Below are 57,472 nucleotides of genomic sequence, written 5' to 3'. Positions count from 1 at the left end.
CGCCGCTGTTAAAGGCTTCCGCCAGAGCGGTCATCACATCCAGATAAAGGGGTTCAGCCTGCGCACCCGGTTCTTTGGTACGATCGAGCACTGCAACGGTACGCGCGGTTTCAGGTAACGCGAAAAGCAGATGTTTTGCGGAGAACGGGCGATAGAGGCGCACTTTCAGCACGCCGACTTTTTCGCCGCGCGTCAGCAGTTCATCCACGACCTCTTCGCAGGTTCCGATCGCCGAACCCATCAGCACGATTACGCGCTCAGCCTGTGGATGACCGTAATACTCAAACGGTTTGTACTCGCGCCCGGTTGCGGCTGCAAAGTCATCCATCGCTTGCTGGACGTGGTCATAAACGGCGTTGTACCACGGGTTAGTCGCTTCGCGGGACTGGAAATAGGTATCCGGGTTTGCCGATGTGCCACGGATCACCGGATGTTCAGGATTAAGCGCACGGGCGCGATGGGCGTCAATTTCCGCCAGCGGTAGCAGATTCAGGATCGTGTCATCGGCCAATGGCACGATTTTATTGATCTCGTGTGAGGTGCGGAAACCATCAAAGAAGTGAATGAAGGGAACACGGCTTTTCAGGGTGGCGATATGTGAAATTAGGGCGAAGTCCTGAGCTTCCTGAACGCTGCTGGCGCATAACATGGCACACCCTGTCTGCCGAACGGCCATAACATCAGAATGGTCGCCAAAAATCGACAGCGCGTGGGTCGCGACGGTACGAGCGGCCACGTGTAATACGAATGGCGTAAGTTGGCCTGCCAGTTTGTACAGCGTCGGGATCATCAGCAGCAACCCCTGAGAAGAGGTAAATGAGGTTGAAAGCGCTCCCGTCTGGAGCGCGCCATGCACTGTGGCAATTGCGCCCGCTTCCGACTGCATTTCAACCACTCTGGGTGTATCACCCCAGACGTTTTTCAACCCATTACCTGCCCAGGCATCAGCCTGTTCCGCCATTGTGGAGCTTGGCGTAATGGGATAAATGGCGATAACTTCACTGGTGCGAAACGCGACTGACGCGACTGCACCATTACCGTCAATAGTTTGCATAGGACGACACCCTTACATTGCGCAAAAAAGGGGCCCGTAAAACGGCAACAGGCCCTGAATATTATTTCTTTATTTTAGCAAAAGTCCGGTTTTACGATTTTCGCTTTTGTGTCCTCGATATTCGCGCCATCAATGAGTAGATCAATATTTTGGTGGAAAAAGTGCGAAAATTTGTTTCTGTATCGCATAAATACGCAGTTGCGCTCTCGACGTAGCGACGACCGATGCCTATTATGCTTAGGTTTCGCAACATCTATGGGTATGGGGGAAAAAGAATGCGTTCAGCGTTTTGGGTAGGATGTGCCGCGTTATTGTTGTCGGCATGCAGCAGTGAACCTGTCCAGCAGGCGACGGCTGCTCATGTTGCGCCGGGTATGAGAGCGGCGATGTCCAGCTCGGGACAAGCTAATTGCGCGATGATTGGCGGAGCACTGTCTGTTGCCCGTCAGCTTGACGGTTCTGCTATTGGCATGTGCGCGCTACCCAATGGCAAACGTTGCAGTGAACAGTCGCTTGCCGTGGGGACATGCGGTAACTACTGATTATTCCGCGCGCTTAAACGTCAACGTTTTTTCTGCTGTTGCCAGTGTGAGCTGATCTTCCGTCAGATCGACCTGCGCGCCTGCGCGCAAAATATCGCTGATGGTGTGATCCAGTTCATTAAGCTGTGGATCAGTACATAATTTTCGGGTCATCGCCAGCGTTTTGACCTTGAGTTCTCCCTCGGCCAATTTCCCCTGGCCGCTAAAGCGATTACACATCACGCCAGACACCGTTATATTTTTAATCAGGCTGAGATCCTGCAACTCCCCAAAACTGATTTCAGGTTGCGTCGCGCTGGTTTTCACCGCTTTGCCATTCACACTTTCCAGAACAAACCGATGACTCTGAAGTTGTTCTGGCTGAACAGAGGCTTTACCGGGATTCACGCAGCCCGTGAGCACCAGACTGAATAAACTTAACGCAACGAATTTTTTCATATTTCTTCTCAAACTATAAATACCGTGAATCTACTTTCAGAGTGTCACGATACTCCGTTGCGCGTTAATGGGGTTTATCTGAAAGTGCGAGGGGGAGCGGGCAGCGTACGGACTGCCCGATAAGGTAGATTAGTGTGTTTTAAATCCTGCGGCTGCCATCAGCACACGAAAGAGCATACTGACCGATGCCAGTGCCAGGACACTTCCGCCCCAGATGATAGCCAGCCACATCAGACGTTTCCAGACAGGTTGTTGCATCAGTGGTAACCCTCCCCATGCTGAACTTTTCCACGAAATACGTAATAGGTCCAGAAGGTGTAGACCAAAATAATGGGAATAATCAGCAGCGCACCTACCAGCATAAAGCCCTGGCTTTGTGCTGGCGCAGCAGCCTGCCATAGCGTGATGGACGGCGGGATAATATGCGGCCAGATGCTGATCCCAAGCCCGCTGAAGCCAAGGAAAACAAGCCCTAACGTCAGAGCAAACGGCAGATTATGGCTGTCATTATTATTCAGGCAACGCCACTGGATCAGGCTGAGAAGAACAACCAGGACCGGCACAGGCAATAAGAAATAGAGATTAGGTAATGTAAACCAACGCGCGGCAATGACCGGATGCGCCAGCGGTGTCCAGATACTGATTACCGCAATAACAGCGAGTAAGGCGAGAAGCAGGCGTTTCGATACCTGGCGCATACGGTGCTGAAGTGGATTTTCGCTTTTCATCACCAGCCAGGTTGCCCCGAGCAGGGCATAGGCGACAACCAGCCCTACACCGCAAAACAGGTTAAACAGGGTAAACCAGTCAAATGGCCCGCCGCTGTAGGTGCGACCGGTTACGGCAAAACCGTTAATGACCGCGCCAACCACAACGCCCTGGGTAAATGTGGCCAGAATGGACCCTCCCACAAAGGCTTTATCCCAGAAAGGACGGTGTGCGGGCGTTGCTTTAAAACGGAACTCAAAGGCAACACCGCGAAATATCAGCCCGATCAGCATTAAGGTCAATGGAATGGTGAGGGCATCAATGATTACGGCATAAGCCAGGGGAAATGCGCCGAACAGTGCAGCGCCTCCCAGGACCAGCCAGGTTTCATTCCCGTCCCAGACAGGGGCGACGCTGTTGACCATCACGTCGCGGTCATCGGCATTTTGCGTCGCCGGGAACAGGATACCTATCCCCAAATCAAAGCCATCCATCACGATATACATCAGCGTGGCGAAGACGATAATGACGAACCAGATAATGGAAAGATCGATACCCATTATGGTTTCTCCTTAGTAGCAAATTCAGTGCTGGCGGCAGAAAGTGGGCGCGCCGGACGTCCATCGGACTCTGTCGGGAAGGTTTCGTGTTCCTGCGGTCCTTTTTTGATGAGCCGCACCATATAGCTATATCCCACACCAAACACCGAGGTGTAGACCACAAAAAAGGCCAGCAAACTGAGGCTCATATGCAGGTCGCCATGCGCAGATACGGCATCCTTCGTGCGTTGTAACCCGTAAACCACCCACGGTTGTCGACCCACTTCTGTGGTAACCCAGCCCGCCAGAATAGCGATCAGGCCGGTAGGTCCCATCAACAGAGCAAACCAAAGGAAGGGACGGGAGGTATACACTTTTTGCTTGTAACGTAACCAGACGGCGACAACGCCCAGCAGCAGCATCAACATGCCTAAGCCTGCCATAATGCGGAACGACCAGAAGACAATGGTGGCATTAGGACGATCTTCCTTCGGAAAATCCTTCAGAGCGGGAACTTGTTTGTCCAGACTGTGGGTCAGAATTAAGCTGCCAAGCGCCGGGATCTCCAGCCCATAGCGTGTTCGCTCTTGTTCCATATCCGGCCAGCCAAAAAGCAGCAGTGGAGTCGGTTCTCCGGGCGGATTTTCCCAATGACCTTCAATGGCGGCAATTTTAGCAGGCTGATGTTTTAGCGTATTCAGCCCGTGCATATCACCAATCATGGCCTGAATGGGCGCCACAATCAGGGTCATCCACAGCGCCATTGAGAACATCGCCCGAATGGCAGGCGTATTGTTTCCCCGCAGTAAATGCCATGCCGCAGAAGCACCGACAAACAGCGCGCTGCTCAGGAAGGCGGCAATTGACATATGCAGCAGACGGTAGGGGAAGGAGGGGTTGAACACCACGGCAAACCAGTCGACGGGGACGACCTGACCGTTAACGATTTCATAGCCTTGTGGGGTTTGCATCCAGCTGTTAGACGCCAGGATCCAGAAGGTGGAGATGATTGTACCCAGCGCAACCATGCAGGTTGCGAAGAAGTGCAGCCCTGGTCCAACCTTATTCCAGCCAAACAGCATTACCCCGAGGAATCCTGCCTCGAGGAAGAACGCTGTCAGCACTTCATAGGTGAGAAGTGGGCCAGTAATACTTCCCGCAAACTGGGAAAAACCGCTCCAGTTCGTACCAAACTGATACGCCATGACCAGACCTGAAACGACGCCCATACCAAAGTTAACGGCGAAGATCTTCGACCAAAAATGGTACAACGAACGCCAGGTTGGGTTTTTCGTTTTTAGCCACAGACCTTCCAGCACCGCGAGATAACTCGCAAGGCCGATGGTTATTGCCGGGAAAATAATGTGAAAGGATACGGTAAACGCGAATTGTATCCTCGCAAGATGAAAAGCATCTAAACCAAACATGCACAGCCTCAATGTCAAACGGTGTGCGGTTATGGTATAGGGTCTGTCAGATGACTATCAGAGGCAGAAAAGTGAAATTTATGTATAACAGTTCCATAAAATGGTGATTTTTTACAATCTGATATACAGCGTTACGCTAAGATGTGTACACGACTATCGGCATAGCTAAAAGTTCAGAATATAAAAATTTTTTTCTTATCACTTTTATGCATTAAAAGCCTTGCATCCTTTTCTCGGACATGCGTTAATGATTCTTCGGTTTGACATCCAAAAAAATATCTGACGTCGTTTCTTAAAGCATTCCTCATCACGTTGTGCCTCTCCGCAGCCTCTCTTGGGTCTTTTCTTTACACTCTGATTAGTTTTGTCTCAGACCACTGTTGCCATAAAGGCCCATTAGTGATTTACGTTTTAACGTTTACAGGAGAATCTTATGATTTCTTATATCCATTTTCGATGCCCATGCTGTCATGGCTCGCAATACCGCACATCCGCTTTTGATGTGTCAGAAAAAAATCCACATGGCGCGAAATGCATTTTCTGCAAATCGTCCATGGTGACTCTCGATCATCTGGCGGCGGCCGTGCATGCAGAAAAAGCGCCACTTGATTATCGTAAGTAACAACACGCTAGCCGCTTAAGCTTCGTACCTGGTGGTAAAAAGCGCCACGAATAACCATAACAGTTCGCTAAAACTTCTCTTTTTCTCCTGCTGATATACACTGTCGCGAAGTGAGGAGAATCTGATGAAAAAATACCAGCGTCTGGCGCAGCAACTTATCTCGCAAATTGAGCTTGGGGTATGGTTACCCGGCGACAAATTGCCGTCACTGCGAGAGCAGGTTGCCAGCAGTGGCATGAGTTTTATGACCGTGGGTCATGCGTATCAGATGCTGGAAAGCCAGGGGCGAATCGTTGCTCGCCCGCAGTCGGGCTACTACGTTGCCTCCCGCCCGACATCCCAGCAGCCTGCTCCGCCTGCCCAGGTGATGCGGAGTGAAGTGGTGGACATCAACACCTATATCTTTGATGTACTCCAGGCCAGCCGTGATCCCTCCGTTGTGCCTTTTGCGTCCGCGTTTCCTGACCCCAGACTTTTCCCGCTTCAGCAACTCAATCGCTCACTGGCTAACGTCAGTAAAACGGCCACGGCGATGAGCGTCATTGAAAATCTGCCGCCGGGCAATGTCGATCTCCGTCATGCCATTGCCCGGCGTTATGCGCAGCAAGGGATGAACATTTCACCCGACGAAATTGTGATCACCGCCGGGGCGCTGGAAGCGCTTAACCTCAGTCTCCAGGCCGTGACCGAGCCGGGCGACTGGGTGATTGTCGAGAATCCCTGTTTTTACGGTGCGCTTCAGGCGCTGGAGCGTTTGAAACTAAAAGCGCTTTCGATTGCGGCAGATGTCCGTGAGGGGATCGACCTGAACGCGCTTGAGCAGGCGCTAAACGATTACCCGGTGAAAGCCTGCTGGCTAATGACCAACAGCCAAAATCCGCTGGGATTTACGCTGAGTGCGGAGAAAAAAGCGCATTTAATTGCGTTATTGACCAAGCACAACGTCATGTTGATAGAAGATGATGTCTACAGTGAACTCTATTTTGGCCGTGAAAAACCGTTGCCCGCCAAAGCCTGGGACAGCCAGGATATGACGTTGCACTGCTCTTCATTCTCGAAATGCCTGGTGGCGGGTTTTCGCATCGGCTGGGTGGCTGCGGGGAAACATGCGCGGCGGATCCAGCATCTGCAGTTAATGAGCACCTTATCAACCAGTTCGCCTATGCAGCTGGCGCTGGTGGATTATCTGGCGACAAAACGCTATGACGCGCACCTTCGACGTCTGCGTCGCACCCTTGCTGAGCGCAAACAGCAGGCCTGGCAAGCCCTGTTACGCCATATGCCATCTGGTGTCAAAATCCACCATAATGACAGCGGATACTTTTTATGGCTGGAGCTGCCTGCACCGCTGGATGCCGGGCTTTTGAGCGAGAAAGCCTTAACCCACCATATCAGCATTGCGCCGGGGAAAATGTTTTCGACATCGGATGCCTGGACGCCTTTCTTTCGGTTCAATACGTCGTGGGCATGGGGAGAGCGAGAGGAACACGCTGTGCGCCAGTTGGGTCAATTAATTAGTGAAATGCTGGAATAAATACACTGCCTGTTTTAATCGACGTATTATATTGCTCTGGAAATAACCCTTCCTTATTTTTAAAAGGCGCTGCGAATATCTCGCGGCGCTTTTTCGTTTGCATCATAGGAAATCTGCATACTGCCTCTCATCGCTAACCCCTTGTCTATAATCCAGTTAACGGGGAATGCGCCCTCGGTCACAACCTGGTGAAATTTCCCCGACGCGTCGGGTGCGGCGCATTTACGCGGTCTACGTTTAGTTAGGGAGATATTTTTACGGCACGGCTGCCGCTAAATTTCATTGCGACAGGAGTAAATCTAATGAGCAAAAAATTTGCCCGCAGCAGCCTGTGTGCGCTCGGTATGACCATCATGACCGTGCAAGCCGCTGAGCCACCAAAGGCTATCGGCGATGGGGAAGGACGACTGGATATTATTGCCTGGCCGGGATACATCGAACGCGGTCAGACGGATAAAAATTATGACTGGGTGACCCCGTTTGAAAAAGAGACGGGTTGTGCGGTGAATGTTAAAACCGCCGCGACCTCCGATGAGATGGTCAGCCTGATGGCGAAAGGCGGATATGACCTGGTAACGGCATCCGGTGATGCCTCTCTTCGCCTTGTAATGGGTAAACGCGTCCAGCCGATTAATCCCGACCTCATTCCAAACTGGAAAACCATCGACCCGCGCATCGTCAAAGGTGAGTGGTTCAACGTGGGGGGCAAGGTGTACGGTACGCCGTATCAGTGGGGGCCAAACCTGCTGATGTATAACACCAAAACCTTCCCGACACCACCAGACAGCTGGAGCGTGGTATTCGTCAAACAGGATCTGCCGGACGGCAAAACCAACCAGGGCCGCGTCCAGGCCTATGATGGCCCGATTTACATCGCCGATGCCGCGTTGTTTGTGAAAGCCACACAGCCAGCGCTGGGGATCACCGATCCGTACCAGCTCACGGAAAAACAGTATGCCGCCGTTCTGAAAGTGCTTCGCGATCAGCATGCGTTGATTCACCGCTACTGGCATGACACCACGGTACAAATGAGTGACTTCAAAAATGAAGGTGTGGTGGCATCCAGCGCCTGGCCCTATCAGGCGAACGCCCTGAAAGGTGAAAACCAGCCTATAGCAACCGTGTTCCCGAAAGAGGGGGTCACCGGCTGGGCTGATACCACCATGCTGCATGCCGAAGCGAAACATCCGATGTGTGCCTATAAGTGGATGAACTGGTCGTTGACGCCAAAAGTGCAGGGCGATCTGGCGGCATGGTTTGGCTCGTTGCCGGTGGTGGCTGAAGGATGTAAAGCCAGCACGCTATTGGGCGACAAAGGGTGTGAAACCAACGGATATAACTACTTCGACAAAATTATGTTCTGGAAAACGCCGATTGCGGAAGGTGGGAAATTTGTCCCTTACAGCCGCTGGACGCAGGATTACATCGCCATCATGGGCGGCCGTTAATCGCCCGGGAGCAGAGCATGACGTACGCGGTAGAGTTTAATGATGTTTCCCGCCTGTACGGTGACGTACGGGCTGTGGATGGTGTCACCATTGCTATTCGTGACGGGGAGTTTTTCTCCATGCTGGGGCCTTCGGGCTCCGGCAAAACCACCTGCCTGCGTCTGATTGCGGGCTTTGAGCAGTTGAGTGGCGGTACGATCACGATTTTCGGTAAAGAAGCCAGCGCGCTCCCGCCCTGGGAGCGCGATGTGAACACTGTGTTTCAGGATTACGCGCTGTTCCCGCATATGTCGATCCTCGAGAATGTGGCTTACGGCCTGATGGTGAAAGGCATCGACAAGAAAAAACGGCAATCGCAGGCGCGCGATGCGCTGGAAAAGGTCGGTCTGGGTTTTGCCGATAAACGTAAACCGTCGCAGCTTTCCGGCGGGCAACGTCAGCGTGTTGCCATTGCGCGCGCCCTGGTCAATGAGCCTCGGGTGTTGCTGCTTGATGAGCCTTTAGGGGCACTCGATCTTAAGCTCCGGGAACAGATGCAGTTTGAACTGAAGAAACTTCAGCAGGAACTGGGTATTACCTTTATTTTCGTCACCCACGATCAGGGCGAAGCGCTCTCGATGTCTGACCGGGTGGCGGTGTTCAACAACGGGCGAATTGAGCAGGTCGATACTCCTCGCGAACTGTACATGCGCCCGCGAACGCCATTCGTAGCTGGTTTTGTTGGCACGTCTAACGTGTTCGATGCGGGCATTGCCCAGCGTGTGTGCGGCATGGACGGTATGTATGCATTGCGACCGGAGCATATTCGTCTGAATGAAGGCGGGGAGGTTCAGGTTCAGGGCGTGGTGCAGGCCGTACAATACCAGGGGGCGGCAACACGCTTTGAGTTGCGACTTGCCGATGGTGCAAAACTGCTTGTGAGCCAGGCCAACCTTAGTGGCCACCCCGTGCCTGCGAATACGGAACCGGGTCAGCAGGTGATGGCATCGTGGTCACGCGAGGCCATGGTTCTGCTGCACGAGGAGAGGTGAAATGGATATGAGCGTTTCGCATACTCCCACATCCCATGGGCGGTTAAGCCGAATGACCGCGTTGTTCTGGCGTAAACCGTCGCTGGGATTATTCCTGCTTCTGCTCGCCCCGTTGATGTGGTTCGGTATTGTCTACTTAGGATCGCTGCTGACCTTGCTGTGGCAAGGGTTCTATACCTTTGACGATTTCACCATGTCGGTCACGCCGGACCTGACTTTTGCAAACATCCGGGCACTCTTTAATCCGGCAAACTACGACATCATTGTGCGCACGCTGGTGATGGCGATTGCTGTCACAGTAGCCAGCGCCATCCTGGCTTTTCCGATGGCCTGGTACATGGCACGTTATACCCGTGGTAAGTGGAAGGCGTTTTTCTATATCGCGGTCATGTTGCCGATGTGGGCAAGCTATATTGTTAAGGCCTACGCCTGGACACTATTGCTGGCAAAAGACGGTGTCGCACAGTGGTTTCTCGGGCATATGGGGCTGGAGCCGGTTCTGACCTCGATTCTTACGATCCCGGCCATCGGCGGGAATACGTTGTCGACGTCAGGTCTGGGGCGATTCCTGGTCTTCGTCTACATCTGGCTGCCATTTATGATCCTGCCGGTTCAGGCTGCGCTAGAACGTCTTCCTCCGTCGCTCTTGCAGGCGTCAGCCGACCTGGGCGCGCGTCCTCGTCAGACGCTCCGCTACGTGGTGTTGCCGCTGGCGATCCCCGGTATCGCCGCAGGGTCCATTTTTACCTTCTCACTGACGCTGGGCGATTTTATTGTCCCGCAACTGGTTGGGCCGCCGGGCTATTTTATTGGCAACATGGTCTACTCCCAGCAGGGGGCCATCGGGAATATGCCAATGGCGGCCGCGTTCACGCTGGTTCCCATTATTCTTATCTCTCTCTATCTGGCGTTCGTGAAACGTCTGGGAGCATTCGATGCACTCTGAACGCGCACCGTTGTTCCTGAAAGTGGCAGCCTGGGGCGGGGTGATTTTCCTGCACTTTCCGCTGCTGATTATCGCCACCTATGCCTTTAATACGGAAGATGCCGCTTTCAGTTTTCCGCCACAGGGGCTGACGCTCAAGTGGTTCAGCGTGGCGGCATCGCGTGGGGACATTATTGATTCCGTGACGTTGTCACTTCAAATTGCCGCCTTATCGACGGCCATAGCGCTGGTGCTTGGCACGCTTGCTGCAGCAGCGCTCTGGCGTAGTGAGTTTTTTGGTAAAAATGCCATCTCACTATTGCTGTTATTACCTATCGCCCTTCCGGGGATCATCACCGGTCTGGCACTGTTGACGGCTTTCAAGGCCATCAATCTGGAACCGGGTTTTTTCACCATTGTGGTCGGGCACGCCACGTTCTGTGTGGTGGTGGTCTTTAACAACGTGATCGCCCGGTTCAGACGCACCTCCTGGAGCCTGGTCGAAGCGTCGATGGATTTAGGGGCCGATGGCTGGCAAACCTTCCGTTATGTCGTGATGCCTAATCTTGGGTCAGCACTACTGGCGGGCGGCATGCTGGCGTTTGCGCTGTCGTTTGATGAGATTATTGTCACCACATTTACGGCGGGACACGAGCGCACGTTACCGCTGTGGTTGCTTAATCAGTTGGGCCGTCCCCGCGATGTCCCGGTGACCAACGTGGTCGCTCTGCTGGTGATGCTGGTGACAACCTTTCCTATTCTGGGGGCCTGGTGGCTAACCCGTGAAGGCGACACTCTCGCCGGTAGCGGGAAATAACGTCGATTTAAACGGGACTATGCTATGCAAAATCAACTGCTGATTAATGGTGAACTGACGACCGGCGAAGGCGAAAAGCAGCCGGTATATAACCCCGCTACGGGAGAGGTACTGCTGGAGATCGCGGAGGCATCCGTTGGGCAAGTCGATGCCGCTGTTCTGGCCGCAGACCGCGCGTTTGGGGCATGGGGGCAGACCACTCCAAAAGTGCGTTCTGAGTGTCTGCTGAAACTGGCTGACGCGATTGAAGCGCATGCTGAAGCGTTCGCTCAACTGGAATCACTGAATTGCGGCAAGCCGCTGCATTGCGTGCTGGGGGATGAAATCCCGGCCGTCGTGGATGTATTCCGCTTCTTTGCCGGGGCGGCGCGAACCCTGAATGGTCTGGCTGCCGGGGAATATCTGGATGGTCATACCTCCATGATCCGCCGTGATCCGGTCGGGGTCGTCGCATCCATTGCACCCTGGAACTATCCACTGATGATGGCGGCCTGGAAGCTCGCACCGGCGCTGGCAGCCGGTAACTGTGTGGTGATTAAGCCTTCAGAGATCACACCGCTGACGGCGCTGAAGCTGGCTGAACTGGCGAAAGATATCTTCCCGGCAGGCGTTCTGAACGTCCTGTTCGGGCGAGGAAAAACGGTCGGCGACCCGTTGACCGGACATGAAAAAGTGCGCATGGTTTCGCTCACGGGGTCGATTGCGACCGGGGAACACATTATCGCTCACACGGCATCATCCATTAAGCGCACCCACATGGAGCTGGGGGGCAAAGCACCGGTGATTGTTTTTAATGATGCAGACCTGGATGCCGTTGTTGAGGGCGTGCGAACCTTTGGTTTTTACAACGCCGGACAAGACTGCACCGCAGCGTGTCGTATCTATGCCCAAAAGGGCATTTACGCCGCACTGGTGGAGAAACTTGGTGCAGCAGTTTCCACCCTGAAAATGGGCGCGCCAGAGGATGAATCAACCGAGCTGGGGCCGCTCAGTTCGGCTGCTCATCTGTCGCGCGTGTGCAAAGCGGTGGATGATGCAAAGGCACTCAGCCACATCCGCGTGGTGACGGGCGGCAGTAAAAGAGAGGGGGCGGGATACTATTTCCAGCCAACACTGCTGGCTGGTGCAAAACACGAAGACGCGATTGTTCAGCGTGAGGTCTTTGGCCCTGTGGTCAGCGTCACGGCCTTCGATGATGAAGCGCAAGTCCTCGCCTGGGCCAATGACTCGCAATATGGCCTGGCCTCGTCGGTCTGGACAAATGATGTGGGTCGCGCGCATCGCCTTAGCGCACGTTTGCAGTATGGTTGTACCTGGGTGAATACCCACTTTATGCTGGTCAGCGAAATGCCTCACGGTGGGATGAAGCTGTCAGGCTACGGCAAAGATATGTCGGTGTACGGGCTTGAGGATTATACGGTTGTTCGCCACGTAATGATCAAACATTAAGCACTTACGCCCGGCAGTCTGTACTGCCGGGCTCGCTTTTTACCAGCCGCAAACCTCGTGTTCATTTTCCGTATCGTAAGCGCGTACGGTGTTCACAAGCTCTTTTACCACTTCAGCGGCAACATCCGGAATCAATAGCTCCATCGGGGCTTGTGTCTCGTAGTCCACCGACACACCGTTGCTATTATTGGTGACAGTCACGGTGTACGTTGCTTTGCCCATGATGTTACTCCTTATGCGTGTTGACCACTCTACCGATGCCAGCACCGCTGAGTGTGACTGCCGGGTCGGCAAAAAAGTCGATGTTAAAATAGGTATCGTCGGTCAATAGCTCAATGCGATGCCATTTTTGCGGCGGTGAAATACCGAATGAGCCCGCTTCGATAACCTGTTCAAGATCGGGTTCGGTTGCGTCGCCATCGGCAAAGCCAAAGTAACGCACAGCCCCTTGCATCACGGATAATCGGCCATAAACGCCTGCTTTTGTATTGTGATGAGTGAAGAGGGCTTTTGGCGCGGTTTCTTTATTCCAGAATGGGGTCGCGCGGGTGTGAACAAAATTCTCAGGAATACGCAGCATACAATTTTCCTCTTTAATATCAGTCAGTCAAAGAGATCTCAGCACGTCCGGCTCAACAAAAAAATCGATATTGAACACCGTGTCTTTGGTCATTACTTCAATGTGATGCCATTTCTCCGGTGGGAACACACCGAAATGACCTGCTTTGATGATGAGCTCGTGTTCTGGCTCTGGCGTGGATTCATCGGCGTAACCTAAATAGCGAACTGCCCCCTGCGCCACGCTCAGACGAGGGTAAACGCCAGGGCGTGTTCCCTTGTCGAGATGGCGCTGGAAAATACCAGCAGGGGCGGTCTCTTTGTTCCAGAACGGTGTGGAACGGGTATGAATACAACTCTGCGGAATGCGTAGCATAATGCCTCCCTTAAAAACCCTGTCTTATTAAACTGCTTTCCAGGAGCGAGGATTTGTCAAAAAGTGCATTTATAATGCATGTTATAAGGAAAGATAATCTCGGCTTATCCGGAGTTGTAACAATAGATACCTACTTGTTATTATCCTTGTTATTTAAGTGGTTATTATGTAATGAAAAAACTTGATCTGTATCAACATATGTCGCATATTGCGCGCGGTTATTTTTTACAGATTGGGTGAGCAAGGTGACGCTGTATCAAAAAATGTTGGTTTTCTACGTAATCATGGCGTCAATCTGCGCGTTAATTACCTGGTTCCTGTCTAAAGATCGTAAACGTATTCGCCTCCTGAGCGCTTTCCTGGTAGGGTCCACCTGGCCCATGAGTTTCCCGGTCGCATTGTTGATATCGCTTTTCTGAAGCCCGATTCCGCTTTTACAAGAGAGTCGTAGCATTTCATTACTGATAACTGTATAAATAAACAGTGCATCACAAATGGAGTGCCTATGAACAGTTTTTACTCGCAACATGCGGACTGCGTGGTTCGCTGGCAAGATCTTCCCGGACATGGCGATCCCATCGTGTTTATTCACGGCCTTGGGTGTGCCTCTTCCTATGAATATCCTCGTGTTGTCTGCGACCCGAATTTTGGTACGCGCAGAGCCCTTCTCATTGATTTGCCTGGCAGCGGCTACAGCGACAAACCTGAGCATTACCGCTATCGCACAAGCGATCAGGCGCGGGTTGTTGTTGAATGGCTTAATCACCTGGGCATCGAGACTTTCTGGCTGTATGGACACAGTATGGGCGGCAGCATTGCGATAGAGACTGCGGTATTAATGCAGGATCGCATCAAGGGATTAATGGTTTCAGAGCCTAATTTCCACGCAGGCGGGGGAATGTTTAGTCGATCTATTGCCAAACAAACTGAACATCAGTTCGTTGAACACGGGTATCACGCTTTGCTCTCAGCGGAAAAAACACCCTGGGCAGGGTGTCTGCAAAACTCAGCCCCCTATGCGGTATGGCGAGGTTCGACCAGCCTGGTTGCGGGTGTCAGCCCCGACTGGTCAGCTCAATTTTTATCACTATCCTGCCCGGTGACGCTCATTTTTGGTGAACTTTCATTACCCGATGCGGATGTTGATGCCCTTCAGGCTCAGGGTGTTGACGTTAAGATCCTGCCCAATGCCGGACATTCCATGTCGTGGGAAACACCGTCGGCACTGGCGAAAGCCATAGCCACCAGTGTAAGTATGACGGAAGAATAACAGCCCGCACTCAGGCGGGCTGCTACGGTGTATTACCGCAATATTGCCTGTAAAGCTTGCCGGGCGGCAGGCTGTACATCGTGAGGGTGCTGGTAATCAATGTTCTCAATTGCCCGGCTGTAGAGGGCAACCAGCCAGTCGTAAACATAAGCCGTGGCGGCATGAACCGGTTGTTCGCCAAGGCGTACCAGGCGTGGCGTCGTGCTGTTTACTACCGGAGTGACGAAAATAGCCTGGCCTTTACGAACACGGCTTGCCGGACGTTGAGCAGCAGGCGTCTGTTCGTATCCCAGCCAACCAACGAAATTCCCCATCACGGCATGTAACTGTGCAGCACTGCTCTTGTCCGTCTCGACAATACCCTGGAGTTGCTGAGGCAGATTCAGGCGATAGCTGCTTATGACCAGAACGTCAGCTATCTGCTGCAATACCCCAGGCTCAAGACCTAAGCGGGCAGCTGCGGCCTCGTTGCGACTCCACTGCCGCAGGTGATTGATCCAGACTTTGTGCGCCAGTCGCGCTTTGTCCTTCGTCTGGAACTGACCGCTGTTGTCCTGAGTCTGTTCGGCGAAGAGGTCAATGACATCCGTGAACAGGCCATTAACCTGTTCTTCCCGGGGTTGCTGTACCGCTAACAGTGTTTCAAATGCGCTTAACGGTGGCAAAATCCCATCGAGCAACTCACCGTGACGTGCCGCACTGCTTTGCAGCATACGCACCATGCTTTCAGCCTGAGCACGGCGGATACCAGGTTCCAGCGTCACCGGCGCAAGATAACTGTGCATTAGTGCCGACAGTTCATGCTGCAACAGTGTTTTTAGGGTATGCAGCCGGGTCTGACGTTGGGAACTGAGCGTTGCCTGAGACAACCATTCCACCACACGCTGCATGCTGTGGCTATCCAGCGCCTGTAATGTGCCCCAGCGCTGGCCTGGTTTACCCAGCAGGTGCTGGACCGCCTCATCAAGGTTTTGTTTCGTGGTAAAACGTGCGTCATGCGGAGTAATAGCCCAGACCAGTCCCGGCAAGGCGGAGTCTGCCGTAGGCTGCGTTTCTTTAACCCAGTTCAGGAGAACTTTTGCCGTTTTTGCCGTGTGCTCGTGCTGTGCGGTTGCATTGCAAATAACCAGCACATCTGGCTGAAGCTGCTGGCGATAATGTTCGAGCAACCACTGGCACTTAGCCTGAGTCAGCAGAGGAGCGCTTTGATCAGAGAAGGCCGGAATATCAATAATATCAACGTTATCCAGTACACATCCCTCTACGGGCAGCACCAGTTCACGGGTCAGGAATGCGAGAGTATCGACGGGAATACTGATGGCATTCAACATCTCTCCGTTGCTCAGTGGGTGAAGCAACGCTTCCTGTGCTTCAGAAGAGGCGAATGCACCGTGCGTGAGGAAGCCTTCGCTCGGCAGACCAAAGTTATCAACGAGCAGGCTAAGTGGTGCGGCAAGCACCTGAGCATGACTGGTCTGGTTCAGAACATGGGCCAGTTTTAGCCACTGCTGAGTTAACTCTTGTTGTTCACCCCACAGAAGTGACCACACGCTGGCGCGCGTGCTTAAATCCAGCGAGGGGACCAGCAGGGCGAACTGATGCCAGAGAGCATCATCAATTTGCTGTTTCGCACCTGGGACTGTGCTTTGCCAGAAGCGCGCAATGGCGCCCACTTCCTTTGACGTCATTCCCGGAACACCTTGCGGTTGACGCAATGCGCGCCATTTCTCAAGACGGGTTTCAATGACCGATTTATCCACCGGACGGATCTGCGGGTGGAGGGCCGTTCGGGCGATAAACAACTGTACCAGTTCAGCTTCTGTAACCAGGCTCAGACGTAACGGAAATGCTTCATCGGCAACGTCGTGGTTTTCCCGGGTGAAACGGATCGCCATATTGGTCAGGGCATGCCCCGGATTGATATGCGAGAAATAGTCAAATGTGCGCTGGCCTGGGGCAACATTCAGGCGGGCATTGCCGCTGCCACAGAGGGATGTCAACAAATGCGCTTTTGCCGCCTGGGAATGGCCATACAGGCCAATACAGGCAGGTCGGGCAAGTGCCGCGTTTATGGCGTGCTCGCGCGCTTGAACCGCATTCAACCGGGCCAGAAGTGCATCCGCATCGTTGTCCAGAATCGGGGCGTTCAGGCGCGTCTCATTAATCCACCCGATTAAGGCCTGAGTGGTGGTGGTCGTCGCTGTCATTTCAGGTATACGCTCCCGCTGTCGATCCAGTAGTGGCTGCCGCTGTGTCGGCGATCGGCCAGGGTATTCAGTTTAAATGTCAATGCATCAGCCGAAACAGGCGTGCCATCCTGAAGCCATGCATCGCTCAATTCGAACGATTCAGGGCCTTCCTGTTTCGTCCCGCCGCGCAATTTAAGGCGAACGTTCAGCACTCCGTCACCGGCGATGGTTTTTGCCAGTTCAGCAGAGTTGATGCTCAGCGTATAGAGCGGCGTGGCAGGCCAGCGTGAATTTTCCAGTTGGCGGAAACCGAGCGTCACGTTGCCACGCAGAGGGAAGTGCAGGCGGGCATCCAGTTTTGCGCCGGGTTTATCGAGGTCGATATCCTGATACCAGACGTTCTCTTCACGCAAGGTATTTACCGTGTTATCCAGTACCCCCAGATAACGCACGGTGGAGTACGCCCCAATATCAGCAGCTTTAAAATTAAACCGTGGCAGACGCAAGTCGAGCGCCAGGCTGCACAGCATGGCCCCGACGGCTGCGGTGGATTTCGGGTTTCCGATGCGACCTTGCTGGCTGAACGGATACCATTCGTGAACCTGATATTTATCCAGCCAGACAATGCGGTTGACCGGAACCGGTTGCAGGTGGCGGATCAGTGCCTGTACGCCGGGTAAACATCCCGGACGGCCGGTGATCAGCAGAATATCGCAACTGTAGTGGGAGATAGCCTCGCACACTGCATGAAGCGGGGCTGCCAGCGTGAACTGACCTGCCAGCATGGCATCCTGCATTTCACGGAAGCTGATGTGCAGCGGCACGGCAAAGAGATCGAATGCGGCTGATCCCGCCGGCAGGGCGTGGTCGATTGCCTGCTGCAAATAGTTCATCACGTTGCGGGTGGGTTTCTGGCGCAGTAAATCACCAAAGGTGGCATGCAACCCGGCAACAGGATCGTCAATATCGCTGGATTCCCAGGCCGCCAGAATCGCGTGACCGATCGGCATAAAGAGCTGAAGCGCCGTTTGCTGACGTAACACCGCCTGGGTATCAATACGCCCTGAATCCCCGAACAGCGAAGCCATCAGCAGAGAGGCATCAGCGATCCCGGATTTTTGTAACTGGGTTTGCAGGGCAGGCAGCACGTAACGCTGGATAACATCCAGCAGTGTGTCATCCCCAGCAACTTTAAAACCTTCACGGAAGAGAAGCTGTGGCGTAATTTTGACGTTATTGCCGGAACCGTCATCCAGTTGGTAGTGAGTGATCGCCATGTCCGTTGTCCCGCCGCCAATGTCGATAGACGCAACGCGCAGGCAACGACCCGGATTTACCCCCGGTTCAGGCTCGCGATCCGGTCGGGCGAGTGAGGTAAAGAACGCCTCCGTCTGACCACCAAAATGGGAGATCGCCTCGTTGTACAGCCACACCAGTTGACCGCAACTGGCTTCGTCCCACTCCATCTGAATTTCAGGGACCGGAATCACGCTTTTTTCTTGCTGCTTCCGGCTGGCAAAATCCTCGTCCTGAGGATGCCATCCCATTGCTTTCCAGACGATAGCGATCGCTTCGAACATACGGCGGCGGAAGATTTCGCGCTCTTGTTTTGGCATTGCCGAGGGCAGCGTCAGGATCAGGGTACGCAACTGGCGCGGAGAGGCCGGGAAGCCCAGACGTAAACGCGTTGCGACGCTGTTAATCTGCCCCAGTGCCTGTGCCAGTAGCTCGCAGAGCATATGGGTCATCAGCGTGCTACGGCTGTATTGCGGCGAAAAGACGGGCAGACGTTCATCCTGTGGCAACGTGAAGAGCGGTTCGCCGTCATCATTCATCAGGTTCATCAGCGGGAACGCGGTTGCAAGAGGCTCTCGCTGGGTTTTGCTGTTCATCTGGCTGAAGCGCCAGTCCTGTACAACAGGCGTTTCATCCCATAAATAACGACGAGGACTTGAGATCCCGCTGTTACCCTCTGTCCCCAGGCGCTGCATCGCCAGTTTGCGGGCTTCATCGCCAACACGAACGATTGACGGCCAGACAAAGGCATCCTCCCGGCCACTTTCAACCGAGAAGTGTTGCTTGCCGAAACGCGCTTCCGAGAACTCCAGGCGGCTGGTGAAGAGCGGTTCGTTGAGAAACTGAGGTTCGCTTAACGAACGAACCTGAAGCTCGGCGGTCTGGCGCAGACCGTCGTTTGCATCACCATGATCTTCAATAATCACGCCGCAGGTATGGGTGTTACCGACGTCGAGGATCAGGTCTACCGGAATCGCCGGCGTGCTAAGCGTATGGGTCACAAACTTGACTTCAGGCACGGTGATTTGTTCACCGAGCATGGTCAGCAGATTGAGCCAGTGGGCCTGGTACTCAAAGCTCCGCATTGCTTGCTGAAGGTCACGATCCGAACGATTTTCAACGTTGGTTGCAAACTGACTGAATGCTTCGCGCAGCCAGCCGTCTATCCAGGTTTGATCAAGGAAACTCTCTACCTCTTCATCACCCCAGGCAAGCGCAAAACGGGTTCCGTTCAGAATGTCGTTTTCAACAGGCGAGAGGGCTGATGTAGCATGCCCGGCAATCTGGCTGTCGAGCGCGAAGGTGACCCGGTGCGTATTTCCGGCACTGTCAGGGGTTTCCAGTTTACGTACCTGAACGCGCGCCCAGTTGTCTGGTCCATCAACGAAGGTTCTTGGCGGGTTAAAACGCAGGAAAGGAACGGGAAGCCAGACACCATCCAGCACAGTTAATGACTGAAGTAACGGGATAGTGCTTTCAGGTTTAACCACTTCCGGCTGACCGCCGCCAGAGACGGGCAGAGTATAGCGCCCATTCACCAGATCATAATCCAGGCGCAGCAGCGGACCGTTCGCCGTTTTACGCACGAAGCGTCCATTGCTGGCGGTGTCCTGTGGCGTCAGGCCAAAATCCAGAAATTGCACGCCGCTATTTGCAATGAGCGTAACACTTTGTTTGTAGTCGCAAAGATTTACCAGCATAGGGTCACGCACCTACTTTTTTGAACGTCAATGAAACGACGGTTTTGGCATCATAACGGGCGCTGCATTCCGCCACGTCACTGGTTCCGGCTTTGCAGGCAATCTCAGGCATAGGGTAGCGAGAACCGTCAGTGCAACGCGCATTACCGCGACTTTTGATCATCAGTTCGCCATTGCTGTGTAACCCGGAGAAAATCTCTGTGCGGCAAACGACGTTATCGCCATGAACGACACGAGCGATACCTTTGTTGTTCTGGATCTGGTAACGCAGTGACGGCGGTTTGCCTGTCACCGGGTCTTTCACATCCAGAATTGCGCGCCAGTTACCGTTCAGGAACCGGGTCGAACCGGCTTTCACCTGGCTGGCATCCATCACCATCACATCTTTCGGGATCGCCGCAATAACTACAGGCTCGGCGACAGGAGCGGGTGCTGGTTCTTTGGTTTTCGTGGCCAGAACTTCTGCCTGATGCAGCGGGAGATTCATCGCCAGCGGTTCAACAGGCTGAACAGGTTTTGGCGCAATAGCCACAGGTGCAAGAACGGGCGCTGGTTCAGGTTCGGATGACGGCGCAGGTTTTGGCCACAGCAGTGGCGCAGCAACCGCCGCGACGATCACAGCGGCTACCGGCAGGGACCACAGAGGAACGCGACGTTTTTTACGCACAGGTTCAGAAACAGGAACTGACACCGCTTCGACGACGGGCGGAATAATCACCGGTGTGGGTTCAGGTTCGTACAACTCGTCAGGTGTAATACGAACGACCGTCGCCGGGGCAATCAGCGGTTCATCAGCCTGTTCAAAGGTAATGACTGGCGTAGGTTCTGGCTCCGGATCTTCGATCTGAACGGGTTCTGGTTCCGGGATAAGTGATTCGCGCAGGCATTCGAGAACATCATCACGTGCATTCTCGTTGAGATTCACAAATCCCCAAAAGGTGATGACCGGTTTGCCATCAACCAGAAACAGGAAATTTTCACCGGGGAACTGAAAAGCTTTGGAGAGCAGGGAGCCAAAAAGCTGCTGTGCGGTTTTAGGCGACTGGAGGCACTTTTTACTCAGCGACTCTACGCTTGCAAGCGTATTTTCCAGATAGCGCAACGCACGAAAACGTTCATCTTCGTCGGCGGTTTTCCAGCTGGAGACCGCACCGTCTACAGGCGAATACCAGTCGACACGATCGCCACCATCGTTAACTTGAGGAATGGCCAGACAATCGACAATCGTCTGCTGTTTGCGTAAGCGGAGTGCTTCACGGATCTGCAATGCTGATTCAAAAGCGGCTTGTCCGCCGCCGCCAACGGCCTGAAAGTCATCCAGATTACCGCTGCGTAAAAGAGTTTTTGCCACGATTTGGTCCCATATACTTCTTCACCTCTCTACTTTACCGAAATAGAAAAGCAACCAAACGGGTGATGAGACGGCAAAAGCGGCGATTTCTTGCAGCATAGATCGTCGCAGTTATGCTTGACGAATAAGGGGACTTAAGGCAAATCAATTTTTCAGGCACTGATTGCAAAACCAGCGAAATACACTGCTTTAGAATAACCTGATAGTGTTTCGTTATTTGCCAGTCCATCGGGGCTGTGCTGTTATTACTGTTCTATATAATAAAACCGAAAGGGTTATAACCATGTCTACAGGGAAAACGCTGCTCGCTCTCGCGCTGAGCACTCTTTTACCGGCAAGTGCTGCGTGGGCGGCAAACAACGATACGATTATTTATTGCTCCGAAGCCTCACCGGAATCGTTCAATCCGCAAATTGCCAGTTCTGGCCCGTCATTTGTTGCCAGCTCTCAGGTTTTGTACAATCGCCTGATTAATTTTGATCCAGTGAAAAATACGCCAGTTCCATCCCTGGCAGAGTCGTGGACCATCTCCCCGGATGGCAAGACCTATACCTTTACCCTGCGAAAAGGGGTGAAATTCAATAGCAATAAATATTTCAAACCGACCCGTGATTTCAATGCGGATGACGTGATTTTCTCCGTCATGCGTCAGAAAGACCCTAAACACCCGTATCACAATGTGTCCCAGGGCAATTACGAATACTTTAATGACGTCGGTCTGGATAAGCTGATTCAGGATGTCAAAAAGATCGACGATTACCACGTTCAGTTTGTGCTGAGTGAACCGAATGCCGCGTTCCTGGCCGACTGGGGGATGGATTTTGCCTCTATTTTGTCTGCTGAATACGCGGATGTGATGCTGAAAAAAGGCACGCCAGAGAACGTTGATACCTGGCCAATCGGGACCGGACCTTACGTGCTTCAGCAGTACAAAGTTGACTCGCTGATCCGCTATGCAGCTAACCCGAATTACTGGGATGGCGAAGTGCCGACCAAACACCTGATCTTCTCCATCACCCCTAATGTTGAAACCCGCCTGGCGAAACTGCAGACCAATGAATGTCAGATCATTCCTGCGCCGTCACCGGTACAGTTCGATGTGATCAAAAACAACAAAGACCTGACATTGCATTCAGTGGATGCGCTCAACGTGGGGTATCTGGCCTTTAACACCGAGAAGAAACCGTTTGATAATGTGCTGGTACGCCAGGCGTTGAACTATGCCACGGATAAAAAAGCGATTGTGAATGCCGTGTTTATGGGGTCCGGTACGGTAGCAAAATCACCGATTCCACCGAATATGCTCGGCTATAACAAAGACCTCAAAGACTACAGCTACGATCCTGAAAAGGCGAAAGCGCTGCTGAAACAAGCTGGTCTTGAGCAGGGGGCTGAAGTCACGTTGTGGTCAATGCCGGTCCAGCGTCCGTATAACCCGAATTCACGCCGCATTGCGGAGATGATCCAAAGCGACTGGGCGAAAGTGGGCATTAAGGCCAAAATTGTCTCTTACGAGTGGGGGGAATATCTCTCCGGCATGCGTAAAGGCGAACACGATTCTGCGCTCTTTGGCTGGATGTCAGATAACGGCGACCCGGATAACTTTGCCGATGTACTGCTGGGCTGCAACAGTATCAAAACCGGATCCAATGCCGCGCGCTGGTGCGACAAAGGTTATGATGGCCTGGTGCAGAAAGCGAAACTGACCAGCAATCCGGCTGAGCGTGCGAAGTTGTACAGCCAGGCGCAGGACATTTTCTATCAGCAAGCACCGTGGATTGCGCTGGCGAACGGAAAAACCTTCTACGCGACCCGTAGTAATGTGACGGGCTACAGCGTAAGCCTGATGGGCAGTGATTTCTCGAAAGCAAAACTGAACTAAGTGAATGACGCGCCGGGTGAGTGACTGTGTCTGACCCGGCGCTAAACATCGCATCACCCGACATTTGAAAAGGAGTGACAATGTCACATTTAGATGAAATCATCGCGCGTGTCGATGCTGCGCTCGAAGAGAGCGTGATCACGCATATGAATGAACTGCTGATCGCCCTGAGCGATGATGCAGAGCTGAGCCGCGAAGAGCGTTTTACGCAGCAACAGCGTCTGCGTACCGCGATTGCGCATCACGGTAAGCAGCATAAAGAAGAGATGGAGGCGCGCCGCGAGCAGCTCACCAAAGGCGGCACGATCCTTTAAGCGTCAGAACTGGCGTCGGGCGACCAGCCAGGCGCCAACAACCAGCATGACTGCGCCACAAACCGGGCCGATCAGCGCCCGCAGTGGAATGCCATGACTTTTCAGTACATCCATCACCAGACCACCAATCAACTGGCTAGCCACCAGCACGGCAATTGTGGTTGCTGCGCCGACGTTTTGATACCCACTAATGCTGGCAAAAACAAAAAATGACCCTAACAGACCTGGGATCAGCGTCCACCATCGTACCGTCGAAGCCAGTTCAGTAAACCCGGCAACGCCTTGCTTAAACAGCAATATACTAACGAACAATACAATCCCGACCAGCGAGTTCAGCAGCATAGCGATAAGGATTGTGGACGAAGACTGGGTAATACGCACCATCAGCGTGTTTTGCACCACCAGACCAATCCCGGCGGCCACCAGAAAAGCGAGCGTCAGCGATTGATTCATGAGATCGCATCCGGGTCGCTGCGTTCATCTAGCTGTAGCTGCATAAAGGTCAAATCCAGCCAGCGCCCAAATTTTGTCCCTACCTGTGGCATTTGCCCGGTCGTGACAAAACCGAGTGTCTCATGCAAATGGAGCGACGCATGGTTTTGCGCCTCAATGCCAGCCACCATGACATGCTTGCCAATCGTGCGGGCTTCGATGATCAGAGCTTTCATCAGGACCCGGCCTACTCCTTTCCCCTGGTGGTCTGGGTGGACATACACCGAGTGCTCAACCGTATGGCGAAAACCGTCGAAAGCACGCCAGTCCCCGAATGAGGCATATCCCGTCACGACGCCATTTTCTTCACTGACCAGAACCGGATAACCCGCAAGAGTACGCGCTTCAAACCACGCAATGCGGTTGTCGGTATCGACGGTTTTGTCGTTCCAGATAGCTGCCGTATGCAATACCGCGTGGTTATATATTTCACCGATGGTGGCGCAATCTTCTTTACAGGCATGACGGATTATCATGATTGAACCTCTGAATGTATTGTTCACTATAGTAGTACAATTATGTCATAATATTACACGCAGGTATTAGTGCAACGCTACGGCATAAGCCATATTTTTTTGTTATGAAAACAGCATTGAAATGGTGTGCATACACTATAGTATGACGGCATGAACACTATTACAGACAATATGAATCAACGGATTAGCGCCCGAATTCGCATTGAACGCGAGTCGCGCGGATGGTCGCTGAGCGAGCTTGCCGATCGGGCTGGCGTGTCGCGCGCCATGATCCATAAGATTGAACGAGGGGATAGCAGCCCAACGGCGACGCTACTTGCGCGCTTGTCCGGTGCTTTTGGTATCAGCATGTCGATGCTGATCGCCAGAGCCGAAATGCAGGAGGGCAAACTGTTGCGTCAGGCCAATCAGCCTGTCTGGCGCGATCCCCAGACGCATTATCTTCGTCGCCATGTTTCTCCGCGTACCGATCTCCCTATTGATCTTGTCCAGGTCGAACTGCCTGCAGGCAGTGACGTGCCGATGCCTGCGTCTTCATATGCGCTGGCACGGCAACTTATCTGGCTGCAGTCCGGAGAACTGGTGTTCCAGGAGGGGGAGACCCGGCATGAGATGAAGGCTGGGGATTGCCTTGAACTGGGGCCGCCGAACGATTGCCGGTTTATCAATGAAACCGATGAAACCTGTGTTTATCTGGTCGTGCGGCTTAATCAATCTGGCTCGTAATGGTAATGCGGTCAGGAAGATAATGAGCCAGGCTCTTATGACATTTGCACGATAAGGAGCGATTTATGAGTCATTCTGCAACGCAAAACCGTCGCTGGGTTCTGGCTTCTCGCCCGCATGGCGCACCGGTGGCTGAAAATTTCCGACTGGAAGAACAACCGATCCCTGAGCTCACCGAGGGGCAGGTTCTGCTCCGAACCATCTGGTTATCGCTGGACCCGTATATGCGAGGCCGGATGAGCGATGCGCCGTCCTATTCGCCGCCAGTGGAAATTGGTGCAGTGATGGTGGGGGGAACGGTCAGTCGTGTCGAACATTCTCGCCATCCGGATTATAAACCTGGTGAATGGGTATTAGGCTATAGCGGCTGGCAAGAGTACGACGTGTCGGAGGGGAACGGGCTGGTTAAGCTTGGCGATAACCCTGAACATCCGTCATGGGCGCTGGGCATTTTAGGGATGCCGGGCTTTACCGCTTATATGGGGTTACTGGATATCGGGCAACCGAAAGCTGGTGAGACGCTGGTGGTCGCGGCCGCTACCGGCCCGGTTGGCGCAACGGTGGGGCAAATTGGCAAAATTAAAGGCTGCCGGGTAATCGGTGTGGCCGGTGGTGAAGAGAAATGTCGGTATGCCGTTGAGGTGTTGGGATTTGATCAGTGTCTGGATCACCACGCCGTTGATTTCGCGGCTCAACTGGCAAATGCCTGCCCGGACGGAATTGACGTCTATTATGAAAATGTGGGCGGCAAAGTGTTTGATGCTGTACTGCCGTTACTCAATACCTCGGCGCGAGTACCGCTCTGTGGCCTGGTCAGTGGTTATAACGCCACCGGGTTGCCGGAAGGTCCGGATCGTTTACCGTTGTTAATGGCGACGCTTCTGAAAAAACGCATTCGGATGCAGGGATTCATCATCGGGCAGGACTATGGTCATCGCATCGGCGAATTCCAGGCTGAAATGGGACGTTGGGTCACCGAGGGTAAAATCCACTATCGTGAACAGGTTACAGACGGACTTGAAAATGCACCGCAGGCATTGATTGGCCTTCTCGAAGGGAAAAACTTCGGCAAAGTGGCGATTCGCGTCGCACAGGATCACAAATAAAATCGATTATGGCGGGAATACCCGCCATATTTATTTGTGAAGATACGATATATTGTCTTTAATTAAATCAGCATAGCCTCAAGTGCCATCAGAATTGGTGAGCCAGGCATGTATAAAATTTATCATTTGTTGTATTTACTTTTTTGTGCAGTTCCCAATACCAGGCATGCAGATACAGGATATATCAAACCGACGTCGTTTTTTATACCGACGCCGAAAATAGCGTTTTGCTTTAGCTACGGGAATTGAACATGCTTGATTTGGATCATTTAGAAAAAGCGCAGCGAATCAGTCTTACTATGCAAGTTGAGGTCAGCCTGAAAGGGGCATTAATTACCGGCTCACTAAAACCAGGGGCAAGGCTGATTACCAAAGAGATTGCCGATAAATTAGGAACCAGTATCACCCCCGTCAGGGAGGCATTACTGCGTCTGGTATCGGCGGGGGCGTTGAACGCGACACCAGCCCAGGCCTTTCTTGTGCCTGAGGTGACACTGGATCGTTATAACGAAATTAATGCGATCAGAAAACAGCTTGAACCCATGGCGGTTGCTGCGGCATGTGTGCAAATGTCTGACAGCAAATTGAATGCACTGCGGGAACTCTCGGATGCTTTCCATGAGGCAATGCGTAACGGGAATGTGCAGCAGGCATTACACGCCAACCGGGTTTTCCGCTTTACGCTCTATCAATATGCGGAAATGCCGACGCTTAGCGCATTAATTGAACAGCTCTGGGTGCGTATTGGCCCATGCATTAACTATCTGCATGAAGAGCTGAACGATATCACCTCATCCCCTTATCATTATGCGGATTTGCTTTCTGCCCTCGAACGAAGGGATGTGGACGCGTGCCAAAAAGCGATTGATAAACTGATTGATGAAGCTAATGTACTTTTACAAAGGCAATATTTCAGTTAGGGGATTATTTAGTAAGGACGACATTTTTTAAATTTAAACTTTCATCTCATGAATAATTTCCTGGTGGCACTGTGTCACCGGGAACGTTATTTCATTTTCTGACTGATAAGACCAGCCCCGCTATGAAATAACGCTCCATCCTGCCGATAACGGGATAAGGCATAGTTGCCTTTTAAGGAGCCCAGGATGTTTAGTCTTAGCCAACGATTACGAAATATAAAAATGAGCAGAAAGCTTTCAGCAGGTTTTGGCGTGGTATTGCTGCTGGTAGCGATTTCGACCACCATGAGTGTGCTGCGCTTTAAAGAGATCCGCGACGTCTATCAACAAACCAATCTTATCTACAACATTAATATTGAAGTCTTTCAGGCCAAGATCAACCGCCTGAAGTACCTCTATACCGGTGATGAAAAATCGGGTCAGTTGCTGGCGAGCTATGTGAAACACGCGGCAGAGTTGGCGTCGGAAGCGAAAAAACTTGGCTGGACAACAAAAGAAGCGGCAATTGTCGATGCGATTGGCGGACATCTGGCTCGTTTCGACAGCAGTGTGGCAGAAATGCAAACTGCGATGAATGCGGTCAATGCCAATAAAGACGATTCAGCGGCAGCACAGGCACTGAAAGTCGCTGAGGATAAGGTCAAATCAGCCGGGGATGATAGCAGTGCTGCCATCAGAGAGATCATTGTGCTGGTGAAAGCCCATAATGACGCGCTGGCTTACAGCTCAAGTACGATCACAGCGATCGTGGGCATTGTGGCGATTCTGTTTGGGGTCCTGGTGTCATGGTGGGTGACCCGGCAGATCACTCGTCCGGTGAAACATAACCTGCTACTGGCGGAACGCATCGCCAGCGGCGATCTGAGTTCGGATATCCGCCCTCAGGGTGATGATGAGTTAGGGAAGCTAACCGGGGCCATGGGGCGGATGAACGACAAACTGCGCGCAATGATCGGTGAAGTGCGCAGTAGTGTGACTCAGGTATCTCAGGCTGCGAGCGATATCGCAGAAGGAAATACCGATCTCTCCTCACGAACCGAACAACAGGCGGCTGCCGTTGTGGAAACGGCTGCCAGCATGGAAGAGTTAACGGCGACAGTGAAAAATAACGCCGATAACGCTCGTCATGCCAGCAAACTGGCGGCAGAAGCATCGCAAACCGCCACCCACGGTGGACGCGTGATGCGCGACGTTGTCAGTACTATGAGTGATATCAATTCCAGCTCGCAGAAAATTGCCGACATCACCGCAGTCATTAACAGCATTGCTTTCCAGACTAATATTCTGGCGTTGAACGCGGCAGTCGAAGCGGCTCGTGCCGGTGAGCAGGGACGGGGTTTCGCCGTCGTGGCAAGTGAAGTGCGCAGCCTGTCGCAGCGCAGTTCGCAAGCGGCCAGGGATATCGAACAGCTGATCAGCGAATCGGTTTCCCGTATCACGACAGGCAGCGATCTGGTAGTGAAAGCGGGTCAGACGATGGAGCAGGTGGTGGAATCGGTGACGCGTGTGAATGACATCATGGGGGAGATCTCATCAGCCTCTGAGGAGCAGAGTCGCGGGATAGAACAGATTTCTCGTGCGGTCATGGAACTGGATACGACGACACAGCAGAATGCATCGTTGGTGGGGGCCTCCTCAACAGCGGCAGGGGCGCTGGAAGATCAGGCGCGTCTGTTGCAGGACCTTGTCGCGGCGTTCCGCCTGGAACATCACGCGCAAGTGGCATAAAAATATTCCCGGCAGCGCGCGGCTGCCGGGTTGTTTCTTACTCGAAACGATATGAAACGCTCATGCCCACGCCATAGTTGCGGCCTGGAGCCGGCTCGTAATAACGCCCGTTTGACTCATTTACGATAACCGATCCGACATATTCACGATCAAACAGGTTGTCGACTCGCCCGAAGACGTCCATTCCCCAGTTGCCGTAATTGAATTTATAACCGGTATTCAGCCCCACGGTCGTGTACGACGGCGCTTTTGCCGTGTTCTCGTCGTCGGCCATGATATCACTCATGTAGCGAACATCCGTTCCGGCATACCAGCCCTCTTCAGGCTGCCAGCCAAACGAAGCATATCCCATATTACGGGCGATGCCTGGCATACGGTTACCATTGCAGTCAGCGTCACTGCACACGTTGGTTCTGTAGGTGGCATCCAGGTAGGTCCATGCCATTTTCAGCTTCCAGTTGTCAGCAAACTGCTGATCGACTGAGACTTCAGCACCCTGGCGACGTGTTTCCCCGGCATTTTTATAGCTTGTACGGCCGCCGGAACTGGCGTCAACCACGATCTCGTCGTCCGTATCGGTACGGAACAGCGCCGCGGTCAGCAGACCATTTCCTATACGGGTTTTGCTGCCCACTTCATAGGTATTGTTGGTGGATGGCTTCAGGCCTATATTCAGCCCACCCTGGTTATCAGCGCGGTAAGAGAGTTCATTGATGGTAGGGGTTTCAAAACCGCGTCCCGCGGCGGCATACAGATTCCAGCTATCGGTCACCGCATACTTCACCGACCCCGCCGGAAGCCATTTGTGGTAACTCGCGTCACCGCTGTCATCACCATTGCCTGGGGTGACATAATGATCGTTGGAATCAAACCACACGGAGCTATAGCGAACGCCTGCATCCACCGACAGTTTTTGTGTCAACTGCCAGCTGGTTTGCAGATAGGGATCGACGTTCCACATCAGGTTACGTTCGCTACGGCGTTTTTCCCCTTTTACGCCATAATCGGGTACGCCGTTATCCATCACAAAGTTCTGATAACCGCGACGGTCTTCGCTCATATTTTCATAGTTAAGCCCGGTGGTGAACGTCACTGGAACCAGGAGCTCACCGCGATGCGTCCAGCGGGTATCAATCCCCTGATAGTGGCGCTGCATGTCAATCACGCCGCCGGAATGGCTGGCTTTAAGCTGTGGCTGATACGGAATCGACTGGTATTGCGTCATTTCACGCTCACCGGCGTACATCATTACGCTGAGATCGTCCTGGGCGCTCAACTGGCGCTCATAACGCAGACCGGCCTGCGTTTGTTTAATCGTTTTACGCGTGTTGTATTGTTCTCCGCGCGGAGACTGGCGCGGATTGTTCCGCCACTCCTGATAGTCCAGCCCGCCAGGATCATTGGCTTTCATGTCCACGCTGTTAAAAATCAGGCTCAGTTTGCTGGCATCATCGATACGCACGCCCAGTTTGGCGTTGGCGAGGTTTTTACGCGCACCGCTATGGTCACGATAACCTTTCGTCGTCAGGCGGGTCGTTGAAACGGTGTAATCCACGTCCCCTGGGTGCGTGCCATCTCCCAGTGCACCTGTCGCTTTCATCCCGTAGCGCCAGGTTCCGTAACTGCCGTAATAGCTGCTGGCCTCAAGGGTTGGCGGCTGTTTTCCGGTCTGAGTGTTGATATTAATGACACCGCCGGATGCGTTACCGTACAGGGAAGAGAAGGGGCCGCGTAAGACTTCAACGCTCTCGACGCTTGAGAGATCAATGTTAGAGGTCTGGCCTTGCCCATCAGGCATGGTGGCCGGAATACCATCCACATACATACGAATACCGCGCACACCAAAAGTTGAACGTGCACCGAATCCGCGCATTGAGAGTTGCAGATCCTGGGCATAGTTTTGGCGGTTCTGAATTTGCAGGCCTGGGACGCTTCCGAGTGATTCTGAGAGGTTAATGCGCGGCATTGCCTGGCGCATATCGTCGCCATTCACGACGCTGACCGCCGCAGGAGTGTCCAGCTCCGATACGGTCTGTGGTGCGGCGCTGACGATCATGGTTTGTTCTTCTGCTGCCGTCACCGTCAGAGGGGAGAGAATGGCAGGAACCAACAACAAGGGAAGCGTTGCCTTACTGGCAGAAATGATTTTCATGAAATAAACCGGTTAAGGATAAGAAACGAACCAAATGGAACATGTGCATACATGTTAAATCTTTTGTAAATGTTTTGAAAACTATAACCGCACATTGCGTTAATGTAAGTCTCGGCGGGAAAGAAATACTCCACATTTAACAGATTAATGATTACTATTCTCATTAATACAACGGTAAAGCCATGACTTTACCTGCAGGAAGCGATGTCAGCAGTACACCCCTCTTATAAAAAGGAATTGTTATGTCTTTACGTCATCTGTGCTCGCCGCGTCTGCGGAGTTCTCTGCTGTTAGGATCATTACTGTTCGCCGGAACCTTCCAGGTTCAGGCCGCAGAAGACATGCTGCGTAAAGCGGTAGGCAAAGGCGCTTATGAAATGGCCCTCAGCCAACAGGAGAATGCGCTGTGGGTTGCGACGTCGCAAAGCCGTAAAACCGATAAAGGCGGTATTGTTTATCGCCTGGATCCGGTCACGCTGGATGTCACACAAGTGATTCATAACGATCTGAAGCCGTTTGGCGCAACCATTAACAATGCCACGCAGACACTGTGGTTCGGGAATACCACCAGCAGCGCCGTGACGGCTATTGATGCGAAGACGGGTGACGTGAAAGGACGTCTGGTGTTGGACGATCGTCAACGTAGCGAAACGGTCAAACCGCTGCAGCCGCGTCAACTGGTGGCGGATGACACCACCAATACCGTCTATATCTCCGGGATCGGCAAAGAGAGCGTGATTTGGGTTATTGATGGCGCAACGCTGAAGCTGAAAGACACCATTGCCAATACCGGGACGTTCAGCACCGGGCTGGCCCTGGATGCGCAGGCTAAACGTCTGTATACCACCAATGCGGATGGTGAACTGCTGACCATTGATACAGCAACGAACAAGATACTGAGCCGCAAAAAAGTTCAGGACGACGGAAAAGAGCATTTCTATCTGAACCTGAGCCTCGACACGGACGGACAGCGGGCATTCCTGACCGATTCAAAACAGCCGGAAGTGCTGGTTGTGAGCCTGAAAGATGGCAAGGTACTTGAGAAGATCGCCGCGCCAGAATCGCTGGCGGTGCTGTTTAACCCAACCCGCAATGAAGTCTATGTGACGCACCGTGAAGCCGGTAAGGTGAGCGTCATTGACGCGAAAAGCTATAAAGTGACCAAAACCTTTGATACGCCGGTGCACCCGAACAGCCTTGCGCTTTCGGCCGATGGCAAGACGCTGTATGTGACGGTGAAACAGAAATCCAGCCGTCAGCAGGAAGCGACTCTGCCGGATGATGTGATTCGTATTACGCTGTAAAAACGCGATAAGCGATAAAAGAAAAGGGAAGGCATTTGCCTTCCCTTTTTTAATGATTAACGTGAGGTCTCTTCAATCAGTGACGCGTCGCGTTTTTCATCGTCCGGGTGAACCGGCGCGGTGCTCTGAATTTCCTGAACGCGCTTACGCACGCCAAACCAGCCAGCTACCAACAGTACGGCCAACAGTGGGATGGTCGCAATGGTGTAAGTCCCGTTCGGGTAGTCAAACGCCATCAGGACCAGCACGCTGAACAGGAACAGCAGCGTTAACCACGAGGTGAACGGTGCGCCAGGTAATTTAAAGCGCACATCCTCTGCTTTACCTTCTTTGATCGCCTGACGCAGACGCATCTGGCAGACCACGATGAAGGCCCAGGAGGCGATAATGCCCAACGCCGCCACGTTCAGTACAATCTCAAAGACCTGAGACGGAACCAGATAGTTCAGGAACACACCGAACACATAGATGACGAGTGTCGCGAGGATGCCAGCGTAAGGGACCTGTTGCTTGCTCATCTTCGACATGAACTTAGGCGCAGAACCGCCCATCGACATGGAGCGCAGAATACGGCCCGTTGAGTAGAGACCGGAGTTAAGGCTGGACAGCGCAGCTGTCAGAACCACGATGTTCATCACACTGCCCACGTACGGTACGCCCAGTTTGGAGAAGAAGGTCACGAACGGACTTTGACCTGCCTGATAGGCATTCCATGGCAGCAACAGAACCAGCAACACAACGGAGCCAACATAGAACAGGCCGATACGCCAGATCACACTGTTGATGGCTTTCGGAACCATGGTCTGCGGATCTTTGCATTCGCCCGCCGCTGTACCGACCAGTTCAATAGAGGCAAAGGCAAAGACCACACCCTGAACCAGCACCAGGGCAGGCATCAGGCCATGCGGGAAGAATCCGCCGTTGTCGGTTATCAGGTGGAAGCCGGTGGCATTTCCATCGAGCGGCTTACCGCTGCCAAGGAATATCGTGCCGACCACCAGGAACACAACAATCGCCAGCACTTTAACCAAGGCAAACCAGAACTCCATCTCGGCGAACCATTTCACGCCGATCATGTTCATGGTCCCGACAATGGCCAGTGCGCCCAGGGCGAATACCCACTGTGGCACATCGCCAAATGCACCCCAATAGTGCATATACAGAGCGACCGCGGTGATATCAACGATTCCGGTCATGGCCCAGTTGACGAAGTACATCCAGCCGGCAACGTAGGCTGCTTTTTCGCCGAGGAACTCACGGGCATAGGAGACAAAACTGCCGCTGGAAGGGCGATGCAAAACCAGTTCGCCAAGCGCCCGAAGAATGAAGAAGGAGAAGATCCCGCACACCAGATAAACCAGGGCGAGAGCAGGGCCTGCCATTTGCAGACGTGCGCCTGCACCTAAAAACAGACCTGTACCAATTGCGCCACCGATGGCGATCATCTGTACCTGACGGTTACCCATCGCTTTGTGATAGCCCTCTTCATGAGAGTTCAACCAGCGACGTTTCGCAGCATGATGTTCTGCTGCGCTTTTATTGCTTGTTTTCATTGAGTTACCTGTTTGCCTGTCTGAACCATTTTTGTGATAGTCGTCTCTGGCAGAAGGCGAAACAAACGATTGCCTCTGCACAGACACATGTTGCCTTTCCAGTCATTCTGCGTATGGATAAGGCAAAACATGGCGAAGCATCCTACCCGCAATTGATAAGCGACGCAAAATATAACCGGGACGAAAGTGATGCGTGTCGAAGGAAATTGTGTGGTCAGAGCTGATGGGGATCACAACGCGCTGAATCGTGGCCAGTTTTTAGACAAACTCGCCATGCAGTTGCTGCTTTAATCATCAGTGTGGCTTGATAATTACACAATGTTATTGATGAGTTGTATTCATAAGGACAAACACATAAATACTGTAGTGGTCATAAAAAAATGCGCCTAGAGTAAAAAATCAGAAAAAGACGCAGGAGGTGAAGGATGCAGCAACGACAATTAGGGCAAAACGGATTAACGGTTTCGGCTCTGGGTTTGGGGTGCATGGGACTGAGTTTTGGCTATGGCCCAGCCACGGAGAAACAGCAGGCTATTTCGCTTATTCGCGCCGCTGTCGATCGCGGTGTCACCTTGTTCGATACCGCTGAAATCTACGGCCCGTTTACCAACGAAGAGGTGGTCGGGGAAGCGCTGGCTTCGGTGCGTGACAAGGTGGTCATTGCCACAAAATTCGGTTTTGACTGCGATCAACCCGGCCAGGTGCTCAACAGCCGCCCGGCACATATTCGTGCAGCGGTGGAAGGGTCATTAAAACGGCTGAAAACGGACTATATCGATCTCTATTATCAACACCGTGTTGATCCTGACGTCCCTGTGGAAGAGGTTGCAGGAACCATTGCCGATCTGATCGCCGAAGGCAAAGTGAAACATTTTGGTCTGTCCGAAGCCGGTGTCGACACCATTCGTCGTGCTCATGCGGTTTGCCCGGTGGCTGCGTTACAGAGTGAGTATTCGTTGTGGTGGCGTCAGCCTGAAGAGGCGATCCTGCCGCTGCTGGCGGAGCTGAATATTGGCTTTGTGCCGTTTAGTCCGTTAGGCAAAGGTTTCCTGACCGGTGCGATTAATGCGCAAACGACCTTCGACAGCAGTGATTTTCGTAATGTCGTGCCGCGTTTTAGCGAAGCGTCACGCCAGGCGAATCAGCAACTGGTGGAGGTGGTAAAACGCCTGGCGGCAGAACAGGGGGTTACGCCAGCACAAATTGCGCTGGCGTGGCTTTTGGCTAAAGCACCGTGGATTGTGCCCATTCCGGGAACAACCAGGCTTCACCGGCTGGAGGAGAACCTGGGCGCGGCTGATGTGACGCTGTCACAAAAGGCGCTGGACAATATTAATCGTGCGCTGGCGGAAATTGATGTGGTGGGCGAGCGTTATCCTAAACATCTGCAGGCGCGCGTGGGGAAATAACCTGGCGATTACGTAAAGCATCGACCAGAAGCGCAAAGGCAGTGGTGTGCTGCCGACGACTTGGGTAATAGAGATGATACCCATCGAACGGCTGACACCACGCCTTTAACACCTGGATCAAACGTCCTTCTGCAATAGCCTCCTGAACCGCATCTTCCGGCACATAGGCAAGCCCTAATCCCGATTCAGCGGCATCGATCCGCTGAGGCAGATTATTCAGTGTGAGTTGCCCATCGACCCGTACGCGTATTTCACGGCCATCGCGTTCAAATTCCCAGGCGTACAAACCGCCGCGCGTCGGCAAACGCATATTAATGCAACGGTGCTGCTCAAGCTGTTCCGGCGATTCCGGCACGCCGAAACGTTCAAGATAATCGGCAGAACCCACTACGGCCATCCGCATATCCGGGGCGATGCGAACGGCAATCATATCTTTTGCCACCTGTTCACCCAGACGCACGCCCGCGTCAAATCGCCCGTCAACAATGTCCGTCAGACCATTATCCACCGTGACCTCAATATGAATATCGGGGTATTGCACCATAAATGGCTTCAATACTGGCCACAATACGTAGGTCATCGCGTGTTCCCCGGCGGTGATGCGAATATTCCCGGCAGGCTTGTCACGCATATCTCGCAGTGCGGTAAGTTCTTGTTCGATCTCCAGCAGATGCGGGCTTAAACGCATGAACAGTTGTTCACCGGCTTCAGTGGGGGCAACGCTGCGGGTGGTTCGGGTCAGTAGACGCACATCCAGGCGCGCTTCCAGATTACGCATGGCATGGCTCAATGCCGACTGTGAAACCCCCAGTTGTGCCGCGGCGCGCGTAAAACTGCGTTCACGGGCGACGACCATAAACGAGAGAAGATCGTTGAAATTATCTTTTAGCATCGTGAGTGACCCGACTTATGAATTACGTTCATGGTTCCTTTCTGATTATGCAGTCTAATGCTCTCTGCCTCTTTGCGCTACTGTTAGCGCAACAGCAAAAGAGGAGTCAGCATGAAAATTATCCGTAGTGGTTCATTACCTTCCGTACGCGGTCCTGAGGCCTGGTTTACAGGTACTGTACGTATTGATGCGCCGTTCCAGGCAACAGAACCGGCCACGGTAGGCGGCGCGACCGTCACCTTCGAACCGGGGGCACGCACGGCCTGGCATACGCATCCTCTGGGACAAACCCTGATCGTTACGCAGGGAAGAGGCTGGTTACAGGCGTGGGGTGAAGAGGCTCAAGAGTTAAATCAAGGTGATATCGCGTGGATCCCGCCAGGCGTTAAACACTGGCACGGGGCAAGTGCTGCGACGGCGATGACGCATATTGCCATCGCCGAAGCAGTCAACGGCAGCCCGGTAGAGTGGCTGGAAAAAGTGACCGACGAGCAGTATCAGCAGCGTTAACCACCAAAGACCGCAATCGCCTGCTGCAGTCGGGTTGTTCGCTGCGTCAGGTGATTGGCGGCGCTTGTCACGTTATCTACCATGCCGGTATTGTTATGTGTCATCACGCCAATACGAGAGATGGACTCGTTGATCAGACTTAACGCCTGCGTCTGTTCCTGTGTGGCATGACCGATCTCTTTAATCAACGACGACATCTGCAATACGTTGCTGATCATCACGGACAACTGTGTTTCGGTTTGTTCCACCATTTCCACACCAGTGTTAACGCTTGCGACGTTTTTCTCGATCAGGTTTTTGATCTCTTTTGCGGCTGTCGCTGAGTGTTGTGCGAGGTTACGTACCTCGGCTGCCACCACCGCAAAACCCCGTCCGGCTTCACCTGCACGCGCGGCTTCCACGGCGGCGTTAAGGGCCAGAATATTGGTCTGGAAGGCAATCCGGTCAATCACACCTATAATATCGACGATCTGGCTGTTATCCTGGGAAACGGACTGCATCATGCTGATGGTCTGTTTCATCATGGCTTCACCACTGTGCGCACTGTCACTGGTGCGATCTGCCATCTGTATGGCTTCTTTAGCGGTTTCAGCCGTTTGCTGTACCGCACTGGCAATTTCCTCTACCGCGGCAGCTGTTTGCTGCAAATCATCGGCGGTCTCTTCTGAGCGAGCCTGTAGTGCTGCACCTTCTTTCGCGACCTGCTGGCTAATCGTACCAATGCCGGTGATTTGCGTCCCCACATCATCAACGAGAGAATTCAGGTTTAAGCCCGACTGATTGACAAGACGCATCATCAGACCAATTTCATCAACACGGTCAAAATGAAAATATGTTGTTTTACGCCCGGAAACGACGTGCTGCATCTGGCGGACAATGGTTTTAATCGGCCGCGATATTTGCGCATTCAGGTACAGTGACTGGGCGATAAACAGAATGACTAATCCGCACGCCAGCGTAATCCCTTTGGGTAATAAAAATAAAAGCAAACAGGAGAGCAATGCTGTGGTGATTATTCCGGTATTGACTCTTTTGGTGGTACTCAGTCGTTTGAAAAGGGAGAGAAAAGAGAGTAATCCCCGGCGAACCAACACACCTTTATAAAAACGGTGATGTTTTAATTCGTTATTTCTCACCTTTTCATAAAGTTTTTCACTGGTTTCGATCTCTTCGCGTGCCGGAATATTACGGACTGAGATGTATCCGGTTAGCATTTCATTCTGATACACCGGAGTGACGTTGGCGCGAACCCAGTAGTGATCGCCGTTGTGGCGGCGGTTCTTGACCAGGCCTGTCCAGCTCTCGCCTTGCTGTAGGGTAAACCACATGTCACCAAATGCTTCGGGGGGCATATCGGGGTGACGAATGACATTATGAGGTTCACCCAGAAGATTTTCTTCTTTATATCCGCTGGCTTCAATAAAGGTTGAGTTCGCATAGGTAATATGGCTATGCGTATCCGTTGTCGACATTAACGTCGACCCTTCGTTAAGTAAATACTCGTTCTGTGTAACTGGCGTGTTACGCTTCATGAGTAACTCCATGGTGATGTGCAAGTAAAGGAGAAACCGCCCGATAAAAACTCAGGCAAGATATAAACATTATTCTGTTGTTTTGCTGCTGGCGTATTCTCCACGAAACTGATGATATTCGGAACCACCTAAATTAAATATTTTTTATCTTTTAAAGCCCTTTATGTAATAAAAATGAAAATATCTTTATCTTTATGTTTATACGCCGAACTAAATAAATGACTTAAGGCAAATAAACGGTGCGACGTGTATTCATCACAGAAACTTTGCTTTCGAAATAGCGTTTCATTAACAGAATTAACACGCTATGATTTAACGGCTTTTGGCCACAGGACGACGGGTAGGAACATGAAAATCAATTTAATCGGCACGAGCGGCAGCGGGAAAAGCACCCTGGCTCAACACATTGCGAGCGAGATTGCCATCCCCTATATCGAAATGGACCGGTTGTACTGGCTTCCTGACTGGGAGGGGACACCAGACGAACAGTTTTTACTCAATCTGGAAAACGCGCTTTCGGCATCACAGGACTGGGTTCTGGACGGAAATTACAATCGCACACGTCCGGTGAAGTGGCGCGATGTCGATCTGGTGATATGGGTGGACTATAGTTTTACCCGCACGCTCTGGCAGGCGGTGAGCAGAGCGGCAAAACGGGCATGGCACAAACAGGAGTTATGGCCGGGAACGGGAAACCGGGAAAGTTTTCGTCGTTCGTTCTTTAGCCGGGAATCGATCATCATCTGGACGATTAAAACATGGCGCAGTAACCGCATTCGTTATACTGCCGATATGCAAAACCCGGACTATGCCCATATCCGTTTCATCCGCATAACCTGTCGTAAAGAGGCGGAATTGTTGATGTCTGAATTAAAGGCTTATTCTTAGTCTGGTTTTATATATCTGATTTCCGGCAAACCAAATGTAAATTAATTGTTTCTCACTGGTGAAATACGCCTTTAATAATGACGACATGTTAAGTCAAACGAGATTACAACATGTCCTGGCGAATCAGCATTCTGGATAAAAGCCCCATCGCAGCAAACGAAACGGCCGCCGATGCGCTGGCGCGTACTTTAAGCCTGGCGCAACACGCGGAAAACCTGGGGTATCACCGCTTCTGGATTGCCGAACACCACAACACCACTCAACTGGCCAGCCCCTCTCCGGAGCTGCTTATCGCCTGGATCCTGGGGCAAACAAAGCGCATTCGCGTGGGATCAGGCGGCGTGATGCTTCAGCATTACAGCCCGTACAAAGTCGCTGAAAACTTTAACCTGCTGGCGGCAATTGCGCCGGGACGGGTGGATCTGGGCGTCGGTAAAGCGCCTGGTGGTCTGCCGCTGTCAACCCGCGCGTTGCAGCAGGGGCTGAATCAACGGGAAAAGGGCAGCTTTGCTGAACAGCTAACACAACTGGATGGCTGGCTACGCCCTGAAGCTCAGTCGGAAGAGGAGGCTGTCCGGGCCACGCCATTGCCTCAGGTTCCAGCCCAGGGATTCCTGTTGGGTGCAAGCCCTGAGAGCGCATTACTGGCGGCAAAACTCGACTGGCACTTTGTCTTTGCTGCCCATCTGAATGGTGATCCCGATTTGCTGCGTGACGTTATCGCCACCTGGCGCAAAAACAGTGTCCGTGAGGTAATTGTTGCAGTTCAGGCGATTGTGGCAGAAACGCAGGATCAAGCCGAAACGCTGGCGCGCAATGTGGAAGTGTGGGGCGTTGAACTGGCAAATGGCCAGCGCGTTACGGTGGCAAGTGAGGAGCAAGCCTACGCTTTTGCACGTCAGGCCGGGAGCGAGCCGGTTCGTATTGCCCGTCGGGCGCAGTCTTTGCTGGCGGGGACCGCAGAGTCCGTTCTGCAACAGCTACAAACGCTGCATCAGCAATGGGGTATTGATGAATTTATTATCGATACGCCGGTGGCCGATGGCGAAACCCGCGTTCAGTCACTGCGTCTGCTTGCTCAGGCTCATGCTAACAGGGAGGTGATTGCATGAGCTTCGGTCAACAGCTTATCGCCTGGCGTCGCGAGTTGCACCAGAACCCCGAACTGTCTGGTCAGGAAGTGGAAACCACGGCTCGCCTGCGTCAGTGGCTAACCAACGCCGGGATCGCGCCGTTACCCTATGAACTGGCTACCGGGCTGGTGGCGGAAATTGGTTCAGGGGAGAAACTGATCGCTCTGCGGGCCGATATTGATGCGCTGCCGATAGAAGAGCGCAGCGGCGTGTCATTCAGCTCACAGCGTCCAGGGGTGATGCACGCCTGTGGTCACGACATCCACACCAGCGTGATCCTCGGTGCGGCATTACAGCTCAAGGCGCGTGAAACTTCGCTCAATGGACGTGTGCGGATCCTGTTTCAGCCCGCTGAAGAAAACTTTGGCGGCGCGAAAAGTATGGTGCGCGCCGGAGCATTACGCGATGTCAGCGCGATTTTTGGTATGCATAACGAACCGGGTTTACCGGTCGGGGAATTTGCCACCCGGGGTGGTCCGTTTTATGCCAACGTCGATCGGTTTGTGATCCGCATAACTGGCAAAGGCGCGCATGCCGCTCGTCCTCATGAAGGAAACGACGCGATTGTGCTGGCGAGCCAACTGGTTACCGCACTGCAAAGTGTGGCCAGCCGCAACGTCAACACGCTGGATTCCGTGGTGCTGAGCGTCACGCGTATCGCCGGAGGTAACACCTGGAACGTCTTACCCGAGAGTGTTGAGCTGGAAGGGACGTTACGTACCCACCGCACAGAAGTGCAGCAGAATGTGAAAGCCCGTGTCGGTGAAATTGCCGCCGGGTTTGCCAGTGCCTTTAGCGCGCAGATTGATATCACCTGGTATGCGGGGCCTACCGCCCTGATTAACGATGAACGCTGGGCCGACTTTGCCACTTCGGTGGCGAGAGATGTGGGGTACGAAACTCAGCGGGCTGAGTTGCATATGGGCGGTGAAGATTTTGCGGTCTATTTACAGAATATCCCTGGCGCGTTTGTCAGCATTGGCAGCGCCAGCCCGTATGGTTTGCATCACCCGGCGTTTAATCCGGATGAAGCATTAATTGAGCCCGCCGCACGCTATTTTGCTCAGCTCGCGGAAAAAGCATTGCAACACGTTTAATGAATAAGAGGTGAATATGTCTGCAACCCGACAATTGCGGCTGGGAACCATATTACATGGTGCATCCGGAAATATGTCTGCCTGGCGTCATTCTGCGGCGATCGCAGATGCCAGTATTAATTTTCAATTTGTCAAAGAGACAGCCTTAAAAGCGGAGGAGGGTAAGCTTGATTTTTTATTTGTGGCTGACGGCCTCTATATTAATGAAAAATCTATCCCGCATTTTTTAAATCGTTTCGAACCGCTTACAGTATTATCCGCGCTGGCAAGTATTACCACTCGTCTGGGGCTGGTCGGAACGTTGTCCACGTCGTATAGCGAACCGTTCACCGTTGCGCGTCAGTTTGCAAGCCTGGATCACCTGAGCAATGGGCGTGCCGGCTGGAACGTGGTAACGTCGCCGCTGGAAGGCTCGGCAAAGAACTTTTCCCGTGAAAAGCACCCGGAACATGCGCTGCGTTACCGCATTGCGGATGAATACCTGGATGTGGTCAAAGGCTTATGGGACTCCTGGGAAGAGGATGCTTTTGTCCGGAATAAAGAGAGTGGGCAATTCTTTGATCCTGAAAAACTGCATACGCTGGATCACCATGGTGATTTTTTCCAGGTGGCAGGCCCGCTGAATATTGGTCGTACCCCGCAGGGTCGCCCGATTGTATTTCAGGCGGGCGCATCCGATGACGGGAAAAAACTGGCAGCGAAACATGCTGACGCCATATTTACTCATCACGATACCCTGGACGAAGCCAAAGCTTTTTATCAGGACGTGAAGCATCAGCTGGAATTACACGGTCGTCGTCCCGATGAATTACATATATTCCAGGGTGTCAGCGTTATTGTCGGAAATGATGCTGATGATGTAGAACAGCAATACCAGGCAACGGCCGCGCTGGTATCCATTCATGATGCGCTGAATTATCTGGGACGCTATTTCGAGCATCACGACTTCAGTCAATATTCTCTGGACGAGCCGTTCCCGGATATCGGTGATTTGGGGAAAAACAGCTTTCGCAGCACGACGGACGAGATCAAGCGCAATGCGCGGGAGCGCCACTTAACCCTGCGTCAGGTTGCACTCGAGGCGGCATCTCCGCATCCCCGTTTTTCGGGGACACCTGAACAGGTGGCAGACGGTTTGCAGCAGTGGTTTGACCAACTCGGCGCTGACGGTTTCATCATTCAGGGCGGTACGCCGGACACCTTCTCGCGTTTTGTGGACCAGGTTGTTCCCGTTTTGCAGGCCCGTGGTCTGTTTCGGACGGAATATCCAGGAACCACACTGCGCGAAAGCCTGGGCTTAGACGAACCTAAAAATCAGTTCACAACACAATAAAAGAGAACCCCGCTATGCAGAAAACATCGCTTATTCTGGCGCTTGCGCTGGCCTTTACCCCTGCCGTCTGGGCAGAGAATGTGAACATTAACGGAACCGGCGTGAGCATTGAGGCCAATAAAACGCCTGTTAATACCGCCAAAAATAGCGACGCGGTGGCGCAGTTGCCAAAAGATTACCGTTTTGCTGTGCCGGGGAAATTCACCGTTGCGGTGGCGGGTCTGAATCAGCCGCCGCTGACGGTATTTTCCGATGACAACAAAACGCTGCTCGGGAGTGAAGTCGATGTTGCCCGGCTGGTCGCCGACAGCCTGGGTCTGGAGCTGAACGTCGTGCCAACTTCCAGGGAGGACTGGCCGTTAGGAGTGGCATCCGGGAAATATGATGCAGCCATCAGCAACATCACTGTGACCAAAGATCGCAAGGAGAAGTTTGACTTTGCAACTTACCGCAAAGACTCCCTGGGCTTCTATGTGAAATCGACCAGCCCACTTAAGTCGATCGAGAAGGCGGAAGATATCGCCGGGTTGCGCATTATCGTCGGATCGGGAACCAATCAGGAAGCCATCCTGCTGGCATGGAACGAGGAAAACCTCAGGAAAGGCCTGAAGCCTTTTACCCCGGTCTACACCAAAGATGATGCCGCGCAAACCCTGGCGCTCCAGTCCGGGCGTGCTGATGCGTACTTTGGCCCGAACGTGATTGGTGCGTGGAAAGCGGCGTTAACCGGTAAAACCAAACTGGTTGGCAGTGTCGATGGCGGCTGGCCGAAGGCGGCGCACATTGCGGTGACGCTGAAAAAAGGCAGCGGTCTTGTGGAGCCGGTACAAACGGCGCTTAACGGCGTAATTAAAAACGGCGATTACGACAAAGTGCTGAACCGCTGGGGTGAAGGTGTCGAACGCATTCCACATTCAGAGGTAAACCCGGCCGGACTGGGTGATTAAGGAGGCGCTATGAGCGAACAATTTCGTGACGTTTCGCCGGAAGATGCCGATCTTCAGCCCATCATTGATGGGTTGTTCGGTGAATACGCTACCCGTTACGGTGACTATTTTTCCAAAGACGCGGAAGTGGAACTCACCGAGTGGTATTTAGCGCCGCAGGGGCTGTTTATTGTGCTGGAGCGCGATGGAGAGATCATCGCTACCGGAGCGTACAAACCTTTCGACGAGCACACGGCTGAGATCAAACGCATCTGGACGCACAAAGCATTACGCCAGCAGGGGCTGGCTGCCCGAGTGGTGCAAGAGCTGGAACGTCGTGCGGTGCTGGCGGGTTATAGCCAGATTTACCTCACGACAGGGTTTCGCCAGCCGGAAGCCGTCAGACTCTATACCGGTCAGGGCTACCAGCCGCAGTTCGATCTTGACCGTGATCCAGAAGAGTACAGCCAGCCGCCGTTTGACGGACGGCTGCGTTTCACCAAAACACTGGTACGCGAAGCGTTTACCAAAACCGCATGAGGAACGACGATGAACAACGTTGAAACCATCAAGGTGGTCCCGGCGCGCTATCCACTGCGCGCGGTTGGCGCAGTTGCTGCCCTGTTTGTACTGGCGGTGGTCATACAGTCTGTGGCCTTCAACCCACGCTGGGAGTGGGCGGTATTCGCGCGCTGGTTCTTTGACCCGGTGATTCTGGAGGGATTAGGGCAAACGCTGTTGCTAACGCTTATTGGTACGGCATTAAGCGTGGTGATTGGCGGGCTGCTGGCGCTGGCCCGGTTGTCATCCTCCTGGCTGTTGAGCAGCCTGGCATGGGGATACATCTGGCTGTTTCGGTCGCTGCCACTGATTGTGGTCCTGATCATCCTGTACAACTTTTCGTATCTCTACGATACGCTCTCTCTCGGCGTCCCCTTTACCCGCATCACCTGGGGCAGTTTTGAAACCATCAATGTGCTGGGGCAGTTTTCCACTGCCGTGGTAGGGCTGACGCTGGTGCAGAGCGCCTATACCGCTGAGATTATCCGTGGCGGGTTCCTGGGTGTCGACCACGGTCAGTATGAAGCTGCGGCGGCACTCGGTTTACCGGCCTGGCGTCGTACGGTACGTATCATTCTGCCGCAGGCGCTACGCACCATTCTGCCCGCCGGATTTAACGAGATCATCAGCCTCGCGAAAGGGACGGCAATGGTCTACGTGCTGGCGATGCCGGAACTCTTCTACACCATTCAGATGATCTACAACCGCACGCAGGAAGTGATCCCGCTGCTGATGGTCGGCGCGGTGTGGTATCTGGTGATCACCACCGTGTTGTCCGTTATTCAGCATGTCGTGGAGCGCGGTCTTGCCCGGAGCGAGCGGCGTTCCGCCGTGAACCAGAACCGCACGGCCAGCCGTACACGTTCTGTTACCACCACACAGACACAGGAGCCCGTTCATGCAAGCCTCTCCTGAAGGACACATTTCAATTACTGGCGTCAGTAAGTTCTTTGGTCGCCACAAAGCGCTGGATAATGTCTCTCTGGAGATCCCACCAGGTTCCGTCACGGTGATCCTGGGGCCATCCGGATCAGGTAAATCGACGCTGTTACGCACGATTAACCATCTGGAACGAGTTGATGAAGGCTTTATTCAGATTGACGGCGACTACATCGGTTATCGCCGTCAGGGGGACAAACTCTACGAGCTGAAAGAGAAAGCGATCCTCAAACAACGTATTAACGTGGGTTACGTCTTCCAGAATTTCAACCTGTTTCCACATCTCACGGTGCTGGAAAACCTGATTGAAGCGCCTGTTGCGCACAAGCAACTGAGCCGAAAAGAGGCGATTGATCGGGCCTATGATCTGCTGGATGTGGTAGGGCTGCGCGATAAAGCGGATGCCTGGTCGCGCCATCTTTCCGGTGGTCAGCAGCAGCGTATCGCGATTGCCCGCGCGCTGGCATTGCGCCCACGTGTCATGCTGTTTGATGAACCCACTTCAGCGCTTGACCCGGAACTGGTGGGCGAAGTGCTGGATGTGATCAAAAAGCTGGCGCGGTCCGGCACAACGCTGGTGGTCGTGACACATGAGATTGGTTTTGCCCGCGAAGTGGCGGACCAGGTGGTGTTTATGGTCGATGGAAAAATTGTGGAACAGGGCAGCAGTGATGAGGTGCTGAACCGTCCGTCGCATGCGCGAACGCGCCAGTTCTTGTCGAAAGTACTATAAGGAGCGCACATGAAATATGGACTTCTGGTATGCCTGGCCTTTGCGAGCGCAAGCCAGGCCAGCATCGATTTGAAAGCCAATGAGCAGCCACTGCCTGTGACGGTCGATCCGCAGGCCGTGGAGAAGATCCCGAAGGATTACAAATTTGTCGCGCCGGGCACGTTAACAGTCGCCATCTCGGCACTCAATTCACCTCCGCTGGCATTGTTAGCCAGCGACAACCGTACCCGTATTGGCAGCGATCCGGATATCGCACGTTTGCTGGCGGGGCGGCTGGGGTTAAAGCTGAAGCTGGTTCCAACCGCATGGGAAGACTGGCCTCTGGGGATCTCCTCCGGGCGTTATGATGTGGCACTGGTGAATATTGCGGTGACCGAGCAGCGAAAAGAGAAGTTTGATTTTGCAACCTATCGCGTTGATTCCCTGGCATTCTCCGTGAAGTCCACCAGTGAGATTCAGTCGATTAAGAGTGCGGAAGATCTCGCCGGTAAAAAGGTGATTGTCGGTTCCGGCACGAATCAGGAACGTATTTTACTCGGCTGGAACGACGAAAATAAACGCGCCGGACGCGAACCTGCGTTGCCTGTCTATTTGACCGATGATGCTTCCGGGAATTTATATATTCAGTCAGGTCGGGCTGATGTGTTCTTTGGACCTCAGTCGGTATCGGCCTACAAAGCGGCGCTGACCGGCAAAACGCGGGTGGTCGGCTTAGGGCCGAAAAAAGCGTTTGTGGCGACCACCACCAAAAAAGGCAACGGACTGGTATACGCCTTGCAGGCTGCACTGGACGGCGCTATTCAGCAAGGTGAGTACCAGAGCGTGCTGGCGCGGTGGGGTGAACAGGGCGAAGCGGTGGCGCAATCCGACGTGAATCCGCCGGGGATAACCTACTGATAACTGCACAAGGTGTTAAGAGCAGGTCCGATAATCTGCTAGTGTGGATTTCTCTCGAACACAAGGAGCCCTGCACATGCCGCACGTTGATATCAAATGTTTCCCCCGCGACCTGAATGATGAGCAAAAAGCTGCGCTGGCAGCGGATATTGCTGATGTGATTATTCGTCATCTCGACAGCAAAGACCGCTCGGTATCTGTTGCTCTGAACCAGGTTCAGCCAGATGACTGGAAAGCGCAGGTCTGGGACACGGAAATTGGCCCGAAAATGGATGAGCTGATTAAAAAACCGGGCTATTCGATGTAGTGACCAATTTCCGTTTAGCACGTCAACGGCATCCGGTGGATGCCGTTGAACTTACCCATTAACGCGTGATGTGGACTCCGGTGATCTGAACGTGCTGTGATTTACCGTTATAAATACGATCCATCGGCAGGAAAATCCGCAAATCGTTGAGCCATGCTTTTACCGTTTTCTCCGGCCCCTCCTTACTGAATTCATCACATTCAACACGCCAGTAAGTACCGGTAAAGGCGCTATTAATTTTGCTCGCCTCATCCGAACCGGTGACGCGGCAGCGACGTTCAATACGGGAGACGTTGCCTTCGTCCTGGCCGGCCGATTCCGTTAACTCATGGTATTGCTGACCTTGCGATAGGGGGAAGCGCAGTGTGGTATCAAGCTTTTGTGTGATCGATGGCGAATAGCTGATGCTCATGGCGCCCTTAAGCTGAATGTCATTCGCGACCAGAATTCGCTGAGCGGTAAACATGTTGTAATCTTCCAAACGGCGGACCAGACCGTTGCTTTGCACGTCAGCGACCATATTGACTGCTTTGTCTCCGGCCTGCGTTTCCGTCCATTTAAGCTGCTTAAAGCGTGGTTCGGCCCAGGTTTTTATTAATGCGATGCCTTTCTCTTCTACGCCTGCATTGAGCGGGAATCTGTTTATCCAGGTGGGATTGTTGTTACTGAAGTCAGGCATATTCGGTCCGCTGTATTTTGCAACGGATTTTCCCTGATGGGTCTGGTATTTGCCTTCACCGCGATACTGCTGAGGATCGGACATGCTGCACAGCGTCTTGAGTGCCGCGACAACTTTTTCGCTGTTGGTGAATCCTGAAGCGCGTTTTTTCATCGCTTCACCGATCAAGCTGTCGGTGACAAAGCCCTGAGAATCGACGTCTGTGGCGCCAATGACCGTATCCTTACCGGCTTTGCAGTCATAAATATGGTATTCGACCTTTAAATCAAAGGGGGCATCGTAGGGCGGATCGTAGCCAATCTCTTCATAACCGTAACCGAGCCTGACAACGAGTTTATCGTTGATTTTCACGATGTTTGCGATATCGACCAGGGAAGAGGCTTCCTTGATATCTTTGCCTTCGGTGTTTTTCTTTTCGCTGTAAACCCAGTCACTGTTCCGGATTTTGATATCACACATTTTCGCGATCATATCTGCACCTAACTCGGCCGTCTCCTGGGCTGGAGCATACCGTTCGAAACCCTTTGTGCCATAGTAACGGGCGCGGTGATCCCCCTCTTTACCCAGTAAATCCCAGTACAGTTTGTAGTATTTCTTATTCTCGCAATCCACCGTATTCCAGCGCTCGACGCTTGATCCGTTGTCAAATTTCACCATTGTTACGTAGGTCAGGCGATCATTTTGGCGGAAGAAATAGAGTGGGTTGACATACGCACTGGTAACGGTAGGTGCGCTGGGTTTCGTTTCGCTCGCCTGGGCTGGGCTGAAGGCGAGTCCTGATGCCAACGCGATAAAAATCGGCAGTACAGCTTTCATATTTATCCCTGTTTTTATTGGTTTTTACAGGATAAGAGTACGTCGATTTCTCTCTTCTGAGTAGCCCCCCAATCAAGCAGGGCACAGGGATAATCGCCAGGATTATGTTAACCCTGGCGATTATCCCTCGTCGTTTTACAGAGCAGAACGTCGGTATGGGGCGTAATCGGATTGCCAGTATGTTGCGTCAATCCTTTCCATTAGCGCCTCATCGCTGATAGCAGGGGCAACCCCTTTTTCGATAGCTGCCCGGGCAACGGCAAACGCGATATGGCGAGAGACGGTTTCAATCTGATCGACCGGTGGCAGTAAACCGCCTTTTTCCGTTGTGACCAGCGGAGAGTGCGCCGCCAGGGTGCGGCTGGCCACCATCAGCATCTCTTCCGTGACCCGCCGGGCGTGACTTGCCAGAATGCCTAATCCCAGTCCCGGGAAAATATATGCGTTGTTGCACTGGGCAATTTCATACTCCTCATTCTGGTAGAACACTGGGGCAAATGGACTCCCCGTTGCGATCAGGGCTGCCCCCTGTGTCCACGCGATCAGATCCTGCGGCTGGGCTTCCGCGCGCGAGGTCGGATTGGAGAGCGGCATAATGATGGGGCGCGGACAGTGGCGGTGCATCTCTTTAACGATCTCTTCACTGAACAAACCTGGCTGCCCGGAAACGCCAATCATGACGGTTGGGTGTGCATTCTGTACCACTTCCATCAGTGAAATATTGGTCGATTCCACCTGCCAGTGGCGAATATCGTCCCGCCGGGTTAACAGGTTCTTTTGGAAGTTGAGAAGATTGGTCATGTCATCCGTCAGCAATCCAAAGCGGTCCACCATAAAGATGTTACGGCGAGCCTCTGATTCACTCAGACCATCATCGACCATCAGCGCGACAATTTTTTCAGCAATACCACAACCTGCGGAGTCGCCGCCCAGGAAGACTACACGTTGATCGCGGATGCGGGTTCCGGCGGTATGTGCGGCGGCGATCAGCGTACCGGTCGTCACGGCGGCGGTTCCCTGAATATCGTCGTTGAAACAACAGAGTTGATCGCGGTAGCGCTGGAGCAGTTTAGTGGCGTTTTTCTGCGCAAAATCTTCGAATTGCAACAGTACGTTCGGCCAGCGATTTTTGACGGTGTTAATAAACATATCCATAAATTCGGCGTACTGATCGTCGTTGATGCGCGGATGGCGCCAGCCCATATACAGTGGATCGTCCAGGTGTTCTTTATTATTCGTTCCGACATCCAGCATAATCGGAAGGGTAGACGCCGGGTGAATACCGCCACATGCGGTATATAACGATAATTTCCCAATCGGAATTCCCATCCCGCCGATACCTTGATCTCCCAGCCCCAGAATTCGTTCACCATCGGTCACGACGATGACGCGAATATCATTGCGCGAGAAGCTTTGTAGCATTTCATCAATACGATGACGGTTGGGCCATGAGATAAAGAGACCACGTGCCCGACGGTAAATAGTGGAGAAATGTTCGCAGGCCTCACCCACTGTTGGTGTATAGATGATCGGCAGAGTCTCTTTCAGATGTGAACGCAACAGATTGTAAAACAACGTCTCGTTAGTGTCCTGAATATTTCGCAGGTAAACGTGACGGGAAATATCACTTTTAAAATGGCAAAACTGTTTCCAGGCGCGCTCCGTCTGTTCCTCAATGGTTTCCACATTATGGGGTAATAAACCGTGAAGGTTGAAATTGTCACGTTCTTCTTTAATAAACGCCAGTCCTTTGTTTAACAGCGGATTTTCCAGCAAAACAGCTCCGTTATACGGGGTGTAAAGAACTTCTTTGCGAGACATGTGTTACTCCTGGGAAATAGATGTATTTCAGTAAATAAATGAGTTGAGACAGAGTTAAGATATTAAATAAATCATCACGCCCTCTGTAAGCACGCCGACGGCTGTGCCAATTAAAATAGAGGACGAGGCGGTATCAATATAGGTGTCGCTGCGTAAGGCAAACATCCCTGCCGCAATGGCTGATGGTGTCGCGCCAATAATAACAACTTGCTGTAATAACGTGTGGCTTAAGCCAAATGCAAGGCCCGCAGCGGCCATCATGGCAGGTTGAATCAGATTTTTAATACTGATATTGGTAAACGTCTGTACGTTAAGTGTTGGCCGTTCGCCATAAAACAGCAGACCTAAAGCAAACAAAGAAAGTCCGCCAGACACTTTACCTACCATCTCAATAGGCATGCTGAGAATATGTGGGATCTGTACTCCGGCCAGACTGAGCAACACACCTGATACCGGTATCCAGACAATCGGGTTGCGTGCGGCTTTGATCAGATTCTGTGCAATCATGGCCCCAGGGTGAAGCGCATTCAGGGAAGCATCGTCGCTTTTGTCTCCCATACGAATCAGGACGATAGCCAGTGGAATCATAATGACACTGGTAATGATATTGCCGATCAGGACGCCAATAAAACCCTCAGGTCCGATTAATACGGCGAGGACCGGCGCACCAAAATAGGCCATGTCCGGGAAAGCACACACAAGTGACTGAATAGCACTGGTCTTGATGTCGTGGCGAAACACCACGCGTGAGATAAATAATGTCAGTAAATATGACCCCATCAGACCGACAACCAGAACGGCCATAAACGTCAGATTTTTTATCTTATTAGGGTCAGTATTCAGTGCTCCAATAAAAAGATGAAAGGGAAGTGCAAATCGAATGACGACCGTCGCCAGGACGTTTGCATCTTCGCGGCGGGTATAACCTAATTTTCCGCTTAACCACCCTAGTAACATAATAAAAACGAGTGGAAACAGTGATTGTAATAATAATGAGGGCATAGGGTTTCCTGTAGAGTATATTTTTTATGGGTTTCGTTGATGGGCTAATCTAGCGGTTAGAAAACAGGGCAGGAGTGATAACGGTCACAGTCTTTCTGGTTTAATTAATTTCAAAATGATTGTTTTAGTTTGATAAGGTAGGGTGTTGATGTTGTGTCGCCATATTTTGATAAATAACAATAAAACCACAAATAAAAATAAAATTTCAACGCCGTCAATAACTTTAATTACAAAATGATGAATTAAGTTATTTAAAATAAAATCACTGCATTGTTCACATTTCGCTCATTCATTGTTAGGTAGTCACTTTCACACTAAAAATCACCGTGCTATTTTCAAACTGAGCCTGTTTTTATAAATGGCCATTTTAACTTTTATTTTCTTTTTAAGAACATGTTTACTCTCAGGAATGAACGTCTGTTTATTCCTGCAACTCTGTTTATCCGAACTCACAAATCAGGTGATAAAATGAAAGATAATCCTGTACTTCCTTCTTCAACGCCACCTTCGCGTTTTGCCCTGGGGTTGAGCAATGCCGAAGTGGGTGCTGTACCTTTGATGCTGTTTGTCGGGATCGCAACCATTGTTGCGGTGTCAGCCTGGGCCGGATTGCTGCCTAAAAATATGATCGGTGGTTTGGCTGTCATCATGACGCTGGGGTTTGCCTTTGCCAAAATTGGTCGCCAGATCCCGATACTGAAAGACATTGGCGGACCGGCAATCTTGTGCCTCATGTTGCCTTCGGTACTGGTCTATTTCGGGGTGTTCCAGAAACATACGCTGGATACCGTACATCTGCTGATGAAAGAAGCCAATCTCCTCTATTTCGTCATCGCGTGTCTGGTGGTGGGAAGTATTTTGGGGATGAACCGAATACTGCTGATCCAGGGGATGATCCGTATGTTTGTCCCCCTGGTGGCGGGGACGGTGATGGCCGTACTGAGTGGATTGTTGGTCGGCTCTTTATTCGGCTATACCCCGTATCACACATTTTTCTTCATTATCGTTCCGATTATCGGTGGCGGTATTGGTGAGGGGATTTTGCCCCTGTCGTTAGCCTACTCGGCGATATTGGGACAAACGCCTGATGTCTATGTTGCACAACTGGCTCCGGCCGCTGTGGTGGGGAATATCTTTGCGATCATCTGTGCAGGCACACTGGCTCGCCTGGGGACAAAACGACCTGCACTTTCCGGCAATGGCATGCTAACGCGTAGCAAAGAAGACAATAGTCTGTTTGCCAGTGCCCAGAGCGTGCAGCAAACCGACTTTCAACTGATGGGCGGTGGCCTGTTGATGGTCTGTGCCTTTTTCATTGTTGGGGGATTATTCGAAAAACTGGTACACATTCCTGGCCCGGTCCTGATGATTTTGATTGCCGTACTGTGCAAGTACTTTAGCGTGATCCCGGCATCAATGGAGCAGGGCGCGCACAGTTGCTACAAATTCGTCTCAGCAGCCCTGGTGTGGCCGTTGATGATCGGCCTTGGCATGCTGTATGTGCCGCTGGAAAGCGTCGTTTCCGTCTTCTCTGTCGGCTATGTTGTGGTATGTGGATCAATTGTGATTGCTATGGCATTAAGCGGGTATTTTATTGCGTCACGGCTGAATATGTACCCTGTTGAAGCGGCGATTGTCACCTGCTGCCATAGCGGTCTGGGTGGGACAGGCGATGTGGCCATTTTATCGGCGTCGAATCGTATGTCGCTGATGCCCTTCGCGCAGATCGCGACCCGCATTGGTGGTGCATCTACCGTGATTATCGCGACGCTGCTGTTAGGCTGGATCATGTAACCGCGATTCCGGTAAGCCACGAGATATGTGGCTTACCGGACCTCACCTTTTTCCCCTGGCATACTGATTGCACACGTAAGCTAAATAATCCGTTTCGCATGCCGATATTCTAAAGTCAGTGCTGTTGATTGAGCCGTCTGCGAATCTTTCGGCTTAATGGCGATTATTACTATTACAGAAGGGATGCAGTTGTGTTGAAAACGCTGGTAACGGGGCAGCTAAGTTTGTCGATGACGTTCTGGGTGTGGGGTGTCTGCGGTGGCTTATTGATCGGCCTCATCGGTTTGGCAGGTGTTTATACAGGCTATGTCGTATTTTTACCGTTGACGTTCCTGATGAAAACCGTTCTGTTTGGGGGCGTTCTCTCCGGTATTACCTTCATTCTTCGACGAAAAATCACCGTTCTCGGTACGCTTGCGTTTTTTATCATTTTAATCCAGTTGATTATGAGCGTCGTTATGGTTATCGGGTTGTCTTCCGCGCTGTTTAAATAATCGGGGACAACACCTTTTGTCTCCCGGTTTCGAGGCGAAAGTCGTGCGCAAAGATGCCCCACGGCATCCAACCTGACATGATTCATAGTATATTGAGTATATTCTTTGTCATCGGGTGTCCTTCATGTCTTACTCCATCGGCGAATTTTCCCGGCTTTGCGGCATAAATGCGACCACACTTCGCGCCTGGCAGCGTCGTTACGGCCTGCTAAAACCGCTGCGCACCGATGGTGGGCATCGCCTGTACAGTGATGACGACATCCAGCAGGCGCTTAAAATTCTCGACTGGGTGAAAAAAGGGGTTCCTGTCAGCCAGGTAAAGCCTCTGCTGGCTCGCCCTGGTGCACGACGGACTAACAACTGGCTCTCCTTGCAAGAGAGCATGTTACAGCGGTTGAAAGAGGGGAAAATCGAATCCCTGCGGCAGCTCATTTATGACTCTGGTCGTGAATATCCGCGTCCTGAACTGGTGACGGAGGTGTTGCGCCCTCTGCGCAGTCTTGTCTCAGCTAATGTTCCGGCAATGATGACCCTGCGTGAAATTCTTGATGGGATCATCATCTCCTACACCTCGTTTTGTCTCGAAGGCGACAAAAGAGCGCCTGGCGATAATTGCCTGATTACCGGCTGGCATTTGACCGATCCGTGTGAAATCTGGCTTGAAGCCCTTAAGCGTACTGGTCAGGGCCACCGTATCGATGTATTGCCCGTACCACCGGCCACCTTGGCCCCGGAGATCTTCCCGGAACGGAAATGGTTGCTGGTCACAACGGGCAAACTGACGGCAGCCCGTAAAAAGCAGATAGATCTCTGGCAACAGCAGGTTATTTCCCTCGACGTTATCTCCCTGTAATTTCGTTTCTTTCCATCAGACTCGCCGTAGACACATCGCCGCCAGCGTATGCAGGCCAGCGATGTGCTGTCTAATTTTCAAAAATTATCGCGCCAAAAATAAATACATAACAAATTGAAAAATAATAACTATAAAAAATAGTTCGCCATAAACTTGGACAAATTTATGTAATTGTGTAAGTTTTAATTATGCAATTACGCCACGTTGTTCACAGCCAGGTGAGACTCATGAGCACAATGTCATCCGTCATTGATCGGTTTGTTGATTACTACGCCGGGCTGGATAACCAGCCTCCGTCGGCATTAGTCGCGCTCTATGATGCGGACGCGTCGCTTATTGATCCTTTTGGCGAACACAAAGGTCTTTTTGCGATCCAGCGCTACTTCACCCACCTGCTGACCAACGTGGAACAGTGTCGTTTTTCCATCGATTCTCCCCTGAGTGAGGGACACCGTTTTGCCGTGAACTGGACCATGCACTGGTCGCACCCACGCATTGCCGCAGGTGAGATGCTCACGCTACCGGGGTGTTCCATGGTGGAGGTTGAAAATAACCTGATTGTTCGCCAGCGCGATTACTACGATGCCGGGGAGATGATCTACGAACACCTTCCGCTGTTGGGGTGGGCGGTTCGCGGTGTGAAACGGAGGGTGCGCGCATGATGACTGTCCTCATCACTGGCGCAAGCTCCGGCATTGGGGCCGGGCTCGCGAAATCCTGGGCCGATGACGGTTGTCACGTCATCGCCTGCGGGCGAGACCCGGCCCGGCTGGAGGCACTCCACCAGTACAGCCCAAACATCACGGTTCGCCTGTTCGATATGACTGACAGGGACGTCTGTCGCCAGGCGCTGGAGGATTGCTGCGCCGATCTCGTGATCCTGTGCGCGGGAACCTGTGAATATCTGGATCACGGCAGGGTGGACGCGTCACTGGTGGAGAGGGTGATGACCACCAATTTCCTCGGGCCGGTGAACTGCCTGGCTGCACTTCAGCCACAGCTGGTATCAGGTAATCGTGTGGTGCTGATCAGCTCGATGGCGCACTGGCTGCATTTTCCGCGCGCTGAAGCTTATGGTGCGTCGAAGGCCGCGCTGACCTGGTTTGCCAACTGCCTGCGGCTGGACTGGGAGCCGAAAGGCATTGCTGTCACCGTTGTCTCGCCGGGCTTTGTGGATACCCCGTTGACCCGTAAAAACGATTTTGCCATGCCCGGTCAGGTCAGTGTGGAGGATGCGGTTAAGGCGATCCGCCGTGGTGTAGCGAAAGGGAAAAACCATATTGCGTTCCCGACCGGATTCAGTGTGGTTATGCGCCTGCTGGCGGGACTTCCGGCAAGTGTTCAACACATTTTACTGCGCAGGATGGTGCGCTCATGAATATCGCGATTATCGGGAGCGGCATTGCCGGCCTGACCTGTGCCTGGCGGCTTGCCGGACACCATCAGGTGACGCTTTTCGAGGCCGGCGCCACGGCAGGCGGACACACCGCGACGGTGGATGTTGCCACGCCAGATGGAACGTATGCCATTGATACTGGGTTTATCGTCTATAACGACCGCACCTATCCGCGCTTTATGGGCTTGTTAAGCGAACTGGGCATCAGCGGGCAAAAAACGCAGATGAGTTTCTCAGTGCATAACCCGCAAAGCGGTCTTGAGTACAACGGACATACCCTGGGCTCATTGTTTGCGCAGCGTCGTAATCTGGTGAACCCTAAATTCTGGTGTCTACTGAAAGAGATTGTCCGCTTTAATCGCGTGGCGAAGAGGGCGCTGCGGGGCGACATTGACCCAAGTGCCACGCTGCAATCCTTCCTTGAACAGCACCGCTTCGGCCCGTTCTTCGCACGCCATTACATTCTACCGATGGGCGCGGCTATCTGGTCATCGTCGCTACGGGAGATGCGCCGTTTTCCACTGCCGCTTTTTTTACGCTTTTTTGAGCATCATGGTCTGCTGGATGTTACCCATCGCCCGCAGTGGTACGTCGTGCCGGGCGGCTCGCGGGAGTATATCCGCGCCATACTGGCCCAGCTTGGCGATCGTCTGACCTTACACCTGAATACACCCGTTCAGCAGGTTATCCGCTATGACGGTGGCGTAAAGGTTCAGCTTGAAACATCCGGGCAGACTTTCGACCAGGTGATCTTCGCCTGTCACTCCGCGCAGGCTCTGGCTTTGCTTGACGAGCCAACCCAGGCCGAACGCGACGTGCTGGGGGATATCGGCTGGCAGCGTAATGAGGTGGTTTTACACGGCGACCGACGCTGGCTCCCGGTGCGTGAACGTGCCTGGGCAAGCTGGAACTATCGCCTGAGCGAGCAGGATCAGGCCAGCGCCTGTGTGACCTACAACATGAATATTTTACAAGGGTTACCCCACGATGCGCCCTTGTTCTGTGTAACCCTGAATCCGGAAACCGCCGTCGATGAACGCTATGTCTGGCAGCGCGTTGTCTATGAACATCCGCTGTTTAATCCTAAAAGCTGGCGGGCGCAGACGCGTCGTAGCGAGATCAACGGTTTTCATCGAAGCTGGTACTGCGGCGCTTACTGGTACAACGGCTTTCATGAGGATGGGGTGCGGAGCGCGCTGGATGTGGTGAAGGGGATCGCCGCCGGAGAGGGTCACGCAAATGAATAGCTGCCTTTACCATGGCGTGCTACGCCACCGCCGTCTGTTGCCGAAAACGCATACTTTCCGCTACAGCGTTTTTATGGCCTGGCTCGATCTGGATGAGCTGGAGGCATTACCTTCGGTGGGTATCCGGCGTAACCGCTTTGCTGCCGCTGCTTTCTATGATGCAGATTACCCGTTGGGCACACCGCTTAAAGACACCGTGCTCAATCAACTTATGTCGCTGACCGGTGAGCATCCTGATGGCCGTGTCATGCTCCTGACGCAGTTGCGCTACTTTGGGTTCCATTTT

General features: G+C 52.7%; 54 protein-coding genes and 1 pseudogene (2 of these 55 running past the window's edge). 35 read left to right on the top strand and 20 right to left on the bottom strand.

The genetic code is table 11. From position 1 onward, the window contains the following. Window positions 1-1,054 carry the 5' end (the start) of a pyruvate:ferredoxin (flavodoxin) oxidoreductase gene (gene nifJ, locus GF617_RS04630; protein ID WP_203451189.1) on the bottom strand. The gene continues 2,471 nt to the left of window position 1, outside the view, so only the first 1,054 of its 3,525 coding nucleotides appear in the window; the start codon lies at window positions 1,052-1,054; its stop codon lies off the left edge, out of view. Window positions 1,055-1,329: 275 nt separating this feature from the next. Between nifJ and GF617_RS04625 the strand changes: the two genes are divergently transcribed. Further along, window positions 1,330-1,596: a DUF333 domain-containing protein gene (locus GF617_RS04625; protein ID WP_181623654.1), complete on the top strand. Its 267-nt coding sequence runs from the start codon at window positions 1,330-1,332 to the stop codon at window positions 1,594-1,596. On the opposite strand, the gene hslJ is transcribed toward GF617_RS04625, so the two are convergent. From hslJ to GF617_RS04605, 4 genes are all read right to left on the bottom strand, one after another. After that, window positions 1,597-2,034 carry a heat shock protein HslJ gene (gene hslJ, locus GF617_RS04620; RefSeq protein ID WP_203451188.1) on the bottom strand — a complete coding sequence of 146 codons (438 nt, stop codon included), beginning with the start codon at window positions 2,032-2,034 and terminating at the stop codon, window positions 1,597-1,599. 129 nt (window positions 2,035-2,163) lie between these two features. Beyond that, the gene (locus GF617_RS04615; protein WP_181623652.1) at window positions 2,164-2,292 is read right to left on the bottom strand and encodes a DUF2474 domain-containing protein; all 129 of its coding nucleotides are present in this window, start codon (window positions 2,290-2,292) and stop codon (window positions 2,164-2,166) included. Then, on the bottom strand, window positions 2,292-3,302 hold the full coding sequence (cydB, locus tag GF617_RS04610; protein ID WP_203451187.1) for a cytochrome d ubiquinol oxidase subunit II: 1,011 nt from the start codon (window positions 3,300-3,302) through the stop codon (window positions 2,292-2,294). Before cydB ends, GF617_RS04615 begins: the two co-directional genes overlap by 1 nt. Beyond that, window positions 3,302-4,708 carry a cytochrome ubiquinol oxidase subunit I gene (locus tag GF617_RS04605; RefSeq protein ID WP_203451186.1) on the bottom strand — a complete coding sequence of 469 codons (1,407 nt, stop codon included), beginning with the start codon at window positions 4,706-4,708 and terminating at the stop codon, window positions 3,302-3,304. Before GF617_RS04605 ends, cydB begins: the two co-directional genes overlap by 1 nt. Before the next feature lie 433 nt (window positions 4,709-5,141). Between GF617_RS04605 and GF617_RS27050 the strand changes: the two genes are divergently transcribed. The 7 genes from GF617_RS27050 to patD all read left to right on the top strand — a co-directional run bounded on the left by GF617_RS27050 (window position 5,142) and on the right by patD (window position 12,534). Further along, on the top strand, window positions 5,142-5,330 hold the full coding sequence (locus tag GF617_RS27050; protein ID WP_181623649.1) for a cold-shock protein: 189 nt from the start codon (window positions 5,142-5,144) through the stop codon (window positions 5,328-5,330). Between the two features lie 124 nt (window positions 5,331-5,454). Next, a complete protein-coding gene (locus tag GF617_RS04600) occupies window positions 5,455-6,864 on the top strand; it encodes a PLP-dependent aminotransferase family protein (protein WP_181623648.1) in 1,410 nt (469 codons plus the stop codon). Window positions 6,865-7,166: 302 nt separating this feature from the next. Continuing rightward, a complete protein-coding gene (gene ydcS, locus GF617_RS04595) occupies window positions 7,167-8,312 on the top strand; it encodes a putative ABC transporter substrate-binding protein YdcS (protein WP_181623647.1) in 1,146 nt (381 codons plus the stop codon). 17 nt (window positions 8,313-8,329) lie between these two features. After that, on the top strand, window positions 8,330-9,343 hold the full coding sequence (locus tag GF617_RS04590) for an ABC transporter ATP-binding protein (protein WP_181623646.1): 1,014 nt from the start codon (window positions 8,330-8,332) through the stop codon (window positions 9,341-9,343). A 1-nt stretch (window position 9,344) separates the two neighbouring features. After that, window positions 9,345-10,289 carry an ABC transporter permease gene (locus tag GF617_RS04585; RefSeq protein ID WP_181623645.1) on the top strand — a complete coding sequence of 315 codons (945 nt, stop codon included), beginning with the start codon at window positions 9,345-9,347 and terminating at the stop codon, window positions 10,287-10,289. Then, window positions 10,279-11,085, top strand: coding sequence for an ABC transporter permease (locus GF617_RS04580; RefSeq protein WP_181623644.1), 807 nt, complete (start codon window positions 10,279-10,281; stop codon window positions 11,083-11,085). The genes GF617_RS04585 and GF617_RS04580 overlap by 11 nt, the downstream gene beginning before the upstream one ends. Window positions 11,086-11,109: 24 nt before the next feature. After that, window positions 11,110-12,534, top strand: coding sequence for an aminobutyraldehyde dehydrogenase (gene patD, locus GF617_RS04575; protein ID WP_203451185.1), 1,425 nt, complete (start codon window positions 11,110-11,112; stop codon window positions 12,532-12,534). Window positions 12,535-12,573: 39 nt separating this feature from the next. On the opposite strand, the gene GF617_RS04570 is transcribed toward patD, so the two are convergent. From GF617_RS04570 to GF617_RS04560, 3 genes are read right to left on the bottom strand one after another with little or no spacing between them, the layout of a single operon-like run. After that, a complete protein-coding gene (locus GF617_RS04570; RefSeq protein ID WP_181623642.1) occupies window positions 12,574-12,756 on the bottom strand; it encodes a DUF1869 domain-containing protein in 183 nt (60 codons plus the stop codon). A 4-nt stretch (window positions 12,757-12,760) separates the two neighbouring features. Beyond that, window positions 12,761-13,114: a DUF1971 domain-containing protein gene (locus GF617_RS04565; protein WP_181623641.1), complete on the bottom strand. Its 354-nt coding sequence runs from the start codon at window positions 13,112-13,114 to the stop codon at window positions 12,761-12,763. A gap of 27 nt (window positions 13,115-13,141) precedes the next feature. Continuing rightward, window positions 13,142-13,468 (bottom strand): DUF1971 domain-containing protein, encoded by a 327-nt coding sequence (locus GF617_RS04560; RefSeq protein WP_181623640.1) that lies wholly within the window; start codon window positions 13,466-13,468, stop codon window positions 13,142-13,144. A gap of 245 nt (window positions 13,469-13,713) precedes the next feature. On the opposite strand from GF617_RS04560, the gene GF617_RS04555 reads away from it, so the two are divergent. Together GF617_RS04555 and GF617_RS04550 are read left to right on the top strand one after the other, a co-directional pair. Further along, the gene (locus tag GF617_RS04555; RefSeq protein WP_181623639.1) at window positions 13,714-13,887 is read left to right on the top strand and encodes a GhoT/OrtT family toxin; all 174 of its coding nucleotides are present in this window, start codon (window positions 13,714-13,716) and stop codon (window positions 13,885-13,887) included. Window positions 13,888-13,973: 86 nt separating this feature from the next. Further along, a complete protein-coding gene (locus tag GF617_RS04550) occupies window positions 13,974-14,738 on the top strand; it encodes an alpha/beta fold hydrolase (RefSeq protein ID WP_181623638.1) in 765 nt (254 codons plus the stop codon). Between the two features lie 32 nt (window positions 14,739-14,770). Here the strand turns inward: GF617_RS04550 and GF617_RS04545 are convergent, their stop codons facing one another. Genes GF617_RS04545 through GF617_RS04535 form a run of 3 tightly spaced genes read right to left on the bottom strand, consistent with a single transcriptional unit; the run spans window position 14,771 to window position 21,274 of the window. After that, window positions 14,771-16,945: a virulence factor SrfC family protein gene (locus GF617_RS04545; RefSeq protein ID WP_203451184.1), complete on the bottom strand. Its 2,175-nt coding sequence runs from the start codon at window positions 16,943-16,945 to the stop codon at window positions 14,771-14,773. Then, window positions 16,942-19,923, bottom strand: a complete 2,982-nt coding sequence (locus GF617_RS04540) for a virulence factor SrfB (protein WP_181623636.1) — start codon at window positions 19,921-19,923, stop codon at window positions 16,942-16,944. Before GF617_RS04540 ends, GF617_RS04545 begins: the two co-directional genes overlap by 4 nt. Before the next feature lie 4 nt (window positions 19,924-19,927). Next, on the bottom strand, window positions 19,928-21,274 hold the full coding sequence (locus tag GF617_RS04535; RefSeq protein WP_203451183.1) for an SrfA family protein: 1,347 nt from the start codon (window positions 21,272-21,274) through the stop codon (window positions 19,928-19,930). Between the two features lie 283 nt (window positions 21,275-21,557). Between GF617_RS04535 and GF617_RS04530 the strand changes: the two genes are divergently transcribed. Beyond that, a complete protein-coding gene (locus tag GF617_RS04530) occupies window positions 21,558-23,156 on the top strand; it encodes an ABC transporter substrate-binding protein (protein ID WP_181623634.1) in 1,599 nt (532 codons plus the stop codon). A gap of 80 nt (window positions 23,157-23,236) precedes the next feature. Then, the gene (locus GF617_RS04525) at window positions 23,237-23,470 is read left to right on the top strand and encodes a YdcY family protein (RefSeq protein ID WP_203451182.1); all 234 of its coding nucleotides are present in this window, start codon (window positions 23,237-23,239) and stop codon (window positions 23,468-23,470) included. A 3-nt stretch (window positions 23,471-23,473) separates the two neighbouring features. Here the strand turns inward: GF617_RS04525 and GF617_RS04520 are convergent, their stop codons facing one another. Both GF617_RS04520 and GF617_RS04515 read right to left on the bottom strand, forming a co-directional pair. Continuing rightward, the gene (locus GF617_RS04520; protein ID WP_181623632.1) at window positions 23,474-23,923 is read right to left on the bottom strand and encodes a DMT family transporter; all 450 of its coding nucleotides are present in this window, start codon (window positions 23,921-23,923) and stop codon (window positions 23,474-23,476) included. Continuing rightward, on the bottom strand, window positions 23,920-24,438 hold the full coding sequence (locus tag GF617_RS04515) for a GNAT family N-acetyltransferase (protein ID WP_203451181.1): 519 nt from the start codon (window positions 24,436-24,438) through the stop codon (window positions 23,920-23,922). The genes GF617_RS04520 and GF617_RS04515 overlap by 4 nt, the downstream gene beginning before the upstream one ends. Before the next feature lie 150 nt (window positions 24,439-24,588). Between GF617_RS04515 and GF617_RS04510 the strand changes: the two genes are divergently transcribed. The 4 genes from GF617_RS04510 to GF617_RS04495 all read left to right on the top strand — a co-directional run bounded on the left by GF617_RS04510 (window position 24,589) and on the right by GF617_RS04495 (window position 28,918). Further along, window positions 24,589-25,164, top strand: coding sequence for an XRE family transcriptional regulator (locus GF617_RS04510; protein ID WP_181623630.1), 576 nt, complete (start codon window positions 24,589-24,591; stop codon window positions 25,162-25,164). Window positions 25,165-25,229: 65 nt separating this feature from the next. Continuing rightward, complete coding sequence (locus GF617_RS04505; protein ID WP_181623629.1) at window positions 25,230-26,270, top strand: NADP-dependent oxidoreductase; 1,041 nt, start codon at window positions 25,230-25,232, stop codon at window positions 26,268-26,270. Between the two features lie 251 nt (window positions 26,271-26,521). Then, window positions 26,522-27,190: a GntR family transcriptional regulator gene (locus GF617_RS04500; RefSeq protein ID WP_181623628.1), complete on the top strand. Its 669-nt coding sequence runs from the start codon at window positions 26,522-26,524 to the stop codon at window positions 27,188-27,190. A 186-nt stretch (window positions 27,191-27,376) separates the two neighbouring features. Further along, window positions 27,377-28,918, top strand: a complete 1,542-nt coding sequence (locus GF617_RS04495) for a methyl-accepting chemotaxis protein (protein WP_203451180.1) — start codon at window positions 27,377-27,379, stop codon at window positions 28,916-28,918. A 37-nt stretch (window positions 28,919-28,955) separates the two neighbouring features. Here GF617_RS04495 and pqqU read toward each other — a convergent pair whose 3' ends face one another. Next, the gene (gene pqqU / locus GF617_RS04490) at window positions 28,956-31,070 is read right to left on the bottom strand and encodes a TonB-dependent receptor PqqU (protein ID WP_181623626.1); all 2,115 of its coding nucleotides are present in this window, start codon (window positions 31,068-31,070) and stop codon (window positions 28,956-28,958) included. Between the two features lie 242 nt (window positions 31,071-31,312). Between pqqU and GF617_RS04485 the strand changes: the two genes are divergently transcribed. Continuing rightward, window positions 31,313-32,374, top strand: coding sequence for a YncE family protein (locus tag GF617_RS04485; RefSeq protein ID WP_203451179.1), 1,062 nt, complete (start codon window positions 31,313-31,315; stop codon window positions 32,372-32,374). A gap of 56 nt (window positions 32,375-32,430) precedes the next feature. Here GF617_RS04485 and ansP read toward each other — a convergent pair whose 3' ends face one another. Next, window positions 32,431-33,927: an L-asparagine permease gene (ansP, locus tag GF617_RS04480; protein WP_181623624.1), complete on the bottom strand. Its 1,497-nt coding sequence runs from the start codon at window positions 33,925-33,927 to the stop codon at window positions 32,431-32,433. 425 nt (window positions 33,928-34,352) lie between these two features. Here ansP and GF617_RS04475 point away from each other — a divergent pair, with 425 nt between their 5' ends. After that, window positions 34,353-35,336, top strand: coding sequence for an aldo/keto reductase (locus GF617_RS04475; protein WP_181623623.1), 984 nt, complete (start codon window positions 34,353-34,355; stop codon window positions 35,334-35,336). On the opposite strand, the gene GF617_RS04470 is transcribed toward GF617_RS04475, so the two are convergent. Next, a complete protein-coding gene (locus GF617_RS04470; protein WP_203451178.1) occupies window positions 35,305-36,228 on the bottom strand; it encodes a LysR family transcriptional regulator in 924 nt (307 codons plus the stop codon). The genes GF617_RS04475 and GF617_RS04470 overlap by 32 nt on opposite strands. A 111-nt stretch (window positions 36,229-36,339) precedes the next feature. Between GF617_RS04470 and GF617_RS04465 the strand changes: the two genes are divergently transcribed. Continuing rightward, the gene (locus GF617_RS04465; protein WP_181623621.1) at window positions 36,340-36,738 is read left to right on the top strand and encodes a cupin domain-containing protein; all 399 of its coding nucleotides are present in this window, start codon (window positions 36,340-36,342) and stop codon (window positions 36,736-36,738) included. Here GF617_RS04465 and GF617_RS04460 read toward each other — a convergent pair. Then, window positions 36,735-38,270, bottom strand: coding sequence for a methyl-accepting chemotaxis protein (locus GF617_RS04460; RefSeq protein ID WP_181623620.1), 1,536 nt, complete (start codon window positions 38,268-38,270; stop codon window positions 36,735-36,737). The two genes, GF617_RS04465 and GF617_RS04460, sit on opposite strands and share 4 nt — an antisense overlap. Before the next feature lie 348 nt (window positions 38,271-38,618). Between GF617_RS04460 and GF617_RS04455 the strand changes: the two genes are divergently transcribed. From GF617_RS04455 to pptA, 9 genes and pseudogenes are all read left to right on the top strand, one after another. Further along, complete coding sequence (locus GF617_RS04455; RefSeq protein WP_181623619.1) at window positions 38,619-39,158, top strand: adenylate kinase; 540 nt, start codon at window positions 38,619-38,621, stop codon at window positions 39,156-39,158. 110 nt (window positions 39,159-39,268) lie between these two features. Continuing rightward, window positions 39,269-40,270 carry an LLM class flavin-dependent oxidoreductase gene (locus GF617_RS04450; protein ID WP_181623618.1) on the top strand — a complete coding sequence of 334 codons (1,002 nt, stop codon included), beginning with the start codon at window positions 39,269-39,271 and terminating at the stop codon, window positions 40,268-40,270. After that, window positions 40,267-41,388, top strand: a complete 1,122-nt coding sequence (locus GF617_RS04445) for an amidohydrolase (RefSeq protein ID WP_181623617.1) — start codon at window positions 40,267-40,269, stop codon at window positions 41,386-41,388. The genes GF617_RS04450 and GF617_RS04445 overlap by 4 nt, the downstream gene beginning before the upstream one ends. 16 nt (window positions 41,389-41,404) lie before the next feature. Continuing rightward, window positions 41,405-43,668 (top strand): annotated as a pseudogene (locus GF617_RS27045) (NtaA/DmoA family FMN-dependent monooxygenase). Between the two features lie 9 nt (window positions 43,669-43,677). Continuing rightward, the gene (locus tag GF617_RS04430; protein ID WP_203451175.1) at window positions 43,678-44,187 is read left to right on the top strand and encodes a GNAT family N-acetyltransferase; all 510 of its coding nucleotides are present in this window, start codon (window positions 43,678-43,680) and stop codon (window positions 44,185-44,187) included. Between the two features lie 9 nt (window positions 44,188-44,196). Beyond that, the gene (locus GF617_RS04425) at window positions 44,197-45,123 is read left to right on the top strand and encodes an amino acid ABC transporter permease (RefSeq protein ID WP_181623613.1); all 927 of its coding nucleotides are present in this window, start codon (window positions 44,197-44,199) and stop codon (window positions 45,121-45,123) included. After that, window positions 45,107-45,880, top strand: coding sequence for an amino acid ABC transporter ATP-binding protein (locus tag GF617_RS04420; RefSeq protein WP_181623612.1), 774 nt, complete (start codon window positions 45,107-45,109; stop codon window positions 45,878-45,880). Before GF617_RS04425 ends, GF617_RS04420 begins: the two co-directional genes overlap by 17 nt. 9 nt (window positions 45,881-45,889) lie before the next feature. Further along, entirely contained in the window at window positions 45,890-46,777 is an 888-nt protein-coding gene (locus GF617_RS04415; protein WP_181623611.1) for a transporter substrate-binding domain-containing protein, read from the top strand. A 76-nt stretch (window positions 46,778-46,853) separates the two neighbouring features. Then, entirely contained in the window at window positions 46,854-47,084 is a 231-nt protein-coding gene (gene pptA, locus GF617_RS04410; protein WP_181623610.1) for a tautomerase PptA, read from the top strand. 58 nt (window positions 47,085-47,142) lie between these two features. On the opposite strand, the gene GF617_RS04405 is transcribed toward pptA, so the two are convergent. The 3 genes from GF617_RS04405 to GF617_RS04395 all read right to left on the bottom strand — a co-directional run bounded on the left by GF617_RS04405 (window position 47,143) and on the right by GF617_RS04395 (window position 51,402). Continuing rightward, complete coding sequence (locus GF617_RS04405; RefSeq protein WP_181623609.1) at window positions 47,143-48,579, bottom strand: hypothetical protein; 1,437 nt, start codon at window positions 48,577-48,579, stop codon at window positions 47,143-47,145. A gap of 135 nt (window positions 48,580-48,714) precedes the next feature. Continuing rightward, a complete protein-coding gene (locus GF617_RS04400) occupies window positions 48,715-50,400 on the bottom strand; it encodes an NAD-dependent malic enzyme (protein ID WP_203451174.1) in 1,686 nt (561 codons plus the stop codon). A gap of 54 nt (window positions 50,401-50,454) precedes the next feature. Beyond that, entirely contained in the window at window positions 50,455-51,402 is a 948-nt protein-coding gene (locus tag GF617_RS04395; protein WP_203451173.1) for an AEC family transporter, read from the bottom strand. Between the two features lie 468 nt (window positions 51,403-51,870). Here GF617_RS04395 and GF617_RS04390 point away from each other — a divergent pair, with 468 nt between their 5' ends. From GF617_RS04390 to GF617_RS04360, 7 genes are all read left to right on the top strand, one after another. Then, on the top strand, window positions 51,871-53,196 hold the full coding sequence (locus GF617_RS04390) for a 2-hydroxycarboxylate transporter family protein (RefSeq protein WP_181623606.1): 1,326 nt from the start codon (window positions 51,871-51,873) through the stop codon (window positions 53,194-53,196). A 191-nt stretch (window positions 53,197-53,387) separates the two neighbouring features. Continuing rightward, the gene (locus GF617_RS04385) at window positions 53,388-53,690 is read left to right on the top strand and encodes a hypothetical protein (protein ID WP_203451172.1); all 303 of its coding nucleotides are present in this window, start codon (window positions 53,388-53,390) and stop codon (window positions 53,688-53,690) included. A 124-nt stretch (window positions 53,691-53,814) separates the two neighbouring features. Beyond that, window positions 53,815-54,543, top strand: a complete 729-nt coding sequence (locus GF617_RS04380; RefSeq protein WP_181623604.1) for a MerR family transcriptional regulator — start codon at window positions 53,815-53,817, stop codon at window positions 54,541-54,543. A 227-nt stretch (window positions 54,544-54,770) separates the two neighbouring features. After that, window positions 54,771-55,205: a nuclear transport factor 2 family protein gene (locus GF617_RS04375; RefSeq protein WP_181623603.1), complete on the top strand. Its 435-nt coding sequence runs from the start codon at window positions 54,771-54,773 to the stop codon at window positions 55,203-55,205. Continuing rightward, window positions 55,202-55,921, top strand: a complete 720-nt coding sequence (locus GF617_RS04370) for an SDR family NAD(P)-dependent oxidoreductase (RefSeq protein ID WP_181623602.1) — start codon at window positions 55,202-55,204, stop codon at window positions 55,919-55,921. The genes GF617_RS04375 and GF617_RS04370 overlap by 4 nt, the downstream gene beginning before the upstream one ends. Further along, entirely contained in the window at window positions 55,918-57,186 is a 1,269-nt protein-coding gene (locus GF617_RS04365; RefSeq protein ID WP_203451171.1) for an NAD(P)/FAD-dependent oxidoreductase, read from the top strand. The genes GF617_RS04370 and GF617_RS04365 overlap by 4 nt, the downstream gene beginning before the upstream one ends. Beyond that, window positions 57,179-57,472 carry the 5' portion of a DUF1365 domain-containing protein gene (locus tag GF617_RS04360; protein WP_203451170.1) on the top strand. 423 nt of this gene lie beyond the right edge of the window, so the window shows 294 of its 717 coding nt (coding positions 1-294); it begins with the start codon at window positions 57,179-57,181; its stop codon lies beyond the right edge, outside the window. The genes GF617_RS04365 and GF617_RS04360 overlap by 8 nt, the downstream gene beginning before the upstream one ends.

Source organism: Lelliottia sp. RWM.1 (assembly GCF_016859735.1).
Lineage (GTDB): Bacteria > Pseudomonadota > Gammaproteobacteria > Enterobacterales > Enterobacteriaceae > Enterobacter.
This window is presented reverse-complemented; position numbering and strand designations above follow the sequence as displayed.

Coding starts and splice junctions, on each gene's coding strand:
- GF617_RS04600 (WP_181623648.1), top strand. CDS start 5,455: ATGAAAAAATACCAGCGTCTGGCGCAGCAACTTATCTCGCAAATTGAG.
- GF617_RS04415 (WP_181623611.1), top strand. CDS start 45,890: ATGAAATATGGACTTCTGGTATGCCTGGCCTTTGCGAGCGCAAGCCAG.
- GF617_RS04460 (WP_181623620.1), bottom strand. CDS start 38,270: ATGAAGCGTAACACGCCAGTTACACAGAACGAGTATTTACTTAACGAA.
- GF617_RS04455 (WP_181623619.1), top strand. CDS start 38,619: ATGAAAATCAATTTAATCGGCACGAGCGGCAGCGGGAAAAGCACCCTG.
- GF617_RS04560 (WP_181623640.1), bottom strand. CDS start 13,468: ATGCTACGCATTCCGCAGAGTTGTATTCATACCCGTTCCACACCGTTC.
- GF617_RS04380 (WP_181623604.1), top strand. CDS start 53,815: ATGTCTTACTCCATCGGCGAATTTTCCCGGCTTTGCGGCATAAATGCG.
- GF617_RS04375 (WP_181623603.1), top strand. CDS start 54,771: ATGAGCACAATGTCATCCGTCATTGATCGGTTTGTTGATTACTACGCC.
- GF617_RS04580 (WP_181623644.1), top strand. CDS start 10,279: ATGCACTCTGAACGCGCACCGTTGTTCCTGAAAGTGGCAGCCTGGGGC.
- GF617_RS04540 (WP_181623636.1), bottom strand. CDS start 19,923: ATGCTGGTAAATCTTTGCGACTACAAACAAAGTGTTACGCTCATTGCA.
- GF617_RS04370 (WP_181623602.1), top strand. CDS start 55,202: ATGATGACTGTCCTCATCACTGGCGCAAGCTCCGGCATTGGGGCCGGG.
- GF617_RS04605 (WP_203451186.1), bottom strand. CDS start 4,708: ATGTTTGGTTTAGATGCTTTTCATCTTGCGAGGATACAATTCGCGTTT.
- GF617_RS04510 (WP_181623630.1), top strand. CDS start 24,589: ATGAACACTATTACAGACAATATGAATCAACGGATTAGCGCCCGAATT.
- GF617_RS04395 (WP_203451173.1), bottom strand. CDS start 51,402: ATGCCCTCATTATTATTACAATCACTGTTTCCACTCGTTTTTATTATG.
- GF617_RS04515 (WP_203451181.1), bottom strand. CDS start 24,438: ATGATAATCCGTCATGCCTGTAAAGAAGATTGCGCCACCATCGGTGAA.
- ansP (WP_181623624.1), bottom strand. CDS start 33,927: ATGAAAACAAGCAATAAAAGCGCAGCAGAACATCATGCTGCGAAACGT.
- GF617_RS04545 (WP_203451184.1), bottom strand. CDS start 16,945: ATGACAGCGACGACCACCACCACTCAGGCCTTAATCGGGTGGATTAAT.
- pqqU (WP_181623626.1), bottom strand. CDS start 31,070: ATGAAAATCATTTCTGCCAGTAAGGCAACGCTTCCCTTGTTGTTGGTT.
- GF617_RS04530 (WP_181623634.1), top strand. CDS start 21,558: ATGTCTACAGGGAAAACGCTGCTCGCTCTCGCGCTGAGCACTCTTTTA.
- GF617_RS04390 (WP_181623606.1), top strand. CDS start 51,871: ATGAAAGATAATCCTGTACTTCCTTCTTCAACGCCACCTTCGCGTTTT.
- patD (WP_203451185.1), top strand. CDS start 11,110: ATGCAAAATCAACTGCTGATTAATGGTGAACTGACGACCGGCGAAGGC.
- GF617_RS04450 (WP_181623618.1), top strand. CDS start 39,269: ATGTCCTGGCGAATCAGCATTCTGGATAAAAGCCCCATCGCAGCAAAC.
- GF617_RS04550 (WP_181623638.1), top strand. CDS start 13,974: ATGAACAGTTTTTACTCGCAACATGCGGACTGCGTGGTTCGCTGGCAA.
- GF617_RS04625 (WP_181623654.1), top strand. CDS start 1,330: ATGCGTTCAGCGTTTTGGGTAGGATGTGCCGCGTTATTGTTGTCGGCA.
- GF617_RS04520 (WP_181623632.1), bottom strand. CDS start 23,923: ATGAATCAATCGCTGACGCTCGCTTTTCTGGTGGCCGCCGGGATTGGT.
- GF617_RS04400 (WP_203451174.1), bottom strand. CDS start 50,400: ATGTCTCGCAAAGAAGTTCTTTACACCCCGTATAACGGAGCTGTTTTG.
- cydB (WP_203451187.1), bottom strand. CDS start 3,302: ATGGGTATCGATCTTTCCATTATCTGGTTCGTCATTATCGTCTTCGCC.
- GF617_RS04470 (WP_203451178.1), bottom strand. CDS start 36,228: ATGCTAAAAGATAATTTCAACGATCTTCTCTCGTTTATGGTCGTCGCC.
- GF617_RS04425 (WP_181623613.1), top strand. CDS start 44,197: ATGAACAACGTTGAAACCATCAAGGTGGTCCCGGCGCGCTATCCACTG.
- hslJ (WP_203451188.1), bottom strand. CDS start 2,034: ATGAAAAAATTCGTTGCGTTAAGTTTATTCAGTCTGGTGCTCACGGGC.
- GF617_RS04570 (WP_181623642.1), bottom strand. CDS start 12,756: ATGGGCAAAGCAACGTACACCGTGACTGTCACCAATAATAGCAACGGT.
- GF617_RS04585 (WP_181623645.1), top strand. CDS start 9,345: ATGGATATGAGCGTTTCGCATACTCCCACATCCCATGGGCGGTTAAGC.
- GF617_RS04430 (WP_203451175.1), top strand. CDS start 43,678: ATGAGCGAACAATTTCGTGACGTTTCGCCGGAAGATGCCGATCTTCAG.
- pptA (WP_181623610.1), top strand. CDS start 46,854: ATGCCGCACGTTGATATCAAATGTTTCCCCCGCGACCTGAATGATGAG.
- GF617_RS04525 (WP_203451182.1), top strand. CDS start 23,237: ATGTCACATTTAGATGAAATCATCGCGCGTGTCGATGCTGCGCTCGAA.
- GF617_RS04565 (WP_181623641.1), bottom strand. CDS start 13,114: ATGCTGCGTATTCCTGAGAATTTTGTTCACACCCGCGCGACCCCATTC.
- GF617_RS04475 (WP_181623623.1), top strand. CDS start 34,353: ATGCAGCAACGACAATTAGGGCAAAACGGATTAACGGTTTCGGCTCTG.
- GF617_RS04365 (WP_203451171.1), top strand. CDS start 55,918: ATGAATATCGCGATTATCGGGAGCGGCATTGCCGGCCTGACCTGTGCC.
- GF617_RS04465 (WP_181623621.1), top strand. CDS start 36,340: ATGAAAATTATCCGTAGTGGTTCATTACCTTCCGTACGCGGTCCTGAG.
- GF617_RS04420 (WP_181623612.1), top strand. CDS start 45,107: ATGCAAGCCTCTCCTGAAGGACACATTTCAATTACTGGCGTCAGTAAG.
- GF617_RS27050 (WP_181623649.1), top strand. CDS start 5,142: ATGATTTCTTATATCCATTTTCGATGCCCATGCTGTCATGGCTCGCAA.
- GF617_RS04445 (WP_181623617.1), top strand. CDS start 40,267: ATGAGCTTCGGTCAACAGCTTATCGCCTGGCGTCGCGAGTTGCACCAG.
- ydcS (WP_181623647.1), top strand. CDS start 7,167: ATGAGCAAAAAATTTGCCCGCAGCAGCCTGTGTGCGCTCGGTATGACC.
- GF617_RS04500 (WP_181623628.1), top strand. CDS start 26,522: ATGCTTGATTTGGATCATTTAGAAAAAGCGCAGCGAATCAGTCTTACT.
- GF617_RS04505 (WP_181623629.1), top strand. CDS start 25,230: ATGAGTCATTCTGCAACGCAAAACCGTCGCTGGGTTCTGGCTTCTCGC.
- GF617_RS04590 (WP_181623646.1), top strand. CDS start 8,330: ATGACGTACGCGGTAGAGTTTAATGATGTTTCCCGCCTGTACGGTGAC.
- GF617_RS04405 (WP_181623609.1), bottom strand. CDS start 48,579: ATGAAAGCTGTACTGCCGATTTTTATCGCGTTGGCATCAGGACTCGCC.
- GF617_RS04615 (WP_181623652.1), bottom strand. CDS start 2,292: ATGCAACAACCTGTCTGGAAACGTCTGATGTGGCTGGCTATCATCTGG.
- GF617_RS04485 (WP_203451179.1), top strand. CDS start 31,313: ATGTCTTTACGTCATCTGTGCTCGCCGCGTCTGCGGAGTTCTCTGCTG.
- GF617_RS04495 (WP_203451180.1), top strand. CDS start 27,377: ATGTTTAGTCTTAGCCAACGATTACGAAATATAAAAATGAGCAGAAAG.